At 39.7% G+C, this 49,239-nt stretch carries 46 protein-coding genes, 1 tRNA gene and 1 riboswitch; of the genes, 32 read left to right on the top strand and 15 right to left on the bottom strand.

All coding sequences use genetic code 11. The features are described 5' to 3' along the window. Both dnaE (QZ620_RS02415) and dinB read right to left on the bottom strand, forming a co-directional pair. Positions 1 to 2,881: DNA polymerase III subunit alpha (dnaE, locus tag QZ620_RS02415; protein ID WP_295178733.1), on the bottom strand; the 2,881-nt coding region annotated here is incomplete at its 3' end. Between the two features lie 34 nt (positions 2,882 to 2,915). Continuing rightward, positions 2,916 to 4,136, bottom strand: a complete 1,221-nt coding sequence (dinB, locus tag QZ620_RS02410) for a DNA polymerase IV (RefSeq protein ID WP_295178737.1) — start codon at positions 4,134 to 4,136, stop codon at positions 2,916 to 2,918. A 130-nt stretch (positions 4,137 to 4,266) separates the two neighbouring features. Between dinB and QZ620_RS02405 the strand changes: the two genes are divergently transcribed. The 5 genes from QZ620_RS02405 (at position 4,267) to QZ620_RS02385 (ending at position 9,644) form a co-directional block, all read left to right on the top strand. Beyond that, complete coding sequence (locus tag QZ620_RS02405) at positions 4,267 to 4,680, top strand: (deoxy)nucleoside triphosphate pyrophosphohydrolase (protein ID WP_366935418.1); 414 nt, start codon at positions 4,267 to 4,269, stop codon at positions 4,678 to 4,680. Continuing rightward, entirely contained in the window at positions 4,677 to 7,814 is a 3,138-nt protein-coding gene (locus QZ620_RS02400; protein ID WP_295178729.1) for a DEAD/DEAH box helicase, read from the top strand. The genes QZ620_RS02405 and QZ620_RS02400 overlap by 4 nt, the downstream gene beginning before the upstream one ends. 9 nt (positions 7,815 to 7,823) lie before the next feature. Beyond that, on the top strand, positions 7,824 to 8,804 hold the full coding sequence (locus QZ620_RS02395; protein ID WP_295178726.1) for an HNH endonuclease: 981 nt from the start codon (positions 7,824 to 7,826) through the stop codon (positions 8,802 to 8,804). An 84-nt stretch (positions 8,805 to 8,888) separates the two neighbouring features. Continuing rightward, complete coding sequence (locus tag QZ620_RS02390; RefSeq protein WP_295178724.1) at positions 8,889 to 9,122, top strand: hypothetical protein; 234 nt, start codon at positions 8,889 to 8,891, stop codon at positions 9,120 to 9,122. Between the two features lie 114 nt (positions 9,123 to 9,236). Continuing rightward, positions 9,237 to 9,644 carry a hypothetical protein gene (locus QZ620_RS02385; protein WP_295178722.1) on the top strand — a complete coding sequence of 136 codons (408 nt, stop codon included), beginning with the start codon at positions 9,237 to 9,239 and terminating at the stop codon, positions 9,642 to 9,644. A 69-nt stretch (positions 9,645 to 9,713) separates the two neighbouring features. Here QZ620_RS02385 and QZ620_RS02380 read toward each other — a convergent pair whose 3' ends face one another. Next, the gene (locus QZ620_RS02380) at positions 9,714 to 10,733 is read right to left on the bottom strand and encodes a hypothetical protein (RefSeq protein WP_295178720.1); all 1,020 of its coding nucleotides are present in this window, start codon (positions 10,731 to 10,733) and stop codon (positions 9,714 to 9,716) included. A gap of 190 nt (positions 10,734 to 10,923) precedes the next feature. Further along, positions 10,924 to 12,240: an adenosylhomocysteinase gene (gene ahcY / locus QZ620_RS02375; protein ID WP_295178718.1), complete on the bottom strand. Its 1,317-nt coding sequence runs from the start codon at positions 12,238 to 12,240 to the stop codon at positions 10,924 to 10,926. Positions 12,241 to 12,303: 63 nt separating this feature from the next. On the opposite strand from ahcY, the gene QZ620_RS02370 reads away from it, so the two are divergent. The 9 genes from QZ620_RS02370 to QZ620_RS02330 all read left to right on the top strand — a co-directional run bounded on the left by QZ620_RS02370 (position 12,304) and on the right by QZ620_RS02330 (position 19,778). Beyond that, positions 12,304 to 12,948, top strand: coding sequence for a 4'-phosphopantetheinyl transferase superfamily protein (locus tag QZ620_RS02370; protein ID WP_295178715.1), 645 nt, complete (start codon positions 12,304 to 12,306; stop codon positions 12,946 to 12,948). Further along, positions 12,948 to 13,649, top strand: coding sequence for a geranylgeranylglyceryl/heptaprenylglyceryl phosphate synthase (locus QZ620_RS02365; protein WP_295178712.1), 702 nt, complete (start codon positions 12,948 to 12,950; stop codon positions 13,647 to 13,649). Before QZ620_RS02370 ends, QZ620_RS02365 begins: the two co-directional genes overlap by 1 nt. Before the next feature lie 326 nt (positions 13,650 to 13,975). Further along, positions 13,976 to 14,236: a YkoF family thiamine/hydroxymethylpyrimidine-binding protein gene (locus tag QZ620_RS02360; RefSeq protein ID WP_295178709.1), complete on the top strand. Its 261-nt coding sequence runs from the start codon at positions 13,976 to 13,978 to the stop codon at positions 14,234 to 14,236. Then, on the top strand, positions 14,220 to 14,852 hold the full coding sequence (gene pnuC, locus QZ620_RS02355) for a nicotinamide riboside transporter PnuC (RefSeq protein WP_295178707.1): 633 nt from the start codon (positions 14,220 to 14,222) through the stop codon (positions 14,850 to 14,852). Before QZ620_RS02360 ends, pnuC begins: the two co-directional genes overlap by 17 nt. After that, complete coding sequence (locus QZ620_RS02350; RefSeq protein ID WP_295178704.1) at positions 14,813 to 15,385, top strand: ATP-binding protein; 573 nt, start codon at positions 14,813 to 14,815, stop codon at positions 15,383 to 15,385. Before pnuC ends, QZ620_RS02350 begins: the two co-directional genes overlap by 40 nt. Then, the gene (locus QZ620_RS02345) at positions 15,382 to 16,920 is read left to right on the top strand and encodes a DUF4301 family protein (protein WP_295178701.1); all 1,539 of its coding nucleotides are present in this window, start codon (positions 15,382 to 15,384) and stop codon (positions 16,918 to 16,920) included. Before QZ620_RS02350 ends, QZ620_RS02345 begins: the two co-directional genes overlap by 4 nt. Next, entirely contained in the window at positions 16,920 to 17,321 is a 402-nt protein-coding gene (arfB, locus tag QZ620_RS02340) for an alternative ribosome rescue aminoacyl-tRNA hydrolase ArfB (protein WP_295178698.1), read from the top strand. Before QZ620_RS02345 ends, arfB begins: the two co-directional genes overlap by 1 nt. A 456-nt stretch (positions 17,322 to 17,777) precedes the next feature. After that, positions 17,778 to 18,116 carry a hypothetical protein gene (locus QZ620_RS02335; RefSeq protein ID WP_295178695.1) on the top strand — a complete coding sequence of 113 codons (339 nt, stop codon included), beginning with the start codon at positions 17,778 to 17,780 and terminating at the stop codon, positions 18,114 to 18,116. Between the two features lie 303 nt (positions 18,117 to 18,419). Beyond that, positions 18,420 to 19,778, top strand: coding sequence for a sigma-54 dependent transcriptional regulator (locus QZ620_RS02330; protein ID WP_295178693.1), 1,359 nt, complete (start codon positions 18,420 to 18,422; stop codon positions 19,776 to 19,778). Here QZ620_RS02330 and QZ620_RS02325 read toward each other — a convergent pair. Then, a complete protein-coding gene (locus QZ620_RS02325) occupies positions 19,768 to 22,203 on the bottom strand; it encodes an ATP-binding protein (RefSeq protein ID WP_295178691.1) in 2,436 nt (811 codons plus the stop codon). The two genes, QZ620_RS02330 and QZ620_RS02325, sit on opposite strands and share 11 nt — an antisense overlap. Positions 22,204 to 22,287: 84 nt before the next feature. Beyond that, positions 22,288 to 22,377: riboswitch (TPP riboswitch) on the top strand. Between the two features lie 105 nt (positions 22,378 to 22,482). On the opposite strand from QZ620_RS02325, the gene QZ620_RS02320 reads away from it, so the two are divergent. Next, entirely contained in the window at positions 22,483 to 24,864 is a 2,382-nt protein-coding gene (locus tag QZ620_RS02320; protein WP_295178688.1) for a TonB-dependent receptor, read from the top strand. Between the two features lie 65 nt (positions 24,865 to 24,929). On the opposite strand, the gene QZ620_RS02315 is transcribed toward QZ620_RS02320, so the two are convergent. After that, on the bottom strand, positions 24,930 to 25,358 hold the full coding sequence (locus QZ620_RS02315; protein WP_295178685.1) for a hypothetical protein: 429 nt from the start codon (positions 25,356 to 25,358) through the stop codon (positions 24,930 to 24,932). 249 nt (positions 25,359 to 25,607) lie between these two features. Between QZ620_RS02315 and greA the strand changes: the two genes are divergently transcribed. From greA to QZ620_RS02300, 3 genes are all read left to right on the top strand, one after another. Next, positions 25,608 to 26,084: a transcription elongation factor GreA gene (greA, locus tag QZ620_RS02310; RefSeq protein ID WP_295178682.1), complete on the top strand. Its 477-nt coding sequence runs from the start codon at positions 25,608 to 25,610 to the stop codon at positions 26,082 to 26,084. Between the two features lie 101 nt (positions 26,085 to 26,185). Continuing rightward, positions 26,186 to 26,581: an HIT family protein gene (locus QZ620_RS02305; RefSeq protein WP_295178679.1), complete on the top strand. Its 396-nt coding sequence runs from the start codon at positions 26,186 to 26,188 to the stop codon at positions 26,579 to 26,581. Further along, on the top strand, positions 26,578 to 26,991 hold the full coding sequence (locus tag QZ620_RS02300; protein ID WP_295178676.1) for a thioesterase family protein: 414 nt from the start codon (positions 26,578 to 26,580) through the stop codon (positions 26,989 to 26,991). The genes QZ620_RS02305 and QZ620_RS02300 overlap by 4 nt, the downstream gene beginning before the upstream one ends. Here the strand turns inward: QZ620_RS02300 and QZ620_RS02295 are convergent. Then, positions 26,988 to 28,136 (bottom strand): HAMP domain-containing sensor histidine kinase, encoded by a 1,149-nt coding sequence (locus QZ620_RS02295; protein WP_295178673.1) that lies wholly within the window; start codon positions 28,134 to 28,136, stop codon positions 26,988 to 26,990. The genes QZ620_RS02300 and QZ620_RS02295 overlap by 4 nt on opposite strands. A 112-nt stretch (positions 28,137 to 28,248) precedes the next feature. Here QZ620_RS02295 and QZ620_RS02290 point away from each other — a divergent pair, with 112 nt between their 5' ends. From QZ620_RS02290 to aat, 3 genes are all read left to right on the top strand, one after another. Continuing rightward, a complete protein-coding gene (locus QZ620_RS02290) occupies positions 28,249 to 29,121 on the top strand; it encodes a flavin reductase family protein (RefSeq protein WP_295178671.1) in 873 nt (290 codons plus the stop codon). Positions 29,122 to 29,128: 7 nt separating this feature from the next. Next, positions 29,129 to 29,500, top strand: coding sequence for a DUF3127 domain-containing protein (locus tag QZ620_RS02285; RefSeq protein WP_295178663.1), 372 nt, complete (start codon positions 29,129 to 29,131; stop codon positions 29,498 to 29,500). Between the two features lie 78 nt (positions 29,501 to 29,578). Further along, positions 29,579 to 30,217: a leucyl/phenylalanyl-tRNA--protein transferase gene (aat, locus tag QZ620_RS02280; protein ID WP_295178661.1), complete on the top strand. Its 639-nt coding sequence runs from the start codon at positions 29,579 to 29,581 to the stop codon at positions 30,215 to 30,217. A gap of 13 nt (positions 30,218 to 30,230) precedes the next feature. On the opposite strand, the gene QZ620_RS02275 is transcribed toward aat, so the two are convergent. From QZ620_RS02275 to QZ620_RS02250, 6 genes are read right to left on the bottom strand one after another with little or no spacing between them, the layout of a single operon-like run. After that, the gene (locus QZ620_RS02275) at positions 30,231 to 30,824 is read right to left on the bottom strand and encodes a DNA-3-methyladenine glycosylase I (RefSeq protein ID WP_295178659.1); all 594 of its coding nucleotides are present in this window, start codon (positions 30,822 to 30,824) and stop codon (positions 30,231 to 30,233) included. A gap of 3 nt (positions 30,825 to 30,827) precedes the next feature. Further along, a complete protein-coding gene (locus QZ620_RS02270; RefSeq protein ID WP_295178657.1) occupies positions 30,828 to 31,541 on the bottom strand; it encodes a hypothetical protein in 714 nt (237 codons plus the stop codon). Positions 31,542 to 31,562: 21 nt separating this feature from the next. Then, a complete protein-coding gene (truB, locus tag QZ620_RS02265) occupies positions 31,563 to 32,279 on the bottom strand; it encodes a tRNA pseudouridine(55) synthase TruB (protein WP_295178654.1) in 717 nt (238 codons plus the stop codon). After that, positions 32,269 to 33,063, bottom strand: a complete 795-nt coding sequence (locus tag QZ620_RS02260) for an undecaprenyl-diphosphate phosphatase (protein WP_295178639.1) — start codon at positions 33,061 to 33,063, stop codon at positions 32,269 to 32,271. The genes truB and QZ620_RS02260 overlap by 11 nt, the downstream gene beginning before the upstream one ends. Before the next feature lie 6 nt (positions 33,064 to 33,069). Further along, a complete protein-coding gene (locus QZ620_RS02255) occupies positions 33,070 to 33,333 on the bottom strand; it encodes a DUF3098 domain-containing protein (protein WP_026914657.1) in 264 nt (87 codons plus the stop codon). A 3-nt stretch (positions 33,334 to 33,336) separates the two neighbouring features. Continuing rightward, positions 33,337 to 34,215 (bottom strand): permease-like cell division protein FtsX, encoded by an 879-nt coding sequence (locus QZ620_RS02250; protein WP_295178636.1) that lies wholly within the window; start codon positions 34,213 to 34,215, stop codon positions 33,337 to 33,339. 167 nt (positions 34,216 to 34,382) lie between these two features. Between QZ620_RS02250 and QZ620_RS02245 the strand changes: the two genes are divergently transcribed. The 3 genes from QZ620_RS02245 to ald all read left to right on the top strand — a co-directional run bounded on the left by QZ620_RS02245 (position 34,383) and on the right by ald (position 39,472). After that, on the top strand, positions 34,383 to 35,312 hold the full coding sequence (locus QZ620_RS02245) for a 2-dehydropantoate 2-reductase (RefSeq protein ID WP_295178634.1): 930 nt from the start codon (positions 34,383 to 34,385) through the stop codon (positions 35,310 to 35,312). A 143-nt stretch (positions 35,313 to 35,455) separates the two neighbouring features. Further along, the gene (gene leuS, locus QZ620_RS02240) at positions 35,456 to 38,269 is read left to right on the top strand and encodes a leucine--tRNA ligase (RefSeq protein ID WP_295178632.1); all 2,814 of its coding nucleotides are present in this window, start codon (positions 35,456 to 35,458) and stop codon (positions 38,267 to 38,269) included. A 102-nt stretch (positions 38,270 to 38,371) separates the two neighbouring features. Beyond that, positions 38,372 to 39,472 carry an alanine dehydrogenase gene (gene ald, locus QZ620_RS02235; protein WP_295178630.1) on the top strand — a complete coding sequence of 367 codons (1,101 nt, stop codon included), beginning with the start codon at positions 38,372 to 38,374 and terminating at the stop codon, positions 39,470 to 39,472. Here ald and rimM read toward each other — a convergent pair. Both rimM and QZ620_RS02225 read right to left on the bottom strand, forming a co-directional pair. After that, positions 39,469 to 39,996 (bottom strand): ribosome maturation factor RimM, encoded by a 528-nt coding sequence (gene rimM / locus QZ620_RS02230; RefSeq protein ID WP_295178628.1) that lies wholly within the window; start codon positions 39,994 to 39,996, stop codon positions 39,469 to 39,471. The two genes, ald and rimM, sit on opposite strands and share 4 nt — an antisense overlap. A gap of 11 nt (positions 39,997 to 40,007) precedes the next feature. Beyond that, a complete protein-coding gene (locus tag QZ620_RS02225) occupies positions 40,008 to 40,604 on the bottom strand; it encodes a 30S ribosomal protein S16 (RefSeq protein ID WP_295178626.1) in 597 nt (198 codons plus the stop codon). Between the two features lie 261 nt (positions 40,605 to 40,865). Between QZ620_RS02225 and QZ620_RS02220 the strand changes: the two genes are divergently transcribed. The 8 genes from QZ620_RS02220 to QZ620_RS02185 all read left to right on the top strand — a co-directional run. Next, complete coding sequence (locus QZ620_RS02220; protein WP_295178735.1) at positions 40,866 to 41,312, top strand: PA2169 family four-helix-bundle protein; 447 nt, start codon at positions 40,866 to 40,868, stop codon at positions 41,310 to 41,312. A 269-nt stretch (positions 41,313 to 41,581) separates the two neighbouring features. After that, positions 41,582 to 45,967 (top strand): DNA polymerase III subunit alpha, encoded by a 4,386-nt coding sequence (gene dnaE, locus QZ620_RS02215; RefSeq protein WP_295178623.1) that lies wholly within the window; start codon positions 41,582 to 41,584, stop codon positions 45,965 to 45,967. A gap of 206 nt (positions 45,968 to 46,173) precedes the next feature. Next, positions 46,174 to 46,491: a thioredoxin gene (trxA, locus tag QZ620_RS02210; RefSeq protein ID WP_026914648.1), complete on the top strand. Its 318-nt coding sequence runs from the start codon at positions 46,174 to 46,176 to the stop codon at positions 46,489 to 46,491. Between the two features lie 79 nt (positions 46,492 to 46,570). After that, the gene (locus tag QZ620_RS02205; RefSeq protein ID WP_295178621.1) at positions 46,571 to 47,500 is read left to right on the top strand and encodes a DUF58 domain-containing protein; all 930 of its coding nucleotides are present in this window, start codon (positions 46,571 to 46,573) and stop codon (positions 47,498 to 47,500) included. Positions 47,501 to 47,586: 86 nt separating this feature from the next. After that, positions 47,587 to 47,660 (top strand) — tRNA-Asp (locus QZ620_RS02200). A 268-nt stretch (positions 47,661 to 47,928) separates the two neighbouring features. Beyond that, positions 47,929 to 48,537 (top strand): GAF domain-containing protein, encoded by a 609-nt coding sequence (locus QZ620_RS02195; protein WP_295178619.1) that lies wholly within the window; start codon positions 47,929 to 47,931, stop codon positions 48,535 to 48,537. Continuing rightward, a complete protein-coding gene (locus QZ620_RS02190; protein ID WP_295178616.1) occupies positions 48,503 to 48,922 on the top strand; it encodes an FKBP-type peptidyl-prolyl cis-trans isomerase in 420 nt (139 codons plus the stop codon). The genes QZ620_RS02195 and QZ620_RS02190 overlap by 35 nt, the downstream gene beginning before the upstream one ends. Positions 48,923 to 49,001: 79 nt before the next feature. Then, on the top strand, positions 49,002 to 49,239 hold a 238-nt coding region (locus tag QZ620_RS02185), incomplete at its 3' end, for an SDR family oxidoreductase (protein ID WP_295178613.1).

Raw genomic sequence — 49,239 nt, 5'->3', positions numbered from 1 at the left:
AAACCACCTCACCATAACACAGGTAAATTCCTTTAGATCTTATAGGATACTTTTCGGCTACTGAAGGGAAAAGTACCACATCAAAAATGACTCCTTCAGGATCATAGAAAGTACCGAAATACATGTATTTGCCATTTGAAGTTCCGGTTTTTTTAGAGTTTACCAGGTTGCCATAGATCTCTATATTTTTCCCGATATGATCTTTTAGTTGCGAAGCTGTCACCACATTTTGTTTTAAAGGATCTTTCAGTAATTCAAAATGACTGCATAGGGGAAATCCCAGAAGTTCCATCTGGTCGTAAGCTTCGATCATTTTAGAAGCCTCAAATTCAGGCAATTCAAAATCTTTATGCTTTGGTTTAAAAAGTAGCGGCTGATTCGTTTTTGGTTTATTCTTATCCAGTTTGAAATAAGCTTTCCATAAAAGTTCGTGTTTGTCCATGCCGGTAAACCTGAAGGCGTTGATCTTCAGTAATAAGCTAAGTTGCTCAATAGAAATATGGATACGGTCTATAAAATCATCCAGCGAACTAAATTCTCCAAAGAATTGTCTGTTTTCCAGTATTTGCTGAATAGTTTTTGCTTCCAGCTCTTTAATATATCCAAAACCTAAATAGACGTTTTTTCCGTAGATGACATTAGGGTGGTCACTTTTATTGATACAGGGAGCGTGAATCGTGCCGCCCCAGCGTCTTATTTCCTGAATATAGGTTTGCAGATCATAGAAACCACCTCCATTGTTGATTGCTGCGACCATAAACTCCAATGGAAAATATTTCTTCAGGTACAAACTCTGGTAGCTTTCCACAGCGTAGGAAGCAGAGTGTCCCTTCGGAAATGCATAGCCGGCAAAAGAAGAGATCTGTTCCCAGACTTCATCGATCAGTTTTGGTTCGTAACCTTTAATATTACAATTTTCACGAAAGGTATTCTCGATCTTTTCCATTTGCCCCCGGGAAGTTTTTTTTCCACTCATCCCTCTTCGTAATACATCTGCATCATCCAGGCTCAAACCGGCAAAATGGTAAGCGACTTTCATTACATCTTCCTGATAAACCATCACGCCATAAGTGTCGGGCATGATCTCGTACATTACCGGGTGCGCTTCCTTTCTTTTTTCAGGAAAGCGATGTCTTAGAATAAATTCATCCTTCATTCCAGCGCTGGAAATTCCTGGTCTAATTACAGAACTTGCTGCAACCAGGTTTAGGTAATCCCGGGTTTGTAGTTTTGTAAGTAAACCTCGCATGGCAGGGGATTCCACGTAAAAAACTCCCATACAATCGCCGGTTGTCAGCAATTCGTTAATAGCAGGATCTTCTTTAAAAGCTTTGATATTTTCGATATCCTCTAATTTGGCGTCTGGCTGATTCTGTTTTACGATCTCGATGGTATCGGTGATTTTTGATAGTCCGCGTTGGGCAAGAATATCAAATTTATGAATGCCTACTTCTTCAGCAATGTTCATATCGATCTGCATCGTCCGGAAGCCTTTGGGAGGTAAAAACGTAGCAGCATAATTATGAACCGAATCGTCCAGGATCAAAATTCCGCCGGAATGAACACTCAAATAGTTAGGAAAGCCTTCTATGAGTTTGCTGTACCGGATCACCAGTTTCTCCAGATGATCCAGGTTGTTATAAGTGTAGAAACCAGAAGCGAGCTTATCGATATTTTCTTTAGGCAAACCAAAAACCTTCCCAAGTTCACGGGCAACCGCGCGCTGTTTGAAAGTAACATAAGTACCCATAAGCGCTGTATTCTTATACGTGCCAAAAATATAATCTGTAATATCATTACGGTCTTTCCATGAAAAATCAAGGTCAAAATCTGGGGGAGATTTCCGGTTAGGATTTATAAAACGTTCAAAATAAAGATCAAGTTCTATAGGATCCACATTGGTGATGCCAAGAATATAGGCAACGATAGAATTCGCACCACTACCGCGTCCTACAAAAGGATAATTTTGTGAACGCGCATAGTCAACGATTCCCAGGTTGATAAGAAAATAAGAAACAAACTCAAGCCTGATGATAGATTCCAGTTCTTTTTCAACCCGAGTGTAAACTGCCCGATTTGCATTTGGGTATTTTTTAGGAAGTTTTTCGTAGGTGAGCCGCCGGATCATATCTGCATCCTCTTCAATAGTGTTTCGATAGACCTTTAAATTCCGGTTCTGTCCTTTTCCGAAGTCATAATGCACCTTGCAAGCGTCCATAATTTGTTGTGTATTTTCCAGAATATGAGGGAAATCTTCAAAAGCGACTTCCATTTCCCTTTTGGGATACATTTTATGTGAAGCTTTTCCCTGCTCTGTTTCAGGAAGCTTGCTAAGCAGCAAATTATTGTCGATCGCCCTTAGTAAGCGGTGCGCATTAAAGTCCTTTTTATTCCGAAAGCTGACCGTTTGTAGAATAACCAGTTTATCCTTCAGATTTCTGTATTCTGAAAACCTTAGTTTCCCGATCTCTTCTTTGGAAACTCCTATATATTCATTGCTTCTGAAATTTTTACGTTTTTGTTCCACCACTTTTCCGAAGGGATAAATGATAAAACAATCGGGTAGTTGTGGAGCTACCGTTTCAAAATCTTTCTTTTCATGAAGGTGATTTGAAAGATGATCGTTTAGCTGAAGGAAGCCAGCATTGTTTTTCGCCAGTCCAATATATTGTTGCTCGGCAGCATTTCTAAAGTCAATTCCCAGAACCGGTTTAATTTTGGTTCCATTGGTAAGCCTTAGAAACTCCAGGCAGGCAGAAGTATTGTTGATGTCTGTAATAGCGAACTGCCAGATATCGTTGGAGTAGGCGAGCTCACACAACTCCCTGATGGGAAAAGTCCCATATCGCAGTGAATAGTATGTGTGGCAGTTTAAATACATCAATAATCTTTTTATACTTCAGAATAGATCATCATTATTGTTTTCTATGAGCAAGAACGATTGGTGGCTCCCCGTTAAAAGGATTCTTCATTCTGCCGATGGTTTTCGCATCCATAGCAGCAGCACGCATGACCGCATGTTCACCAAAACGATTTTTGATCTTATCCAGGGAATTGTAGAGATTCAGCATATCTTCAGAATCATCAAAAAGATTGATCTGGTAGTGACCACCCACGAGTCCGCTAAACTTGACCCCAATCAACCTGATGAGCAGGCGCCTGCTGTATAGTTGTTTAAAAAGTTCCTCGACCTTAGGAATTAGAATATGATCTGCACTGGTATACGGGATCCTTACCTGTTTGCTGTAAGTTTGAAAATCTGAATACCTGATCTTTACACTCACTGTGGAAACAAGTTTATTTCCCCGGCGAAGCTGATAGGCGAGACTTTCTGCCATGGCAACCAGCGTACCATGCAAACGGATCATATCGATAGTATCCCGGTTAAAGGTTCTTTCAGTTGAAATAGACTTGCGCTCGTGAAACGGAATGATAGGAGGATTGTCGATCCCGTGAGCACGTTTCCATATAGTACGGCCATTCTTACCCAAAACGCTCTCTAAAACCTCTACAGGCATCTTCTGAATTGTCTCAATCCTACGAACGCCGAGATTTAAAAGTTTCTGAAATGTTTTATTCCCGATCATCGGGATCTTGTTCACTGCAAGCGGAGCAAGAAATGTTTTTTCTGAACCTGCTTCGATGACTTTCTGGGCATAAGGTTTGCCTTCGCCGGTAGCGATCTTGGAAACTACTTTGTTGGTGGAAAGTCCGAAGGAAATAGGTAAATAAGTTTCTTTTTTGATAGTTTCCTGAAGTTCTTTAGCAAACTGGGTGATCCCGAAAAACCGATCCATTCCCGTGAGATCTGCATAGAACTCATCTACGCTGGCCTTTTCAAAAGAGGGAACTTTGCTACGAATAACTTCGGTTACCTCATGGGAGAATTTGGTGTATGTGGAAGCATTCCCTTTGATCACGATAGACTGAGGGCAGAGTTGCCTGGCAACTTTCATAGACATCCCGGAATGTACTCCAAACTTGCGAGTCTCATAACTGCAGGCTGCTACCACACCGCGATCTCCCAGGCCGCCTACGATAAGGGGTTTATCATTCAATTTGGAATCCAGACGCCTTTCTGCGGAAACAAAAAAGGTATCAAGATCCAGGTGTATAATTGATTTCTCTAATTTCATAATAGGAATAAATCCATTAAATAGGAATAATTCCAAAATTATAAATTTTATCTGGTTTATGATGTTGAGGGAGCGTTAAAAAGAAATGGAAATTTTGAAATTGAATGTTGAATTAATACTGTAATTTTAATTGTCAAATAATCGAAAGTTCAGTTTGATTCAAGTTACTTGCGCCTTGATAGAGGATAATCATAGAGTATTATGCGCGCAACGCAGTAAGAATATGAGCCATCCTTTGAAATGGGAATTTCCAGGTGGGAAACTTGAAGCTGGAGAAACACTGGAGAATTGTCTCAGGAGAGAAATTAAAGAAGAACTGGGATTAGATATTAAAGTTATACAACGTCTCCCTTCCAATATCCACAAATATTCTGATAACAAGATTATAGAACTTATTCCATTTCGCTGTTCCCTACAAACTTCAGAAATTATTTTAAAAGAGCACTCTACAATAGAATGGTCAACCGTATTCCAATTAGAAAAATTTGATTGGGCGGAAGCAGATATTCCAATTGTTAAACATTACATACAAACTTTTAGATGAGTTTTGAAACAGGGCTATACGAGCAGTTAATTAATAAGCTTATTAAAAATAAGTTAGAGTCACTTGACTGCCAAGAATTTCATATTAGTAAAACAGCGTTAGACAAAGAGGAAGCATCCCAATATCTAAGTCTTTATTTGTCAGAAACAATTCGTTTTGCTTTAAATGAAATTAAAGACAAGGATAGACCCTTGAAGCAAATTGAGATATCTAATAAGATCATAAGTTTATTGGCTGCAGAGCTTAAAAATTTAGATTTAACCAACAATCTTATAGAAAATGAAGGAAAGATACTGGAGGCCGTATTTTCAAAATCTAATTTTCCTTATTCCAATCTAAAAGATAGACTCAAAAAAATTACACCCTATACTCGCCTAAGTCAAAGTGAACTTTTCACAGGAAATAATACTGGAATATCTTTAGAAAGTGAGATTAAAAAAGAAATTCTTTCGGCTGATTCTATATGTTGGTTAGTATCATTTATTAAATACTCAGGAATTCGAATTTTTAAAAAGGAACTTGAAGAGTTCACGCATAGTGGTAAAAAATTAAAAATTATCACAACGTCCTACATGGGTGCAACAGATGCGAAAGCCGTAGAATATCTATCTTCTTTACCTAATACTGAAATCAAAGTATCCTATAATGTAGAGCATGAACGATTACATGCGAAGGCATACTTATTCCTGAGAAATTCAGGTTTTCATACAGGTTATATAGGCTCATCTAATCTCTCGAGATCTGCCTTAACCAACGGTCTAGAATGGAACTTGAAAGTGACAACCCAAGAGATCTCTCATATTATAGATAAGTTTCAGAAGACATTTGATACTTACTGGGAAGATCCAGAATTCGAAAATTATAATAACGGTAGAGATAGAGAGAAACTAATTAGTTCCTTAAAAAGACAGAGTCTTTACGGCACAAATCAAATCACTACATTTTTCGATCTAAAACCTTATCCCTATCAGGAAGAAATATTAGCCAAGCTCGATTCTGAAAGGATTATTCATAAAAGAAATAAGAACCTGGTGGTGGCTGCAACAGGAACCGGTAAAACAGTCATTTCTGCTTTCGATTTCAAACGCTTTAGAAATTCAAATCCAAATACAAAATTCCTATTTGTTGCGCACCGAAAAGAAATTCTAGAGCAAGCCCAAAAGACGTTTCAACATGTATTACGAGACTCTAATTTTGGGGAATTGTGGGTAGGAGGCTATGAACCCGTAAAGTATGATCAGCTCTTTGCTTCTGTTCAAACTTTGAACAGTCGATTAAAGAACTTAGAGATAGATGAGAGCTTCTTTGATTATATTATAGTAGATGAAGTACATCATATCAAAGCCGATAGTTATAGACCAATATTAAGAAGATTCAAACCTGAAATACTTTTAGGCCTTACCGCTACACCTGAAAGAATGGATGGTGGTGATATTACTGAAGATTTTCATCATAAAATTGCAGCTGAAATTCGGCTTCCTGAAGCATTAAATAGAAAGTTATTATCTCCATTCCAATATTTCGCACTTTCCGATTCTATTGATTTAACGAATGTAAGTTGGAAAAACGGCAGATACGAGATTAAAGAATTAACTAAGCTCTATACTGAAAATGATAGGCGGGTTGGGGATATCCTCAAAAATTGTGATGAATACCTTACAGATGTTCATGATGTGCAAGCTTTAGGTTTTTGTGTGAGTCAGGACCATGCAAAATATATGGCTGATAAATTTACAATTGCTGGGTTGAAAGCAGATTACCTAATAAGTGGGAATAGCTCCAATAGGGCAGTTTTGAAAGATAGACTCAGTAAAAAGGAAATTAATTACTTATTTGTCGTTGATATTTTTAACGAGGGTGTTGATATTCCAGAAATTGATACGGTCCTATTTTTGCGTCCTACCGAAAGTCTAACGATATTTTTGCAGCAATTAGGAAGAGGACTTCGCTTAGCCGAGAATAAAGATTGTCTTACAGTTTTAGATTTTGTAGGAAATGCAAAACCAGAATATGATTTTGAACATAAATTCAGAGCATTAATTGGGAGAACACATACTTCAATTATCAAAGAAATCGAAGACGAATTCCCGCATTTGCCACTAGGCTGCTCGATTATTTTAGAGCGGAAAGCTAAAGATATAATACTAAACAATATTAGAGAAGCTACGGAATTTAGAAGACCAGAGCTTCTTAGAAAAATTCAAAACTTCAAACATCATTCTTCAAGAATTCTTACTATAGATAATTTCTTAGATTTCCATCATCTAGAAATACAGCAAATTTATAAAAAAGGAAGTTGGAAAAGACTTTGTGCAGATGCCGGTATAATCCAGCAATTTGAAGAACCTAATGAAAAAGAAATATCAAATTTTATAAGTAGCAGGTTGATACATTGCAATTCAGTAAGTTACCTCACTTTTATAAAGCAACTGTATAATAATAGTTTTGAAGTTTCTAAGGATTCTGAAATAGATCATTTGAAAACTTTGATGCTCCATTATGACATATGGCAAAAATCTGGTCCAGACCTCAATTTCGACGACTTACAGTCAAGCTTGAATCAAATCAAGAAAAATCCTGTAATGATTCAGGAAATCGTGGAAGTTGTTGATTATTGTCTAAATAGGATAGATTTTATTGAGAAACCTATTAATCTTGGATTCCCATTCCCATTAAAAATTCATAGTCGTTATAATCGTAACCAAATTCTTGTAGCCATTAGAAAGCATAAGTTTGACAAGGCTAAACCAAGTAGGGAAGGAGCATCTTATGAAAAATCTATAAATACTGAGGCATTGTTTGTCACCCTTAAAAAGTCTGATAAGGATTATTCACCTACTACTATGTATGAGGATTATGCATTAAATAAAAATCTATTTCACTGGCAGACTCAAAATAGTGCATCTCCAAATACATCAAAAGGACAAGCGTATATTCAAAGTGAAAAAAACGTCCTATTATTTGTGAGAGAACAAGCTAAGGATGCGTATGGATTTACGATGGGTTATGTGTTTTTGGGAGAGGCAATATTTCAAAGTCATTCAGGTGAGAAACCCATGAATATTGAATGGAAATTAGAGGAGCCAATGCCGCCGTCTATTTTAAAAGAGAGTCAGAAATTAGCTGTTGGATGAACTTGACTTATGATTGAAGAATCTATTGCAAAATATTTAACTTACTTCAAGAAATTGAACCGCGGTTATTCTAAGAATCTTGGCCGTGCGCCGCATAAACCAATTTTACTGCTTTCAATTCTTCAATTGATTCAAGGTGGAAGTATTGATTCCACTAAGATATTTATTACTCCAGAATTAATCTTGGCCTTCAAAAGAAATTGGAAACAACTTGTAGATACTGGTCACACTGCTAATTTCTCTCTTCCCTTTTTTCATTTGAAATCTGAACCCTTTTGGTACTTAATTCCCAAAGCTGGTGGTAAAATTTCAGTTACAAAATCAAAGAGTATAAAAAGCTTCAAGTATCTAAAAGAGAATTTGGCATATGCTGAGATAGACAAAGAGTTGTATGTTCTATTACAACATCCAATTTCAAAAACATTGTTTGAACAATTTATTTTGGATCAATATTTTACTTCAACAAAAAATCAATATTCAGAACAACAAAAAACCAATGAGGAAAGTTTTATCGAAAATTCCATTCTAAATGAATCATCTGAGATCTATCAGAGTCAAATTATCAGCTTAAGAGAACGCCTAAAAGATGACGAATTCGAGGAGGAAATTTTCGTTCGGGGCGGGCTGTTCAAAAGAACAATTCCAAAAATATACGAATATACCTGTTGCATTTCTGGACTTAAGATTGAGACCAGTAATAATGTTCAAATGGTTGATGCCTGCCATATTTATCCATTCAGCCTTTCTAGTGATGACACAGTTCCTAATGGTATCGCATTGTCTCCAACGATGCATAGAGCTTTTGATCGAGGGCTGATCACAATTAATTCAGATTATATAGTTCGAGTTTCACCAACCGTAGACGATCAAAACTCAGAGTTTTCAATCACCCAATTCGATGGTAATCAAATTATGCTTCCTAGAGAAGAACGTTGGTTTCCATCTCTACAATCGCTAAGGTGGCATAACAAAGAAGTCTTTCAACTATAACAACCGATATTTCGTAAAAATTTGATCGAGATTATAATCAATCTATTTTTTTCGTAACTTAATAATTCATTAATACCCAGGATTATGAAAGGATCTTCAGGAAAACGCGGACTCATAAAAAAATATGCTACAGATTTTATCTTTTCTGAAAAAACCAGGTTTGTTCTGGATGGCACCGGATTTCGCAATCCTTCAGAAGAGCCGGGATCAAAAATTATAAAATTCAGATTTGATAATTCAGGTGCAGATAAAGCGACCAAACCCGTCTTTCGTTGTATCTATAAAATGATGAGAAAATTTAATCTATCCTTAAATTAAGCGCTTTCAGAAAATAGAAAATTAACTCTTAGACATAAAATAAAAAATACTATCTTCGTTTGTATGGAGGAACCCGAAAATCCTGAGAGTAGGGGAAACACTTAATCTAACCAAATGAAGTTTAAATCTTTACTAATCATTGCCATCGCTGCAATGACATTGTCCAGTTGCTCTTTTAGACTGGTTGACTTTACCGTAATTAGTTCAAAAAATGTAAATCTTGACATCGATAGAGCTCAGGGTGTAAAAACTGAGGGTAAAAAATCTTATTTTCTAGGAATTGGATGGAATATTAAAGATGCTATGGATGAAGCTTTGGAAGAAGCAGGTCCTGAGTATGACATGCTAATTGATGGTGTGGTAAGATACACCAGCTATCCTTTCGTTTCGGGAGTGACTGTAGAAGGTACTGCTGTAAGCACTAAAGCAATGAAAGCCCGTATGGGAGAAGCAGGTTTCCAGGACTGGTTAAATGGCCAGAACGTACTTTCTGAAGAAACTGCGGTAGTGATTCCTGAGTGATCATTCGGAATTGAAAACAAAAAGCCCGGTCATACGACCGGGCTTTTCTTTTGAAACTAAAAAACTAAATTAGTCTTCAAAATATACTGCAGATACTCCAGAAAGCATATTATTCACAGCTGGAGTTGCATTTCCGCTTGCATTTGATGCATCATCAAAAGCTAGTACTCTACCACCACCATTAGCAAGTTCAGCAACATAGATCATATCAGAATCTGCATCGTAAGCAACATTTACCGGGTTACCCAATAAAGTAGCTGCTCCAGAAATTCTCATTTGATCTGAAAGACCTAAAGTTGCAGCATCCATTGTATTATTAAATTTACTGTCAAAGTCAGTAATTACATGAAGTCCACCATCAGCATCAGATCCTGCATCTCCAATATCTGTAAGTACCATCGTCCCACCATCATAGTCTAAACCATGAGTTCTCACGATTCCTTCTACCATAACAGTTTTTGTAGCGCTCACCATTCCGTCTGTATTATTAGACAGGAAGTTGTCGAAACTAGCTAGCATATTTGTAGTATCTACAATCGCGTACAATGTATTTCCAACAAACTCGATACCCCAAACTTTAAAGTCTACGGTTACTGTGTTTCTTAGTGTGAAACCATTGTCTTCTTTACTATAGATATAAAATCTACCATCGGCAGTGGTGTCATCACCATCAACATCGGCATTATCTGCAACTACGATAAGGTCACCATTAACAGCAACATCTCTAGGGCTCATTAGATCACTAGAGCTCATAAACTCTGCAGATACTGTAGACATAGATCCATCCCACATATCAACATCTCCATAATACTGAAGTTGTTTAGGGTCTCTGGAAGCTACGATTAAAGAACTGTCATCTTCGTCATAAAAAATTCCTTCAGCATCTGTTGAAGAAGTATTTACTGTATAAGAAGTACCATCATCAAGATTGTACTGTACTACAGATCCAGAATGTGTGGTAGCATATAACATTGCAGAATCCATCTCCACGATATCATCGGTCATGTCATCATCATCATCTGAACATGAGGTGAATCCCAACATAGCGGACATCGCTATAAATAATAAAGGTTTTTTCAAAATTTTCATAAGTAACTTTTTTATTGATTACATGAATACTTACGAAACATACCAACTCCGGTTTTCTGAATAGAAGCTTTTAACTCAGGATTAAGCTTTTTAACTCAGGCTTGTTAAACTGAAATTAAAATATGAACTGAATTAACAAAAAAAGCCTCTGCGAGGGCAGAGGCTTTTGTAATCAACAAGTGGTTAATTTCTAGTACCTGTAGTATTCTGGCTTGTATGGTCCTTCAACCGTTACACCAATATATTCTGCCTGATCCTGTTTAAGTTCAGTTAGTTCAACTCCAATTCTTTCCAGGTGAAGCTTGGCAACTTTTTCATCAAGATGCTTAGGTAACATATAAACTTCGTTATTATACTTATCTGTATTATTCCAAAGTTCCATCTGTGCCAGGGTCTGGTTTGTGAAAGAATTACTCATCACGAAACTAGGATGTCCAGTTGCACAACCTAAATTCACCAAACGGCCTTCAGCAAGAAGAATGATATCTTTCCCGTTGATAGTGTATTTGTCAACCTGTGGTTTGATCTCTACTTTAGAACTTCCGTGGTTTTCATTTAACCAGGCAACAGCGATCTCGTTATCAAAGTGACCAATGTTCGCTACGATAGTTTTGTCTTTCATCGCCTCGAAATGCTCTCCACGTACGATGTCTTTATTTCCTGTGGTAGTAATGACGATATCTGCTTTCGGAAGAACAGTTTCCAGTTGTTTCACTTCAAAACCATCCATTGCTGCCTGTAATGCACAAATTGGATCAATTTCAGTAACAGTTACAATAGAACCAGCACCTTTAAAAGATTGCGCTGTTCCTTTTCCAACATCACCATACCCACAAACAACAACTCGTTTACCAGCTAGCATCACATCTGTAGCACGACGAATCGCATCTACTGCACTCTCACGACAACCGTATTTATTATCGAATTTTGACTTGGTTACTGAATCGTTTACGTTGATCGCCGGCATTGGAAGCGTTCCATTTTTCATACGCTCGTATAATCTGTGAACACCCGTAGTTGTTTCTTCTGAAAGTCCTTTAATTCCCTCAGCAAGTTCAGGGTATTCGTCAAGTACCATATTGGTAAGATCTCCACCATCATCAAGAATCATATTAAGTGGCTTACGATCTTCCCCAAAGAAAAGTGTTTGTTCGATACACCAGTTAAATTCCTCTTCAGTCATTCCTTTCCATGCATAAACAGGAATACCGGCAGCAGCAATAGCAGCGGCTGCATGATCCTGAGTAGAAAATATATTACATGAACTCCAGGTTACATCTGCCCCTAGTTCTACCAAAGTTTCGATAAGAACTGCAGTCTGGATCGTCATATGTAAACAACCCGCAATTCTGGCACCTTTTAAAGGCTTGGATTCCCCAAACTCTTTACGTAATGCCATAAGTCCCGGCATTTCAGCTTCAGCAAGTTCAATTTCAAGGCGGCCGTATTCGGCTAGCTCAATATCTTTGACTTTATAGGCGGTATACGGTACTGTTTTAGTTGACATATTATTATATTTGAATATTAGCAATTTTAATGTCGCAAAAATAAGGAAAAGCTTAGAAAATATATGCCTCTTTATAAAACAATAACAGTTGATGAACGTACTAAAGTCTTCATTTGGAAGGTGGAAGAGTCTTTTGATTGGCTCGCAAAAGGGATCGATCTTACAGCACATTGTCAAAAAAGAGTAGACGATATGAAATCTGAAATTCACCGTCGTGGATTCATGAGCATTAGACATTTGATGGCCGAGGCAGGGTATACAGATCATGATCTTTATTATGACGAAATAGGGAAACCCCATCTTCGGGATGACAGGTATATTTCCATTACTCATTCATTCAATTTCACCGCGATCATTATTAGTAATCGCGATGTAGGGATTGATATTGAAAAGCAACGGGAAAAGATTCTAAAGATCGCTAACAAATTTACTCCGCTTAACGAATATCATACCTTGGCGAATGAAGACGCGTTGATACGGAAGCTTACCATTGTCTGGGGTGCCAAGGAATCTGTTTATAAATTGATTGCCAGGCCTGGAGTTGGTTTTTTACAGCATATCAATGTGACCGACTTTGATTTCGACGATTCCAAAACTACTGCTCATGTGAGATACCATGAACTGGATTCCTGGTATGATATCGATTTCCTCGAATTTGAGAATTTCACCTGTGTTTATGCCCTTTCTTCTACCGTAAACAACAAGTAATGCACGAAGTACTCAGCTATTTGCAGGATATACAGCAAGCTTTTGTAGAGAATAGAAAGTTACTTGCGATCCTGATAGATCCCGATAAATTTGATGAGCAACAGGTTGATGATTTTTTTCAAAACCTGCCTTGTGAAACAACCCATATTTTAGTTGGAGGCAGTACGGTGGAACATGGGAGAACCTGTGCCGTGGTCTCAGCTATCAAGTTGGTAAGCAGACTTCCGGTGATACTTTTTCCTGGCGATTCTTCTCAGATCTCTTCGGAAGCAGATGCGTTGCTTTTTCTAAGCTTGATCTCGGGGAGAAATCCTGAATTTCTAATCGAACAACAGGTGCGCTCTGTGGAGAAGATCAAAAGTTCAGATCTTGAAGTGATTCCTACTGGTTATATTCTCATTGATGGTGGCAGGGAAACTTCAGTTCAAAAAGTAAGTAAAACCATTCCTATCAATCAGAAGGATCTAAAGCTTGTTGTAAATACCGCGCTGGCAGGACAGTATTCGGGAAAGAAATTAATTTATCTTGAAGCTGGAAGTGGCGCAGAATACCCGGTTTCTTCGGAAATAATTAAGGCGGTGTCTTCCAGTCTCGAAATCCCCGTAATTGTTGGAGGAGGTATTCGAAAGCAGCAGCAAATGCACAATGCCTATAAATCTGGTGCGACAATGGTGGTCATGGGAACTGCTTTTGAAAAATAGTCTTTCGTTCTTGAATTAATGAAACTTCGGAAAATATTGATTGTTTCAGTTTTTTAATTCTTCTGAAGATCGCACTTCGACAGGCTCAGTGCAACAATTTGTTTCAGATTTTATGCTATCTAAATTTGTATTGGTGCACCGGTTATAATTTTTCATTTCTTCAGAAGACAGCACTTCGACAGGCTCAGTGCAACTACAGATGACACCTTTTAATTGAACATGATTATTCTAGCCGATTGACTAAAGCCCTGTGTTGATCAAATTTAAGCTGCCAACCATTCAGTAAACTTCAGATAATAGCTAACTTTGGAATACAAACCGCTATTATGAACATTTCAGTAGAACTTACGCTAACCCCAATTCAGGATGATTACGAACCGGCGATCATCAATTTTATCAAAAAAATGCGTGATTCCGGACTCACCGTAAAAGAAAACCCTCTAAGTACTCAGGTATATGGTGATTATGATGAGGTTATGGGTCTGCTCAATAATGAGATCAAAAATGCCTTTGAAGCGATAGACCGTGGACTCATGTACGTGAAAATTGTAAAATCTGATCGCTCCGAGTATGCAGCCGATTTTTGATTACCTGTTTAGTCAGTATTCAGATTATCCTACGCTTTTTATAATTCTGGAGATCATTGCCGTGATCTTTGGTTTTCTATCTGTCTGGTATTCCAAGCAAAATAATATCCTGGTTTATCCAACCGGTATCGTAAGCACGATGATCTTCGTATACCTACTCTGGCAATGGGAATTGCTTGGGGATATGATGATCAATGCCTATTATTTTTCCATGAGCATTTATGGCTGGTATGTATGGACGAGGAAAGTAGATGATGATCACTTTACGCCAATCACTTCTACCACCAGAAAAGAAAAAATACTTTCGGTGGTAATTTTTACAGGAACACTGCTCTTTGTTTTCGGGATCTATGAATGGTTCGATAAATGGAATAACTGGACGGCTTACGTAGATACGATCACAACCGCGATATTCTTCGTGGGAATGTGGCTTATGGCGAGAAAGAAAATCGAAAACTGGATCTACTGGATCATTGGAGATATTATTTCTGTACCGCTGTACTTTTATAAAGGGCTAACTTTAACCAGCTTACAATATCTTTTATTTACCATAATTGCCATTTACGGTTATCTAGCATGGAAGAAAAACTTGCGCAACGACCTTCGTCCTGCCTGAAAATAGTCCTGTTCGGCCCAGAATCTACTGGGAAAACTACGCTTTCAGAAGATCTGTCTAAATACTATTCTGAACCGCTGGTGCCAGAATTTATGCGGAAATATCTTCAGAAGGTATGGGATCTCGAACGTAGAATTTGCGAGCCTCAGGATATATTACCTATCGCCCGTGGACAGATGCAACTGGAAAATGAGAAGTCAGGACAGGCAGACAAGCTATTAATATGTGATACCGATCTACTGGAGATAAAGGTCTATTCTGAAGCTTACTATGATAATTTCGTAGATCCTCAACTTCTTAAACATGCGTTAAACAACGAATACGCTCTCTACTTTTTAACGTATATTGATGTTCCGTGGACGCCAGATGATCTAAGGGATAAACCTCACGACCGTGAGGGAATGTTTCAGAGATTTCAGCAAACGCTCGATGAATATCAAAAACCTTATATGATTCTGAAAGGTGATCGGCAAACCCGATTAAATTCCGCAGTGAAAAAAATTGACCAACTATTAAAAACTCATAACCAGTGAATTTTAACGAAAAAGATATCCTTCAGATTGAGAAAAAAGGAATAAGCAAAGATGAAGTAGAAGACCAGATCGCCATTTTTAAACGTGGTAACCTCAAGGTAAATATAACCGAAGCTGCTACGGTAGGAAAAGGCATTAGCAGGATAGAAGCTACTGAAAAACACGAATTGATAGATTTTTACAATTCAGAAAAATCTAAATACAGTATTCTCAAGTTCGTACCGGCATCTGGTGCAGCTTCCAGAATGTTCAAGGCTTTGCATAATTTTTCCGAAGAATTCGATCCGGAAAATGATGAGCTAAGAGACTATCTTGATAAAAAAGCTGATGCAGATCTTCAAAGATTTTTTGATCACGTAGATAAATTGCCTTTCTATAAACATGCGGTGAACAAAGCTAAAAAGAGCCATCCAGACTATGAGGATCTTTCACACGATCATCAGCATTCCATTCTGGTACACACGATCCTGGATCAAGATGGTCTCTATCTCAGCAATCTCCCAAAAGGCCTCGTTCCATTTCATAAATATGACACTCATATTTCCACTGCTTTTGAAGAACATTTATTCGAAGCCGCAAAGTACATTACTGTAGATGGAGTTGCCAGAGTTCATTTTACGGTAGCTGAAGGAGATCGCGAGAAGTTTGAAGCTGAGTGGAATGATGTTGGGGAACGTGTAGAGAAATCTACAGGGGTAAAATTCGAGATCCACTATTCTTACCAGGATCCAAAAACAGATACCATTGCGGTCACTGGCGAATTTGAACCATTTAGAACAGAGGAGGATACCTTGTTCTTTAGACCCGGTGGTCATGGCGCGCTTATCGAAAACATGAATCAGTTAGATGCCGATATCGTATTTGTAAAGAATATTGATAATGTGGTTACTGAAGATAAAGTTCAGCAGGTAGCCGATCATAAGAAATTACTGGGAGGAAAACTGCTGAAGGTTCAGACTAAAGTATATGAGTACCTTGAAACCCTGGACAAAGGAAATGTATCGCATGAAAAACTGGATGAGATCCAGACATTTCTGAACGATGAATTATTCGTAAAATCTGGTAGTGACGGCGATATGTTCGTGGAAAACCTGAAGCACAAACTTCGTAGACCATTGCGTGTTTGCGGGATGGTAAAGAACGAAGGTGAACCAGGCGGAGGTCCTTTTCTTGTGAAAGACAGCGACGGCAATACTTCCCTGCAAATAATTGAAGGAGCACAGATCGATAATAATAATCCGGAACAGGCTAAAACAGCGCGTGAAGCTACCCATTTTAATCCGGTGGATATCGTTTGCGGACTCAAAGACCACAAGGGAGAAGCTTATGATCTTAATGAGTATGTAGATGAAGACATGAGTTTTATTGCAGATAAAACAAAAGACGGTAAGGAGTTGAAGGCTTTAGAGAGACCTGGTTTATGGAATGGAGGAATGGCACGCTGGAATACGATCTTTGTAGAAGTTCCCGTGGAAACCTTTAATCCTGTAAAAACTGTTTCAGATCTGCTGAAGAATTCGCATCAACCAGCTTAATGGATCAACATCAAATTGAAACTGAGCTTGAATTTAAAGCTGTAAGAAGTTCAGGTCCCGGTGGGCAACATGCTAATAAGACCTCTACAAAAGTGGAACTTAGTTTTCATGTGGAGAATTCTAACGGACTTTCAGAAGCCGAAAAAGGCAGAATCCAAAGGAAGCTTGAGAACAGGATCAACCGCGAGGGATTTTTGAAGATGTCGAGTGAAGATTCCCGGAGTCAGCATTCCAATCGAGAGATCGTCATTCATAATTTTTTGGAAGTAATAAAATCTGCACTAAAAAAACAGAAACCTCGAAAGAAAACAAAACCATCCAGGGCTTCAAAACTGAAAAGATTACACTCTAAAAAGAAAAGATCGGAGATCAAGGCAAATAGAAAAAATCCCTTGAAGTAAAAGTGGGTATTAAATCCTCAGTTATTCTGTAGATTCCACGTAATTTCTTGAATTGGCATTGACCTTATGTGCATGTATTATTCTTTTATATCGCTGGAATACTGAGTTTTAAGAGGTGTAAATATAGTTTTTTAGTTTTGGTATAATTATTACTATTAAGTAAATAGGTTAGTATTGGGAACAAAATGAGTTACACTTAATTTATTTTGTTTTATAATTTAGATTTTCGGATTGAAAGGGCTCCCTCGGGAGCCCTTTCTGTATTTATGTCTCTCTGGAAAAATGACTCTGATTTTCTACACTCATTTCCTAAAAATCACAGAATATCTACATAATAAAGTGTGAAATAAATTTCAGCAATTCATCGAATCTATTGGTTATCTGGCGCTTCCGTAGAATTAATTGAATTTGGTATGATTTTGACTCTATTCTTTACATAACCACAAAACAATCATTATGAAAAAGTTTATTTTAAGTACAGCGACCATTGCAGCTTTACTTTTTACTACAGGAAATCTACACGCACAGGATGAAGAGATAGAAGTGGAGACCGAAGTGGAAATGGAACAGGAAACTACGGAATTTGAATCTATCGATGTGATCTCATTACCACAGAATATCAAAGATGCTGTATTGACCGACTATAATGGTGCAGTAGCTAGTGAAGCATGGGTAATGACCAAAGAGGATGAAACTAAGGTTTACAAACTGAACCTGGATGTAAAAGGTGAGCAAGAGCAAGTTTTTATAGATTCTGATGGAAACTGGCTTAAAGAAGATGGAACTGAAAAATAGAATTTGTCTGATCAATGAGAACCCAACTCAAGGCATATTGGATCCTATATGAAGTTTGAAAACTTGAAATTTATAGAAATGGTAGCAGCCTAGCTGCAACAACCATAACAACTAACACCAGATCCATTTCTATAAATTAAAAAGTTCATGACGTAGATCTGATCAAATGGAAACCAGTTACTTGCAAAATCTAAATTTTGCAGGCTACCTAAGGAGGCTTTTTCGAAGCCTCTTTTTTTATGCTTTCTTTTAAAACCATATGAGTTAAAGATTCTTACCTTTGCAGCTCACTAAAGCTATTCTATGTCTAAAGTTCTGGTCGTTGAAGACGATGTTGCCTTCGGTACTATGCTCAAAACCTTTTTAGAGAAAAGGGAGTATAAAGTCGAGCTGGTATTTTCTGCAGCAGAAGCATTCAATAAGATTGAAAAAAGCAACTTTGAACTTGTACTTACAGATGTTCGCTTGCCAGATCATGATGGCCTTGAGATCCTGAAAAAGGTTAAAGCTAAGGACATTGCTACTCAGGTGATCGTAATGACGAGTTATGCTGAAATCAGTATGGCTGTAAATGCAATGAAAGAAGGTGCATTTGATTACGTATCCAAGCCATTTCGACCTGAATCAATATTGCAAACGATTGAAAACGCCTTGCGTACCAAGGTGGTAGCACCAAAAGAAGTTGCCGCGAAACCCGCAAAGAAAGCCAGCAAATCCAGTACAACAACACAAAGACTTGATCTTGTAGAGGGCGTTAGTGAACCTTCCCGAAGACTTGCCGATTATGTGGAACTGGTATCCCCAACAAACATGTCGGTTTTGATCACCGGTGAAAGTGGTACGGGAAAAGAGCAGGTTGCAAAGAGCATCCATCTGGAAAGTAAAAGACGTGATGCGCCTTTTATCGCTGTAGATTGTGGAGCGATCCCAAAAGAAATAGCATCCAGTGAATTCTTTGGTCATATCAAAGGTTCCTTTACCGGCGCGATAAACGATAAAACCGGTCACTTTGAAGCCGCCAACGGTGGAACATTGTTTCTTGATGAAATCGGAAATCTTAGTTATGAACTTCAGGTACAATTATTACGTGCGCTTCAGGAAAGACGTGTAAAGCCTGTTGGTAGTAATAATGAGATAGAAGTAGACATCCGTGTGGTAACAGCAACCAATGAAGATCTCTCGAATGCAGTAAAAGAAGGTGATTTTCGTGAAGATCTTTACCATAGACTTAATGAGTTTTCTATAAAAATTCCTGCACTTCGCGAGCGTAAAGAGGATTTGATGTTGTTTGCGAACCATTTTCTTGATGAGGCGAACAAGGACCTGGAGAAAAATGTGCTTGGCTTTACAGATAAAGCGATAGATGCATTTAGGAATTATAACTGGCCTGGTAATCTTCGTGAACTTCGGAACATGGTGAAAAGAGCAGTATTGCTCACTCAGGAAGATCTAATTCCGCTAAAAGTTTTACCTCATGAGATCGCAACTTCCAGTCGTTCTACGGAAAACGATTACGGCTTGTTTAAGAATAAGAATGAGGAACAGCTAATTCTTGATGCTCTTGAGAAAACCGACGGTAATAAAAGTAAAGCCGCCAGAATGCTTTCTATAGATAGAAAGACGCTTTATAATAAGCTGAAGCAGTACGGCATCAAGCTTTAACTTTCGCTGCGATATCGTTTAATAGCTTTTCAAGCTTTTCCTGAAGATTTAAAAACTCAGTTTCATTTATATTTTTCCTTTCCTCAAGCTTTAATAGATCTGGCGTGATGGTATGTGCCTGCATTTGTCTAAGCATGGGTAGCATTCTATGAGCAGTTTTGCCCAATTCACCCTCGTTCTGACTTTCCCATGCCGATTTCAACTGAACCATACTTTCTTTGGTTCCCTCAATAAAGGCCCGAAGTATTTCTTTAAAGGCATGATCATCTTTACCAGCAAATTCATAAATCTCAGAAAGATCGTAAAGACCTGTTTGCAGCTCTTTAGATCCTTCCTGTACATTACTGGAAACTGTTTCTTTGTGTTCCAAGTCCAGCACTTCAGCAATGGTATCTTTTAAAGTTGAAGATTTATAGGGTTTAAGTAATTTTTCATCAAAACCAGCATCCATATAGACTTGTTTTTCAAGATCTGTACGACCCGATAGAGCGATAACAGGCAGATGCATGATCTCATCGGTACCGCGAATAGTCTTAATTAGTTCAAAACCATCCAGCACTGGCATTTGAATATCGGTAAGAATAAGATCATATTCTTTCCCATTTATCTTTTCCAGCGCGATCTTACCATTTGCCGCAGTATCAATTTCGAAACCCATAGATCTGGATAGTTCTACGGTAAGGGATAATTGTCCAGGTTCGTCATCCACAACCAGAGCTTTTAGTCCGGAAGCAACATAATTCTTCTCGATTTTCTTTTCTGAACGTTTCTTCGATTTCTCATCTGAAGGCTGATATTTTTCCACAGGAATTTCAATGATAAATTCACTTCCCATCCCGGGTTCACTTTCCACCCTGATGTCACCTTCTAATAGATGCGCCAGTCTTTTCGTGATGGCAAGTCCAAGGCCAGTACCGCCAAATTTCTTCTCAATACTGTTGTCTTCCTGGGAGAATTCCTCGAAAATACTATCCTGTTTCTCTTTTGAGATTCCGATCCCGGAATCCTTGACTCTCAATTCAAGAATTTCTTTGTTCTTCTTCGGTTTTAGGAGATTTGCAGAGATGACAATACTTCCTTCTTCAGTAAATTTCCAGGCATTTGAGATCAGGTTCGCCAGGAGCTGTTTTATTCTGAAAGGATCACTAACCAGCTGCATTTGTGCTTCAGGAGCAACTACAATTTCAATAGTAACATTCTTAGTCCTTTCCGCAGGAATGATATTATTTACAGTATCCTCGATCAATTTTCCGGGGTGAAAAGCTAGTTTTTCTATCAACATTTTTCCCGCTTCCAGCTTGGAAAGATCGAGCAGATCATTGACCAGTCTCAAAATAAATTCTGAAGATTTCTTGATCTGCTTTAAATAATAAGCCTGCTTTTCATCAAGATCGGTTTTCTGTATAAGATCTGTATATCCCATGACGGTCGTCAATGGGCTACGTAGATCGTGAGTGATCGCCGCCATGAACTGCTCTCTACTGGCCAGTAGTGATTCTGCAAAATTCTTGGCCTCTTCCAATTGCACCCTGTAACGCTGACTTCTGGTAATATCTCCAATAATATTGATGATAAAATAAAGGATAATCAGGATAATGATACAACTCCCAATTAGGATAATCGTGGAAGTTTTGTCCAGCATATTCTGAAAAGTCTCTGCACGTTCCAAAGAATTTTTCCTTTCGCTTTTCTCTAAATTGGAAAGCAAACCCTGTAATTGCTGATTCAGAATCATATCATTATTGAGCAACTCATTTTCCTTCTGAACCACCTCGTTTTGAAACTGTCGGTTAGCAAATTCAAGGTCCGTTAGTACTCTTTTTACAGATTTGACCAGCGAATCCAAACGCTGAGTAGTAATATTTTCGGCATTATCTTCTCTTGAATATTCCAGCCACTTTACCAGCACATCCTTTTGATAAGATTTTAAATTCCTGAATCTGTTCTCGTAATTGTAATCCTTGAAAGACTGGTCGATATTCCGAAGCTCCCCAAGAGCTTTCCGGTAATAATTGGTATTCCTGTCGGTATCTCGCAAGGCAACCAGCTCCTTCAGGTTTTCTGTCTTTTGTTCGAGAAGTTGGTAAATACTGTCTGCTTCGTCTTCAAAATCAAGCGCAGTATAACTTTTCTCCAGTTCATCGATCTTGGATTTGATGCTATCGATCTGGGAATTATAAAGCTGCAGTTCTTCCTCGTTACCGGTTTGTATCAAACGCCGGCTTGTATTTTCAGATTCGTTGAGGTTGGTGGAAATCTCAGATACCAGGATGAGCTGCTGTGTATTTTCAGTATTCGTCTGCGCAATTTCAGAATAGGTAAGTACCTGGTTATAAATATACCAGACGGCAAGCCCGGCGAGAATGGAAACAATTACATATCCTGCAACAACCTTTACTGTTAAAGAGCGTTTTGTATTTAGCATAAACTTCCCGTGTCCTTTAAAACTTTATTCCCAATTTTCCTCAAATGTATTGCATTTCTAAAAAAGCATATTACATTTGCGCCATAATCTCATAAGGGGTGCCTTCACGGGCTGAGATCATACCCAATGAACCTGGGCAGGTAATGCTGCCAAGGGATACGCACGAAACTGCGGTGTATGTACTCCTGTTATTGCCATTTTGGTGATCTCAGGATTTTTTATTTTATAACTAAATCAGGAAAGAATAATTGCCCCTTTTATTCGTAGAAAATTTTGCGAATGAAACATTTATTATCTTTTGTGGCGCTGCTGGCAATTTCTCTTCAGGCCTATGCACAGGATTACAAACTCAGTGGTATTGTAACTGAAAATGGAAATCCTATCGATGGAGCTTCAGTTTATCTACAAAGCACAGGCTCCGGAACTTTGACCAACGAAAATGGTTATTATGAGCTTCAACTTTCAGAAGGAAATTATACGCTTATCTTCTCCTTCGGAAATCAAAGAAGTAGAACTGTAAATCTAACCGAAGACTCGACTTTAAATATTGATCTTGCCGGAGCACAGGAATCTCTGGATGAAGTATTTCTATCTTCTGTGAGGGTAACCGACGAATCTCCAATTACCTATAGCAATTTAAGCAACGAAGAAATTGCCGACAGGAATCTTGGACAGGATATCCCGGTACTTATGAGCTATATGCCCAATGTGGTTACCACAACCGATGCGGGGAACGGTGTAGGGTATACGGGAATTCGTGTTCGTGGTAGTGATGCCACAAGGGTGAATGTAACCATCAACGGTGTGCCATATAACGATTCTGAAAGTCAGGGAACTTTCTGGGTGAACCTGGGAGATTTTGCTTCTTCCGTAGAAAATTTACAGCTACAGCGTGGTGTGGGAACATCCACCAATGGAGCCGGAGCCTTTGGTGCGAGTCTTAACATCCTTACAGATGCTTACAAAGAAGAAGCTCAGGGTGAGATCGCGAACAGTATCGGCTCTTACAATACCTTTAAGCATACCGTTAAATTTAGCACTGGTCTTATTAATGATCATTTCAGTTTTACGGGACGTGCTTCAAAAATTAGAAGTGATGGTTATATAGACCGGGCAAGTAGCGATTTGAAATCATACTTTGTTCAGGGATCTTTTGTAGATGATAATACACTTATTAAAGCTCTTACTTTTGGTGGTAGCGAAAGAACATATCAGGCCTGGTATGGTATCGATGCTGAAACACTAGAAAATGACCGGACTTTCAATCCGGCAGGAATCTATACCGATGAGGATGGGAATACGAAGTTCTATGATGGGCAGACAGATAATTATAAACAGGATCATTACCAGTTACTATGGAACCAGGATTTTGGGTCTAACTGGTCTACAAACCTTGCCCTGCACTATACCTATGGTCGTGGATATTACGAAGAATATGAAGAAGATGCAGATCTTCAGGAATTCGGTCTTCCCTTATTTTTGTCTAATGACGAGGAAATTGCATCATCAGATCTTGTAGGGACCAAATGGCTGGATAATCATTTCTACGGAACTGTTTTTAGCATGAACTATGAAACCACTAACTGGGATCTTACCCTTGGTGGAGGATGGAACAAATATGAAGGTGATCATTATGGCGAGGTGATCTATACCAGATTTGCGAGAAATAATGACCCTTACGCACCATACTATTTCAACCAGGCAGATAAAACCGACTTCAATATCTACGGAAAAGCAAACTTTGCCATTACTGAAAAACTTGGAGGTTATTTGGATCTCCAGTTAAGAACCGTGAACTATGAAACCGATGGAATTCTGGATGACCAGACCCGATTTTTGAACGATGATAACTTTAGTTTCTTTAATCCGAAGGCTGGGTTAACCTATCAATTAAGCGAAGGTGACCAGTTCTACCTATCATATGCACGTGCTCATCGTGAGCCAAGTCGTGGCGATTATGAAAATGGAGATCCGGAACCTGAAGAATTGAATGATTTTGAACTTGGATGGAGACATCAAAGCACCAATTTCGTTTTGAACACGAACCTGTATTATATGGATTATCAAAACCAGCTGGTGCTTACCGGTGGTCTTGATGATGTTGGGGCGTTTATTCGCCAGAATAGCGGAAATTCTTACCGACTGGGACTAGAGGTAGATGCAACAGTTAGAGTGACAGACAATTTTAATATTCGACCAAATGTTGCCTTAAGCCGGAATAAGAATGTGGACTTTGTTTCTCCATTCGATGGAGAACTGGTAGCCTATGGGGATACAGATATTTCATATTCTCCAGAGATTGTCGCTGCGAACATGCTGGAATATTCACCGGTTTACGGGCTGGAACTCAAATTTCTCTCTAAATATGTTGGGGAGCAGTTTATGAGTAACGTGGAAGCAGAAAATTCTAAACTGGACAGCTATTTTGTGAACGATTTTAATGTTCAATACACCTGGGATAAGGCCTGGATGTTCCGTGAGATCGTGCTTACAGGACTGGTAAATAATATATTTGGAGAAGAATATGTGTCTAACGGGTATTATTACACCTATGATATTTCCAGCGATACTAATCCATCTGGAGTGCAAACCTTTGACGGAGCCGGATATTATCCACAGGCAACAACAAACTTCTTACTTGGACTTACATTGAAGTTCTAAATCAACTTCAATGCATTTTTGCAGCCTTCTTTTCAAATTGTAGGGGTTTGAAGAGAAGGTTTTTTTTAGTTGAATATCTGCAGTACGTTGCCAGACCGCTCAACTCTATATGGTTTCATACCATATTCACCTTCTCCTTCTGAAAGTTGTCCTGTGATCACATTATAAGAATTATCATCACAGTTACAATTTGCGATCACTCCATTCAGGGTCATGGCAGAACAGGATCTTGGCGGGTGATTTGGATCACTTAGTTCAAAAGCGACAAATTGATCGTTGTTGATATTGTATATAACCACCCCTTTTACTCCATAATTGTAGGTCGCGTAAGCGTTTCCTGGAAACTGCAGATTGTTGTATTCAGGTAAAGATAAATTCACCTGAAACCTGAAATTTAGATCGGCAAGATTTGGGTTGTTATTAAAGGAATCATCAGACCCGGAACAGGCTGTAAGTAGTACATAAACAGTCAATAGACTCAGTAGTTTCTTCATGTAAATTGTATTGAGGCGAAAATAATATAATTGCTCCAAAAGATTAAATTTCTTACATTTGTTCAAAGAAATCCCGTTATTCATGGGATTTTTTTAATTAATAATGTAATAATTTGAACCCGGAGCACTAAAAATTTGTAGATCCGGGCTTTTCCACGTCGTGGAACTATAAAAATTACCAGATCATTAAGCTATTAATTCCGCAATCTAACCATGGTTATTTCTGCGGAATCTTAAAACGATAAAGTTATGAGTAAAGTATCTTATTACACCCCTGAAGGGTTGAAAAAACTCAGAGATGAGCTTAACCACTTAAAAGATGTTGAGAGACCGAAGGCATCAAATGCAATTGGTGAAGCGAGAGATAAGGGAGACCTTAGTGAAAATGCAGAATATGATGCTGCCAAAGAAGCCCAGGGATTATTGGAATTGAAAATTTCCAAACTGGAAGAAGTTATGGCTAATGCGCGAGTGATCGATGAATCTCAACTGGATACTTCCAAAGTGCTTGTACACTCACATGTTAAAATTAAGAACCAGACCAACGGAGCAGTAATGACTTATAAGCTGGTCGCACAAAGCGAAGCCGATCTTAAATCTGGAAAGATCTCTGTCGACTCTCCAATTGGTAAAGGTTTACTTGGTAAAAAAGTAGGTGATACTGCTGAAATTCAGGTGCCTAACGGTACAGTTACCTTTGATGTAATCGAGATCTGGAGAGAGTAACAGTTCATTACAGTTAAAATATGATCCTTTTCTTTCATCCTATTTTTAAGATTTGAGAAAAGGATTTTTTAATTTTAAGGCAAACCAACCATACTAATATTATGTCAACCTTATTTACAAAGATCGTTAGAGGAGAAGTGCCAGCTTATAAAGTAGCAGAGAACAGTCAGTTTCTTGCATTTCTCGATGTGAATCCTAATGGAAAGGGGCATACCCTCTGCATTCCGAAGAAGGAAGTGGATAAGATCTGGGATCTTGAGGAAGAGATCTACCAGGAATTAATGCGTTTCTCCAGAAGTGTTGCTCTTGCACTTGAAAAAACCGTTCCCTGCAAAAGAGTGGGAATGGCCGTTATTGGACTTGAGGTACCACATACCCATGTTCATCTTATTCCTTTAAATACCATGGATGAAATGAACTTTTCCAACAAAGTGAAAATGACTGAAGAGGAATTCCAGGAACTTGCAGATAAAATTCATGCGAACGTAGAGCTTTGAAAGAAATCGCAGATTATAAACTGAGTCTTGAACTTAGGATTGACTGGAGCGATCTGGATATGTATCAGCATGTGAATAATATCACGTTCATGCGCTTTCTGCAAAGCGGAAGAGTCAATTTCTGGGAGTCTACCGGTATCCACGAGTTCTATCAGAAAACAAATAAGGGAACTATGCTGGTGTCTACGAATTGCGATTTCAAGCGACCTTTACATTATCCGGGAGTTGCCCGAGTTTTAACCAAACTTGATAAGGTAGGGAATAGCAGTTTCTCTCTAAGGCACTTGATAATGAACAATGAGGATCAGATCTGTGCTGAAGGTCTGGACACAGTAGTCTGTTATGATTTCGATAAGAACTGTACTTTCCCGGTTCCAGTTTGGTTAAGGGAAAATATAAGCAAGTATTAGATCTTTTTGAGACTTATCTGGAAAGTCGTGCCTTTTCCAAGCTCACTTTTAGCAACCTTGATCTTACCCTGGTGATATTCCTCTATAATTCTTCTGGCTAACGAAAGGCCGAGTCCCCAACCACGTTTTTTGGTGGTTTGTCCCGGCTCGAAGATCACTTTAAATTTGTTCTTGTCTATACCTTTTCCAGTATCTGTAATGTAGATATGTGCCTGCTTCATATCCTGCTTGATCTCGATCAAAAGCTCTCCTTTTCCACGCATGGCATCTATTGCATTCTTAACCAGGTTTTCTATGGTCCAGCTATAGAGTTGTTCATTAAGCATAACCCAGATTGGTTGCCTTGGAGTCTGTATGCTGAAATCAATAAGATTGGAACTTCTCAATTTCAGATAGTCAAAACTTTCCCTTGTAGCTTCTACAATGTTTATCTCCTTTAAGTTTGGTGCCGATCCAATTTTCGAAAATCTTTCAGTAATGGTTTGTAATCGATCGATATCCTTTTCCATCTCCTTGATATAAGAAGGATCCACATCTTCAGATTTTAAAATTTCAGTCCAGCCAATTAATGAGCTAAGCGGAGTACCGATTTGATGGGCAGTTTCCTTGGCCATACCCGCCCACAACTTATTCTGTTCACTATTCTTTGTAGTGGTATAAAAGAAGTAAACGACCCCAATAAATAGAAAGCCTATAAGCGTAAGCCCAATTGGGTAGTATTTGAGTTTATTAAGTGCGGGAGAATTTCCGTAGTATAAATTCTGGACCTGACCTTCTCCAAGATCTACGGCGATTGGTTCATTTTCTTGTTTTAGCTCAATAAGATATTCCTCTAATCTTTCGCGATCTTCCAGGATCACCGGGTCAATATTCGTGGTATAGGCGATTGCTCCATCTTCATTGGTGTGTATGATGGGAATTGTGGTATTATTATTCAGGATCTCGAGGATGAGGCTAAGATCAGCATCTTCAGGAGCTGCACTAAGTTCTTCCTGCGCCTGGGCCCAGATATTCATTTTAGCTCTTTCGTCTTCCTTAAGCCGTTGAAAAAAGATGCTGGTGTTCCAAAGGACCAACGCGGTAACCACAAGACAGGAAAGAATGATAAACCAGCGATTAAAGCTGCGTTCGTCGGGTAGATTCATGTATTACTACGGCTTTATAGAATAAATATAAGCGTTTTAAAATGATTTTTATTGTAATGCTTTGGCTTTTCATTCCCTCTACATTTCTTTATCTTTGGCGAAAATAAAGTATATGTTCAGTATAGAGCCAAAAGATATAGGAACAGGTAAATTACATCAGTATTTACTTGGGTCTATTGGACCAAGACCTATTGCTTTTGCAAGTACCATAGACGAGGAGGGGAAACCTAATTTATCTCCTTTTAGTTTTTTCAATGTTTTTGGCGCAAATCCTCCGGTTCTTATTTTTTCTCCTGCAAGACGGGGACGGGACAATACGACCAAGCATACTTTTGAGAATGCAAAAAAAGTAGATGAGGTGGTGATCAATGTTGTAAATTACGACATTGTTCAGCAAATGTCACTTTCCAGTACGGAGTATGGGGAAGGTGTAAATGAGTTCGAGAAAGCCGGGCTTACAATGCTGAAATCTGATCTGGTGAAGCCATTTCGTGTGGCAGAATCTCCGGTTCAAATGGAATGTAAGATCGTTGATATCATAGAAACCGGGACTGAAGGTGGAGCGGGAAATCTTGTGATCTGTCACGTAGTCAAGATCCATGTGAAGGAAGAAGTTCTGGATGAAAACGGTTATATTGATCAATATAAGATAGACCAGGTAGCCCGTATGGGTGGCAATTGGTATTCAAGAGCCAGAACAGGAATGTTCGAAGTTCCTAAGCCGCTTTCAACGTTAGGAATTGGTGTAGATGCAATGCCTGAAGAGATCAAGAACAGTAATGTTCTTACTGGTAATGATCTTGGGAAACTTGGAAATGTAGAATCCTTGCCAGATGAAGCCGAAATTCAGGATTTTAAGAAGCACGAAGATGGAGTAGCTGAATTAGTTGAAAACAAGGATCAGGAAAAAATTCATAAACAGGCGCAGCGCTATCTTGAACGGGATGAGCCAATGAAAGCCTGGAAAATATTATTAGCAAAATAGAGATAAAATGGAAGTACAGGGAAAAATCAAGTTAATAGGAGATACAAAAACCTTCGGAAATAATGGATTTCAGAAGAGAGAAATGGTTGTGACGACAGAGGAGCAATATCCTCAGCATATCATGATCGAATTCGTTCAGGATAAATGTAGTCTTCTGGATGCTTTTAAAGTAGGTCAGCCAGTAAAGGTTGGTATCAACCTTAGAGGTAGAGAATGGGTGAGTCCACAAGGGGAAACTAAATACTTCAATTCTGTACAGGGTTGGAGAATTGAGAACCTTGCCGCGCAACAGCCATCTGGAGGTAATGTGCCGCCACCAGACCAGTTCGAGCCAGCAAGTGATTTGAACGAAGAGGATTACGACGATCTGCCTTTCTAGGTAGAAGTCTTATAAAAATTAAAAGTCCGGTGATTATTTCATCGGACTTTTTTAATTTCATCAAACAATTTTGAGTAGGTGTATTTTATAGGTCCGGGACAAAAATTTCCTCCAGTAGAGCTGGCAGATGAAGATGGTTTTCTTGCAGTCACGCGGGAACTCAGTATTGATCGAATACAGGAGGCCTATCACTTAGGGATATTTCCATGGTATAGTGAAGGGCAGCCTGTTTTATGGTGGTCACCAGATCCCAGAATGGTGCTGTTTCCTGAAGAGCTAAAGATTTCGAAAAGTATGCGTCCTTACCTGAATAAAAACAAATTTCAGATCACTTTCAATCAGGATTTTGAAGCGGTCATTGATCACTGCGGAAAAGTTTTCAGAAAAGGTCAGGATGGTACCTGGATCACTCCGGAGATTAAGAAATCTTACCTGGAGTTACACCGAATGGGAATAGCCATTTCAGCTGAAGTATGGGATGAGAATAATCTGGTTGGAGGTTTATACGGAATTTACCTTCGGGAGAAAAAACTATTCTGCGGTGAAAGTATGTTTGCCAATGTGAGCAACGCTTCCAAGTTTGGATTTATAAAAATGGTTCAAAAACTTCAGGAAGAAGGCGTACGTCTAATAGATTGTCAGGTGTATACAGATCATCTTGCCAGCCTGGGAGCGCAGGAAATCCCGAGAGAAGAGTTTCTTAGTTATCTAAAGTAGCAACCAGTAGTTTTCAAGTTTTCATCTTTTCACCAAGTTTCCTGATCTCATCATAACGAAAACAATCGATTTCATGATCATTCACCATTCCGGTTGCTTGCATATGTGCATAAATTACCGTGGAGCCGGTAAACTTAAAACCGCGCTTCTTCAGGTCTTTTGATAACTTGTCGCTGATAGTCGTGGTTGCAGGTGCTTCCCTATAATTAATCACTTTATTCTGTATTGGAGTACCATCCACGAAGTTCCAGATATACCTACTAAAACTGCCAAACTCATCCTGAATTTTGATGAATTGCTGTGCATTATTCACGGTGGCTCTAATTTTCAATTGGTTCCTAATGATTCCGGCATTTTCCATTAGTTCCATGATCTTAGGTTCTTCATACAAAGCGATCTTTCTATAATCAAAATCATCAAACGCTTCCCTGAAATTCTGCCTTTTTCTTAATACTGTGATCCAGCTCAATCCCGCCTGAAAGGTTTCAAGGCTAAGAAATTCAAATAAATTTTGGTCATCAAGAACCGGAACTCCCCATTCCTGGTCATGATAAGCTTCATAGAGCGCATCTCCTTCGCACCAGCCACATCGTTTTGGTTCTGCCATTTTCTAAGATCTAAAATAATAGGTGATGGTCCCTGGCTGCTCGTTCTTGCCGGCAAGCTTACTAAACCTTGCTCCTGCCGCATATTCCATCGCTCTTTCAACAAGACATTCATTGCCTGATGTAGAACTACCCTTATTCAGGCTGGTGTCGATAACATATCCGTTCGCATCCACACTAATGTTGATCACGATCTTACCTGCAACGTCGCAGGTATAAACTGGATTCGGAATCTTAACTGCACGACGGCCCTTTAGGGAAAATGAAATACTGCTATAATCATACACTGCCGATTTTTGTGAGCTCTCTTCAGAGGAATCATCACCGTTCGAAGCATCTTTCTTCCTCTCAGCAGTTTTCTTATTAACCTGGTAGTTTCCGTCGCCCTGGGTGTCTTCGCTTTCCTCGGCTTCCTGGCTGGCACTATTCTTCTGGAAAATTTCGTCCAGCTTGTTCTTCATGTCTGCGTCCCGGGCTTCCTTATCTTCATTGTAAGCCTTGTTTGTCTGGATGTTTCTTTGTTTTTGCTGAGGTGGTTCTTCCTGCTGTTCAGGTTTTTCTTCCGGAGCTTCTTCCTTTTGAAATTGCTCAAGATCAACGAGCATTTCTCCGGCTACTTTTTTCTTGTTAGCCATATTGAGATTGTACAGCGCAAGGAAGAGCACAGCAAATAGCAGGGAAGTAATAATGAGAGCTTTGTGTTTGTCGAAAAAATCCATGGGATTAGAGTTCCCTCTATCTTAAATGTTCTCCCGTGAAGGTAAGAATTTTTCGAAAGATTCAATATCTATCGCATTTTCTACGGAATACTCCCCAATACCGGTTCTTCTTAAAGCTGAAAGATGTGCTCCACTGTCTAAAGCCATCCCGAATTCGTGAGCCAGGCTGCGAATGTATGTTCCTTTACTACAAACTACTCTGAAATCTATATCTGGAAATTTACCAGAGTCGATATCAAAAGCGTTTATTTCGATCTCTCGTTTTTTGACTTCAACCTTTTCCCCTTCCCGGGCGTATTCGTAAAGTCGCTTTCCATCCTTTTTCAAAGCTGAAAAAACCGGTGGTGTCTGTTCGATCTTTCCAATAAATTTTTTACTGGTTTCCAGCAACTTTTCTTCAGTAATATGGGAAGTTTCGAAAGTTGCGTCAAATTCGGTTTCGAGATCAAAAGAAGGTGTCGTTGCACCGAGACTAATGGTTCCATTATATTCTTTGATCTGTCCCTGTAGATCGGGAATGGTTTTAGTAAACTTTCCTGTACAAATAATCAAAAGTCCAGTAGCCAGCGGATCTAAAGTTCCAGCATGACCTACTTTTATTTTTTTGATATTACAACTTCTTCTAATGAGCCATCTTACTTTGTTCACCAGCTGAAAAGAAGTCCAGTTCAAAGGTTTGTCAAAAAGCAGTACCTGTCCGGCTTTGAATTCTTCCGCAGTAAATTGTTTATTGAGCATAGGCAAAAATAATCGCTGCGATTCCCACTACAAAACAATAGATGGCAAACCAGGAGAGCTTGCTTTTTCTAACGAGCGTGATCATCCAGGTGCAGGCAACCAAACCGGCGATAAAGGCCGCTATGAAACCTACTGCAAGGGCTGTCAGGTCTGTGGAACTGGAGGTTAATTCTCCTCCTAAAAGATCCTTTGCGATCTTTCCGAAGATAAGAGGTACTACCATTAGGAATGAAAATCTTGCAGCTTTCGTTTTGTCGTTTCCAAGCAAAACAGAAGTGGAAATGGTTGCACCACTTCTTGAAATTCCTGGGAGCATAGCGATCGCCTGGGCTACTCCAATTACGAACGCATTAGAATAGCTTACTTTTTTTCCGGTATCTTTAGCTTTATCTGCAAGCCATAAAAGCAATGCAGTCACAAGAAGCATAAACCCAACGAACAATATATTTCCTCCAAAAAGCGCTTCAAGCTGTTCTTCAAAAAGTAGTCCTACAATTACAGCAGGAAGCATAGAAATAATGATCTTTAATGAAAACTGGGTTTCTTCGTTCCATTTAAAACTGAATAGACCGCTTAATATTTCAAGAACATCTTTTCTGAAAATTACCAGGGTGCTTAATGCGGTAGCAAAATGGAGTACCACCGTAAATAATAGTGATTCTTCAGGTACGCTAGTATCCCCGAGAATTGCTTTTCCTAATTCTAAATGTCCGCTTGAGGAAACTGGTAAAAATTCAGTAAGTCCCTGGATGATCCCTAGGATCACCGCATCTAATAGATCCAAATTCGATTATTTTTTATGTGGGTTCAACAGGATGGCATAGACTTCGATCGCAAAGCCAATTAGAACGAGGGTAGGTGCAAGCCTTATGCGTTGAAAGTTGTAAATAGCATCATTGAATTCGTTCGGATCTTCGCTACCACCACCAGACATGAGTATAAAGCCAAGTGCGATCACAGCAAGACCAATGAACATGAACATATAGTTTCTTTTCCCGAAAACGAATCCGGTATTAAAACTTCCTCCTTGATGAATTTCTTTCTCTTTTTTCATGGTCTAATAGTAAAGTTCATCTGTTTTAAGATTCAGAAAACGAGATGTCGCGAAATATGTGCTTATCCAGGTAATTACTATACCCATCAGGAAAATTCCAGAGAATAGTATTACAAGCATTTTTACATCTCCCAGAAGATTCAATTCCTGAAAACTGTTGTTGAGATAGAATAGCACTGCGGCCATTCCAATAAGGGCGAGAATTGCGCCAATAAGACCTAGTTTTACACTTTGCCAGATAAAAGGTCTGCGTATAAAACCTTTGGTAGCGCCTACCATTTGCATGGTCTTGATGATAAATCTTTTTGAATACACAGCGAGCCTGATACTAGAGTTTATGAGCAGGACTGCGATAAATGTGAAAACCGTACTGGCAATCAATACCCAAAGACTTATTTTCTTGACATTATCATTCAATAAGGCGATTAGCGGTTTATCATATACGACCTCATCTACAAAATTCTTGGAAGTGAGATCTGCTGCGATTTCATCAACCTGTTCCGAAGAAACGAAATCGGCATTCATATAAACATCAATAGAATTTTGCAGTGGATTGTAACCCAGGAATTCCATGAAGTCCTCCCCAATTTCTTCGCTATGTGCAGCAGCTGCATCTTCTTTGCTTACATAGGTGGTAGTTTTAGTATAATCTGCCATTGCCAGGCTCTTCTTCAATTGTTCGATCTCTACTTCCTTGGCGGTATCTTTTAAATATACGGTAAGCGCTATCTGTTCTTTAAAGTGATCTGCTACTTTCTTAGTGTTCAAAACCAAAAGTCCCAGCATTCCTAAGAGAAATAAAACCAGTGCAATACTAATCACAACAGAGAAATAGGAGGATATGAGTCGGCGTTTTTGATACCTTTCAAAAGATGTGGTCATATAGTGACTTCAGATTTTTTGTAAAAATAAGAAAGTTCAGCTTTCTCAATATTTAAAACGTTTAAACTTTTGAAAATATTGGATGCATTAAGTTGTGAAGTTTTAATGATTGAACCTGCTGATCTTCAGGTTAAACCGAAATAAGTACATTTGGGCAAAAGACGTTTATGAAAATCTTAGTTTACGGAGCAGGTGGAGTTGGCGGTTACTTTGGAGCGAGACTTGCAGAATCGGGTAACAAAGTGAGTTTTATCGCTCGTGGAGAACACATGCGGGCGATCAAGGAATCAGGCTTGCAGCTGGAAAGTATCAATGGAGATATTACTGTGCATCCAGAGTTGGTAACCAGTGATATTGATGAAGTTGAGACTCCAGATCTTATACTATTAGGAGTTAAAAGCTGGCAACTTCCAGAGGTCGCCTCAGAATTAAAAAAAAATATTTCCAAAGATACGATCGTGCTACCTTTACAGAATGGAGCTGATAATTATGAAAAACTCACCGAAATACTTCCGAAGGAAAACGTACTTGCGGGTTTATGTTTTATCGTGAGCTATATTGAAAAACCCGGGAAGATCAAGCACGCCTCTTTTGAGCCAAGGATCGTTTTTGGGGAAGCAGATAATAGCCAATCTGAAAGGATTTCGATGATCAGTAATTTATTTTCAGAAGCCAGGATCGATTTTCTCAATCCGGAAAATATTCAGCTGGAGATCTGGAAAAAGTTTCTTTTTATCTGCACCATCAGTGGAATTGGCGGACTTACCCGCGTAAGTATCGATAAGATTAGAAATAGTGCATACCTGTTTGATCTTATGAAACAAACTTCCGCAGAAATTAGATCAGTTGCTAATGCCAAAGATATTCCCTTGAATAATGAGCATATTGAAAAGGCCTTTCAGATCATCGAAAATCAGCCGGAAGGAACTACAGCTTCCACTCAAAGAGATATTATGGAGGGAAAACCTTCAGAAATCGAGAACTTTAATGGCTATATCGTTCGGGAAGGTGAGCGACTGGGAATTAAAACGCCGGTGAATAAAATGATCTATGAATGCCTGAAGCCCATGGAAGAGCAGGCGAGAAAAACCCTTTAAGTGTTCCTTGTTACCCTCAAAAAAGTCCTTTAAAATTGTATTTTTGCATCCGTATAAAAATGGCAGGAGAGATCCCGTCACCTGTGCTTTGGGGTTTTGAACTTCCCGGGCTGTTCATAAGAATTTAGTTAAGCAGATATCACATGAGTTACCACTTTAATAAGATTGAGGAAAAATGGCAGAAATACTGGGCGCAAAACCAGACTTTCAAGGCTACTAACAATACAGATAAACCAAAATATTATGTGCTGGATATGTTTCCTTATCCTTCTGGAGCCGGTTTACATGTAGGGCATCCGTTAGGGTATATTGCCAGTGATATCTATGCCCGATACAAGCGCCATAAGGGATTTAACGTATTGCATCCCCAGGGATATGATAGTTTTGGGCTTCCGGCAGAGCAGTACGCGATCCAGACGGGTCAGCATCCTGCGTTGACAACTCAAAATAACATTGCCCGTTACCGGGAGCAACTTGATAAGATCGGCTTTTCATTCGACTGGAGTCGCGAAGTGCGTACCAGTGAACCAGATTATTACAAATGGACACAGTGGATCTTTATCCAGTTATTCGAGAGCTGGTATGATCTGGAAGCTGAAAAGTCAAGACCGGTTTCTGAACTGGTGGATATTTTTTCTTCGGAAGGAAATACACGGGTTAATGCTGCCTGTGATGCTGATATTGCTGAATTCTCTGCGGAAGAATGGAATCGTTATTCTGAAGATGAAAAAGAACGAATTTTATTAAAATACAGGCTTACCTACCTCGCTGAAACTGAAGTGAACTGGTGTCCGCAACTGGGAACTGTTCTTGCTAATGATGAAATCGTAAATGGTGTTTCTGAAAGAGGAGGCTACCCGGTAATTCGTAAAAAAATGACTCAGTGGAGCATGAGAATTTCAGCTTTTGCTGAAAGATTGCTACAGGACCTAAATAAACTTGACTGGACCGAAAGTCTGAAGGAGAGTCAGCGTAATTGGATCGGGAAATCTGTAGGTGCCCAGGTTGCGTTCAAAGTAATGAACAGCGATGCAGAATTTGAAGTTTTCACTACAAGACCTGATACCATTTTTGGAGTCAATTTTATGACACTTGCTCCGGAACATGAGCTCGTATCTAAGATAACTACTGAAGATCGCAAGGAAGAAGTTGAAACTTATATTGAAGCTACGGCAAAAAGGAGTGAACGTGAGCGAATGGCAGATGTAAAGACCATTAGCGGTGCTTTCACTGGTGCGTATGCAGAACATCCTTTTACCAAAGAGCCTGTTCCAATCTGGATCGGGGATTATGTGCTGGCGGGATATGGAACCGGGGCGGTAATGGCCGTTCCTTGTGGAGACCAAAGAGATCATGATTTTGCGAGACATTTTGATCTCCCTATCACTAATATTTTCGAAGATGTAGATGTTTCCCAGGAAGCTTATGCGGGGAAAGAAGGAACAGTAATCGCAAACTCAGATTTTCTTAGCGGGCTGGAATATAAAGAAGCGCTGAACCGTGTAATTCTTGAGCTTGAAAAAACAGGTCAGGGTTATGGTATGACAAATTACAGGCTTAGAGATGCCGTCTTTAGCCGACAGAGATACTGGGGAGAGCCATTTCCTGTTTACTACGTGAATGGCCTGCCAAAAATGATAGACCTGGAGCACCTTCCATTGAGGTTACCAGAAGTGGAGAAGTATCTTCCTACTGAAACCGGTGAACCACCTCTGGGAAATGCCACCAACTGGGCATGGGATACTGAAAAAAACGAGGTAGTTTCTAATGATAAGATTAACAACTCCACAGTATTTCAGTTGGAATTGAATACCATGCCGGGATGGGCTGGAAGTAGCTGGTATCTTTTCAGATATATGGATGCCGGCAATCCTGATACTTTTGTTTCCGAAGAGGCACAGCAGTACTGGGAGAATGTGGATCTTTATATTGGTGGTAGCGAACATGCTACGGGTCATTTATTATATTCCAGATTCTGGACCAAATTTCTAAGCGATCGTGGGAGACTTACGGTAGAGGAGCCATTCAAGAAATTGATCAACCAGGGAATGATCCTGGGAACCAGTGCGTTTGTTTACAGGCTGGAAGGTGAGAATGTATTCATTTCAAGCACCCAGATCAAGGGAAACAACGTGCAGCCAATTCATGTAGATGTTTCGTTGGTAAATTCCTCAGATGAACTTGATGTAGAAGGTTTCAAAAAGTGGAGACCTGAATTTGTAGATGCTAAATTCGTGCTGGAAGATGGACGATATATTGTTGGAAGGGAAGTGGAGAAAATGTCGAAGTCTAAATACAATGTGGTGAATCCAGATGAGATTTGTGAACGATATGGTGCAGACACATTAAGAATGTATGAAATGTTCCTGGGGCCGCTCGAACAGGCAAAACCATGGAATACAGCGGGAATTACCGGTGTACATAATTTTCTGAAGAAATTCTGGAAGCTTTTCCATAATGAAGAGCAGTTCGTTATTACTAACGATAAAGCTTCAGCCGACTCTTTAAAAACACTACATAAAACCATTAAAAAAGTAACAGAGGATATTGAAGACTTCAGTTTCAATACTTCGGTTTCTACATTTATGATCTGTGTAAATGAGCTTACTGCTCAAAACTGTAACCAAAGGGAGGTACTTGAGCCTTTAACTGTCCTTATTGCACCATACGCACCTCACATTGCCGAAGAACTCTGGGAAAAACTTGGGAATGCTGAATCTATTACTACCGCGGAGTACCCGGAGTATGAAGAGAAGTTTCTTGTGGAGAGTACGAAGAACTACCCGGTTTCCTTTAATGGTAAGATGAGATTTACGATGGAATTACCTATGGATATGTCCAGAGAGGAAATTGAAAAGAATGTTCTCAACGATGACCGGACTAAAAATCAATTAGACGGATCTACCCCTAAGAAAGTGATAGTAGTTCCGGGTAAAATTGTAAATATCGTAATGTAAACCCCTTTAAATTATTGGATAGGGGTGTAAAATGTTATTTATAAATTTTTATACCCCTATTTTTATTTTCTTTTATATTTTTCGGAAATAAAATTATCTACCATGAAAATTGGAATTCCGAAGGAGATCAAAAACAATGAAAACAGGGTGGGCATGACACCTGCCGGAGTACTCGAACTTTCGAAAAATGGTCATGAGGTTTATGTACAATCAACTGCTGGAGATTCCAGTGGTTTTGATGATAAAGACTACCATGCTGCAGGTGCTATGATACTTCCATCCATAGACCGGGTTTACGAGGTTAGCGATATGATCGTAAAGGTCAAAGAACCGATCGAACAGGAATATGGTTTAATTAAAGAAGATCAGATAGTATTTACGTATTTTCATTTTGCTTCCAACCAGAATCTTACGGAGGCCATGATGCGTAGTAAATCTGTGTGTATAGCTTATGAAACGGTAGAGGATAAGGATGGTACATTGCCATTATTAACTCCCATGAGTGAGGTAGCAGGAAGGATGGCTATTCAGCAGGGAGCGAAATATCTTGAAAAACCTGTGCAGGGTAAAGGTTTGTTACTTGGTGGTGTGCCGGGTGTTCCGCCAGGTAAAGTGCTTGTCTTGGGTGCAGGTGTGGTTGGAATTCAAGCGGCGAAAATGGCAGCTGGATTAGGTGCACAGGTCACCGTTCTTGATGTGAACATGAATAAATTAAGGTATGTGAACGATATCATGCCTAGTCACGTGGTAACCGAATTCTCGAACGAATATAATATTAGGAAACACTTGAAAACCACAGATCTTGTGGTTGGTGGTGTGCTAATCACAGGCGCAAAAGCTCCAAAACTTGTTACCAGAGATATGCTGAAGACGATGCAACCAGGGGCGGTAATCGTGGATGTAGCGGTGGATCAGGGAGGTTGTATCGAAACCACGAGGCCTACTACGCATGAAGATCCTGCTTATATCATTAATGATATCGTACATTATTGTGTGGCAAACATGCCTGGAGCGGTGCCATATACTTCTACGCTTGCTTTAACGAATGTCACACTACCTTATATTCTCAAACTGGCAGATGCAGGTTGGGAAAAAGCATGTGATCATGATTCATTGCTTGCTAAGGGACTTAATATTGTAAAGGGAACTATCGTCTATGATCCAATACTGGAGGCGTTCGGATGGGATGAAACCTATGCTTAGTTAAGGTAAAGGTCAACCAGACCTTCAGGAGTGATAACTTTGATCTGCTTGTTCTTTTTGTCTACCTTTTCAATAAACTCATCGTTCATTGGAATCAGGATTTGTTTGCCATCCTTATCAATTTCGAACAGCGCCTGGGCTGTAGTATCGTTGATGGAAACAATCTTTCCAATATTCCCGTGTTGTTGATCGATAACATCAAAGCCAATGATCTCATGGAAATAGAATTTATCGTCGGGAAGCTGAGGTAATTGCTCAAGAGGCAGGTAGAGTTCTGCACCAATCATGTCTTCTGCATCCTGCTCGGTATCGATATCCTCGATCTTGGCTCTTAGAAGAGTACTTTTGTGGAGGTAAGATCTTTCAATAAAAAATGGAACCAGGTTTTCGTTGTATTCAACGAAAACCGATTCCATTTCTGTGTAAAGTTCAGGTTCGTCGGTGTCTAATTTAATAAGCACTTCGCCCTTAAAACTAAATTTTGCGACGATGCGCCCCAGGTAGAAACAATCTTCCTTAGTCATCGTCTACTGTTTTAAGCGTCTTTCTTATCCTCAGTATTAGCTTCTTCTGCAGTTGCAGCGCCCACTTCTTCTTCAGCAGCTTCGACAGTTGCGTCATCTGTAGCTTCTGCAGTTGCAGCAGCTTCAGCCTCAGCAGCCGCTTTCGTTTCAGCTTCAGCAGCTTCTCTGGCTTCAGCGTCACGTTTAGCGTTTACTTCTTTTTCAGCTTCTAAAGCTTTCGCTTTTTCAGCTTCCTGAGCTTTCGTCAAAGATTCTTTCTTTGCGTCAACTTTTCCTTCTTTCTCTTCCAGCCAGGCGTTGAATTTCTCTTCAGCCTGTTCTTCAGTTAAAGCACCTTTCTTAACTCCACCTGCAAGGTGTTTTTTAAGTAAAGCTCCTTTGTAAGAAAGAATTGCACGAGCAGTGTCAGTTGGCTGAGCACCGTTCTGTAACCATTTTACAGCTCCATCAACATCTAATTCGATAGTTGCAGGATTTGTGTTTGGATTGTAGATCCCTAATTTGTCAAGGAATTTACCATCTCTTTTAGCGCGGGTATCCGCTGCTACGATCCAGAAAAAAGGTTTTCCTTTTTTACCGTGTCTTTGTAATCTTATTTTTACTGGCATAAAAATTAAATTTTGGGGTTCTCGACCCCGATTATTAATAAGGCTGCAAAGATACTACATTTTTCTAATTCTGAATACTTTAGCTTTAGAATTTAAAATTGCTGATTCGGTGTGATAAAAGTTTCGATTTGGGAGTAATTTTCGTTAAAAAATGGGTTTGCTGTTAAAAGAGGTTAATTAGTGCTAAACCCTGTTAAATAGGTTGTTATCGCGGTTTGCTCAACATATCTTTGGGTAACTAATATGAAAAAAAATAAAGCAATGAGTTATTCAGAAAATGTATCTAAGAAACTTAATGAGTTACTAGAAAAGAATTATGACGCTGAGAAAGGATATAAACTGGCAGCTGAAAAAGTAAATAACCAACGATTAAAAAGTTTTTTCTCTGCTCGTGCACAGGAACGTTACGATTTTGGACATGAATTAAAATCTGAGATCAGCAACTTCGGAGAAGCTCCGGATAAAGGAACAAGTATCGCAGGTGATCTTCACCGTGGATGGATGAATTTAAAAGCTAGCTTATCTGGAGATAAAGATGAAGCAGTTCTTGAAGAAGCTATTCGTGGAGAAAAGGCAGCTGTAGAGGAATATGAAGAGATCCTTAAGGATTCTGAAATTCCTGCAAGTACTGGGAATGTTTTAATGAAGCAAAAGAATGCTATTGTAGCATCTCTTAATGAGGTTAAAGCTTTAGAAGATATCGCCTAATTAAAAATTAGATCAGAAATTAACCAATTTGATCTTTTAATATAATCAATGATGCGAACCATGTTTGATTGAAGTAGTAGTAGTTTTTTGTGTTCGTATCAGGCCTCACAGAATTTCTGAATTTTCAGGATTTTGTGAGGCTTTTTTAATGGTTAATAATTCCTTAAAACAAAGTTTTTTATCAGGCCTAAAGTTCATTAATTTAGCGCGGAAGGTTGGCAAAAACTAACCGCTTGAATATCTTCTTTTAAGGCTTTAAATACCAAGGAATGTACCTGATTTTTGACACTGAAACCACCGGTTTACCTAAGCGATGGGATGCCCCTTTAACCGATTCTGATAACTGGCCACGCTGTATACAGATCGCCTGGCAGTTGCATGATGAGATGGGTAATCTTATCGAAAATCAGGATTATCTCATTCAGCCAGAAGGATTTGATATTCCGTATGATTCTGAAAGAATTCATGGTATATCTACAGATCTGGCTAGAGAACAGGGAATTTCTTTGGATGAGGTGCTGGAGAAGTTCAATATCGCCATTCAGAAATCAAAGTTTATTGTTGGTCAGAATGTTGGTTTCGACCTGAATATCATGGGAGCTGAATTTATCAGAAGAAACTTTGATAATTCTCTTCAGGAAATGCCAGTTCTGGACACCTGTACAGAGAAAACCGCATCGCTTTGTGAGATTCCTGGAGGTCGTGGTGGTAAATTCAAACTACCAACTCTTACCGAGCTTCACGAATTTCTTTTCAACGAACCTTTTGCTGAAGCGCATAATGCTACTGCAGATGTTGAAGCTACTACCCGGTGTTTTCTAGAACTTATCAGGCAAAGGATCTATACGCTGGATGAGCTCGATGTACCTGCAGGCTATTTCGAAAACTTTTCCGAAGAGAATCCGGCGAGTATAGAGCTTATAGGTCTAAAGCATATCAACTTAAAGAAAGCTTCAGATAGGATAAGAAAAAGGCTGGAAAAACAGCATCCCACAGATGATATTTCCAATCAAGAAATTCAGGAGAACCTAGAGAAGCTGGATGAGATACGCTTTGCACATCTTCATAATCATTCACAGTTTTCGGTTTTACAATCGACTATAAGTATACCTGACCTCGTTGCTGCGGCTGCTGAAGAAGATATGAGTGCAGTTGCACTAACAGATCATGCAAACATGATGGGCGCCTTTCACTTCGTAAAGGAAGTTGGATCTTATAATAAAGGTGTAGCAGAACATAATGCCACGGCAGAAGAGAATGGCGAGGAACTGAGAAAGCCACTAAAAGCCATATTAGGATGTGAATTCTTCGTTTGTGAAAATCATTTAGATAATAGTAGAAAGGATAACGGGTATCAGGTGGTAATCCTTGCAAAGAACAAGAAGGGATACCATAACCTGGCAAAAATGTCTTCCAAGGCCTATACCGATGGCTTTTATTATGTACCTCGTATAGACAAGGAAGTAATTAAGGAATACAAAGAGGATCTGATCGTGCTTACTGGTAATCTATACGGTGAAGTTCCCAGTAAGATCCTGAATGTTGGGGAAAAACAGGCTGAAGAAGCTTTGTTATGGTGGAAGAAAGAATTCGGTGAGGATCTTTATATCGAATTGATGCGTCATGACCAGGAAGATGAGAACAGGGTGAATCCCGTACTTGTGGAATTTTCTAGAAAATACGAGGTAAAACTGATCGCTACCAACAATACCTATTACTGGAAACAGGAAGATGCCAATGCGCACGATATCTTATTGTGTGTAAAGGATGGTGAAAAGCAGGCTACGCCAATTGGCCGCGGAAGGGGTTATCGTTATGGCTTACCTAATACCGAATATTATTTCAAGTCTGGAAATGAAATGAAGCGGCTTTTCAAAGATCTTCCAGATGCCATTAGTAATATCCAGGAAATTGTAGATAAAATTGAGCCTTTTGAGCTGGCCAGAGACGTCTTACTTCCGGCATTTGAAATTCCTGAAGAATTTAAAAGCGAAGAGGATCTTGTAGATGGAGGGAAAAGAGGTGAAAACGCTTTTCTAAAGCATATTACTTTTGAAGGAGCTCGAAAGAGATATCCAGAGATCACCCCTGAGATTGAAGAACGACTTAACTTTGAGCTGTCGGTAATTGAAAATACCGGTTATCCAGGTTACTTCCTTATTGTAGAAGATTTTATCAGGGCTGCAAGGGCTATGGGAGTTTCGGTTGGACCTGGACGTGGATCTGCCGCGGGATCTGTAGTAGCATATTGTTTATGGATCACCAACATCGATCCTATCAAGTATGATTTACTTTTTGAGAGATTCCTGAATCCTGATCGTGTGAGTATGCCGGATATTGATATCGATTTTGATGATGAAGGTCGAAGCCGGGTGATGGATTATGTGATCGAAAAATATGGTGCGAACCAGGTGGCGCAGATCATTACCTACGGAACTATGGCGGCAAAATCCTCCATACGGGATACCGCGAGGGTGCTGGATCTTCCCCTTATGGATTCAGACAGGATTGCGAAACTTATTCCAAATACCAAGCTGGGGAAACTGTTTGCCATGGATGAGAAGACCATCCGGTCTAAATTTCGTGGAGATGAAATTGAAAAAATTAACGAGCTTTTAAATATTGCCGAAGGGGATGATCTGGAGGCAGAAACGGTAAACCAGGCTAGAATCCTGGAAGGCTCAGTTAGGAATACAGGAATACACGCCTGCGGGGTGATCATTACTCCCGGGGATATTACCAATTATGTGCCAGTTTCGGTGGCTAAAGATTCAGAACTTTATGTTACCCAGTTTGATAACTCGGTCGTTGAAAGTGCCGGACTGCTAAAAATGGACTTTTTGGGTCTGAAGACCCTTACTTTGATCAAGGATACGGTGAAAATCGTAAAGGGAAGGCATGATATAGACCTCGACCCGGATAGTTTTCCGCTTGATGATGAAGAAACCTATAAATTATTCCAGCGAGGAGAAACAGTCGGAATTTTCCAGTATGAATCACCGGGTATGCAAAAACACATGCAAGCCTTAAAGCCAACGGTTTTTGATGACCTTATCGCCATGAACGCTTTGTACCGACCGGGACCTATGGAGTATATCCCAAGTTTCATTGCAAGGAAGCATGGCGATGAAGAGATCTCCTATGACCTTCCGGAAATGGAAGAATACCTCGAGGAAACATACGGGATCACAGTGTACCAGGAGCAGGTGATGTTGCTTTCGCAAAAGCTGGCAGGATTTAGTAAAGGTGAAGCCGATATGCTGCGTAAAGCGATGGGTAAAAAACTCGTTGCTTTACTGGCGCAACTAAAGCCAAAATTCATAGATGGCGGGAATGCAAAAGGTCATCCTGCAGAGGTGTTGGAGAAGATATGGAAAGACTGGGAAGCCTTCGCTTCTTATGCTTTTAACAAATCTCACTCCACCTGTTATGCCTGGATCGCCTATCAAACCGCATATTTAAAAGCGCATTATCCTGCGGAATATATGGCAGCGGTACTCTCCAATAATATGAACGATATCAAACAGGTAACATTCTTTATGGAAGAGTGCAAAAGAATGAAACTGAATGTTCTTGGACCAGATGTAAATGAATCCTATTATAAATTCTCTGTAAATAAGGAAAATGCAGTGAGATTTGGAATGGGTGCGATCAAAGGAGTTGGTTCCGGTGCGGTAGCAACCATTGTTGAAAACAGGAAGTCTAAAGAAGGTCCTTACAGATCTATTTTCGACATGGCTAAAAGGATAGATCTACGATCTGCAAATAAAAAAGCTTTTGAAAATCTTGCCCTTGCGGGAGGATTTGATGGGTTTGGTGGCACGCACCGGGCGCAGTATTTTCATGACGATGGTAACGGAATGAGCTTCCTGGAAAAGGTGGTGAAGTATGCACAAAAATTCCAGGAGAGTCAGAATTCTTCTCAGGTAAGCCTGTTTGGGGAAGCTAGCGATGTTCAGATTCCCGAGCCGGAAGTTCCACCTTGTAGTGAATGGGGAACTATGGAGAAGCTACGAAGAGAAAAGGAAGTGGTGGGAATTTATATTTCCGGACATCCATTGGATGATTTTAGAATAGAAATGAGTTATTTCTGTAATGGAAAATTGTCAGATTGCAGGGAACTGGAAAGCATAGTAAATAGGGAACTCACTATTGGATGTGTGGTGGTCGATGTGCAGCACAGGGTCTCCAAGAATGGGAAAGGCTGGGCGATCTTTACGGTAGAAGATTACGAGGAGTCTTACGAGTTCAAAATATTTGGAGAAGAATATCTGCGTATGAAACATTTCTTTGTTCCTAATAACTTTATTCATCTTAAGATCTTTGTAAAAGAAGGCTGGACAAATAAGGATACCGGGAAAAAAGGAGAACCAAGAATACAGTTTCGGGATATTAGTTTGTTACATGATATCATGGATAAGAATGCAAAGAAACTAACAATTCAGCTGAATGTTCAGGATCTGAAAGCTGAAAAGATCGATTGGTTAAACGACACATTTAATACGCATAAAGGCGAATGTCAACTACAATTCATAGTTTATGACATGGCGGAGCAGGTGAAACTAAAAATGCGAAGCCGTAAACGTAAAGTGCAAATTTCGCAGGAACTTATCGAGGAATTGGAAAAGGAACAATTCATGTATAAGTTGAATTAGATTCGTAATTTGTGAATTATTTGAGCCAGCGATAGAGGCAAGCTACCCTGTAGCGCCGAAAGCGCGGTCACGCGACAAGCGTGAGGCTCCCTTATAAAACCAGACAATATACTCATAGTCAAATGCAATATAGAGGCTGTAAGGATTCTTTATATTATTGACTACTTTTACGAATCGAATGTTAAATAAATAAAATTAGAGATATTATGGCTATTGAAATAACCGACGCGAATTTCGAAGAACAAGTACTAAAGAGTGATAAACCGGTAATGGTGGACTTCTGGGCTGCATGGTGTGGACCTTGTAGAATGGTTGGGCCAATCATTGACGAGATAAGCTCTGAATATGATGGAAAAGCAGTTGTTGGTAAGCTTGATGTAGATGCAAACCAGGAATTTGCTGCAAAATATGGTGTTCGTAACATCCCAACTGTTCTTGTATTCCAAAACGGAGAAGTTGTAGGTCGCCAGGTAGGTGTTGCTCCAAAGCAAACTTACGCTGATGCTATCGACCAGTTGTTGTAATAGACAATGATTAATATATTCAAGCCTCGCAATAGCGGGGCTTTTTTTATTGAATAAAACTACCTAATTTCAGTCTGAAATGAAAATAGAGCAGGAGCTGCATAATATTGGAGGTTTTAGGAATCTCGACCTTTTGGCCAAGCAAGTGGTTGAAGGTTATATCTCAGGGATGCATAAAAGTCCGTTTCATGGTTTTTCTGCCGAGTTTGCAGAACATAAGATCTATAATAACGGGGAGAGTACCCGGCATATAGACTGGAAGTTGTTTGCGAAGTCTGAGAAACTGTATACGCGGCGATATGAAGAGGAGACAAACCTGCGTTGTCATCTTATTATTGACAATAGTGCCTCCATGCATTATCCTAAGATCGAAAAGCAGGACCGGCAGCACTTGAATAAGATTGGATTCTCTGTACTTGCTTCAGCCTGTCTTATGGAGATTCTAAAAAGACAGCGAGATGCTGTTGGAGTGAGTATTTACAGCGATGAATTTGAATTCTATGCTCCGGAAAGATCTGGGGAGCGACATCATCATATGTTGTTAAACAAGTTTGATGAGGTTCTAAGATCTGATAAGGTTCGAAGATCTACTGATACATATACTTATTTACATCAAATTGCAGAAAAGCTAAAGCGTAGAAGTCTTGTTTTTCTATTTACAGATATGTTTCAGGAAGATACCGATGAGAAGAAGCTGTTCGAAGCACTAAGGCATTTAAAATACAACAGGCATGAGATCGTTCTTTTCCATGTGATGGATCAAAAAAAGGAACTCGAATTCGATTTTGAGAACAGTCCGCGTAGATTCACCGATGTAGAAACGGGCGCTGAAATAGATCTTTATTCTGAAAATATTAGAAATACCTACCGCGAAGAGGTTAAAAAGTACCTCGAAAACTTAAAATCACAATGTGCCAAGTACCGGATTACCTATGTGGCTACAGATATCAATAAAAATTTTGAAAATATTTTGACGACCTATTTGCTTGAGAAACAAAAGTTTGGGTAGGACTCGAAATATTATTTTTAAAAAACTTAAAAAAACGTTTGCTCAATCTAAAAAGGGACGTATATTTGCCCTCGCAATAACGCAACGGTCTGGTAGTTCAGTTGGTTAGAATACCTGCCTGTCACGCAGGGGGTCGCGAGTTCGAGTCTCGTCCAGACCGCAAAGTTGCAAAAAAGCTCCTCTATACGGGGGGCTTTTTTTGGCGCTAAAGATTAGTTGTGTTGTTTTTGTTCCCTGAGAGGGGAATGTGTAGTTAACCGCCCTATAATCCTTGTTGTGTGGATTTGCGGTTAACCAATGAAAAGCTTTTTTCCACTTGGTGGGAGAAGGCTTTTTTGTTTTTAGGAACGTTCGTAATTCATCATGTTTGGTAATTCTAATAACATGGTCTGTAAGATTCATCTATCTTTGCAGCCGAAAATCTGGCTATGAGAATAACGAAAGCAGAGAGTCTTCAGCAGGAATACCTCAGGATAAAAAAATTAAGTGAGTTCGATCTTGATCTTTACGAATTACGAGACCAATTCAAAAGCTTGATGGAACTGGCCGGGCATATTGCCGGAACTGAAGTTTCTGTGGTAAACCTTATAGATAATTATTCGCAATGGACGCTCTCTGCTGTTGAGGACGAGCCTAAGCGTATTGCAAAAGAAGACTCTATTTGCGCCTATACGATAAGATCTAGCAGCTTTATGGAAGTGGAAAGGCTGGATCTTGATGATAGGTTTAAGAACAAAGCCTATGTTGTTGGAGTGGAGGCTTACCGCTATTACCTGGGAATGCCTCTTACGTTAAGTTCAGGGGAGAATGTAGGTTCGTTATGTATGCTAGACACCCGGCAGCAGGATATTGGATTAGAGAAGAAACAGGCACTTGCCGTCATAGCACGTGAAATTGTGTATAAGCTGGAACATAGAAAGAAGTTGAACGAAACTTTGCATACACTTTCAGAAACTGTTCGAATCAAGAACCAGATTGCGCACGATGTTAGAGGACCGGTTCATGGAATCGCGGGTCTCGGTGGCCGCGGATGGTGAACTGGAACTGGCGAACGCGTTCCTGGAGGCACAGGCCGGTCTCGACGGGGCGGAACGGACTGAGTCCGGGATCATCATCCAGGAAATGAATGTGGGAACCGGTGCCAACCCCGCGGCGGAGGACACGGTGTCCGTGCACTACCACGGGACGCTTCGAGACGGCACCGTCTTCGACAGTTCGGTCGACCGTGGCGAGCCCACGACCTTTCCGCTCACCGGGGTGATTCCTTGTTGGACCGAAGGCGTGCAGCGTATTGCCGTCGGCGGCAAGAGTCGGCTGGTCTGTCCTCCGGATCTCGCGTACGGTCCACAGGGACGGCCGGGGATCCCGGGCAACGCCGCGCTGGTGTTCGAAGTCGAGCTGCTGGAGATCGTCGAGAATTGACCTCCATTCAGATCACACGATTCGTGGGTGCTCGCCTCGCGCTTGACACGCGAGACCCGAAAATCGAAACTCGTCCGTCATGAGCGACGCGAAACCGCTGGCAGGAAAAACCGGTGTGGTGTTCGGAGTGGCGAACAAACGCAGTATCGCCTGGGCCATCGCCAAGGCATGGGCGGAAGCGGGAGCTACCCTGATCTTCAACTACCAAGGGGAACGGCTGAAGCGGAATGTCGAGCAGCTCGCTGGCACGTTCGGCGCCGACGTGCCGCTGTATCCGTGTGATGTCAGCAGCGATGAACAGATCGACTCGTTCTTCG

The sequence above is a fragment of the uncultured Christiangramia sp. genome, assembly GCF_913046405.1.
GTDB classification, from domain to species: Bacteria; Bacteroidota; Bacteroidia; order Flavobacteriales; family Flavobacteriaceae; genus Christiangramia; species Christiangramia marina.
This window is presented reverse-complemented; position numbering and strand designations above follow the sequence as displayed.

Excerpts from the sequence above, each read along its gene's own strand:
- dinB (WP_295178737.1), bottom strand. The coding sequence starts at position 4,136 with ATGAAATTAGAGAAATCAATTATACACCTGGATCTTGATACCTTTTTT.
- QZ620_RS02400 (WP_295178729.1), top strand. The coding sequence starts at position 4,677 with ATGAGTTTTGAAACAGGGCTATACGAGCAGTTAATTAATAAGCTTATT.
- QZ620_RS02395 (WP_295178726.1), top strand. The coding sequence starts at position 7,824 with ATGATTGAAGAATCTATTGCAAAATATTTAACTTACTTCAAGAAATTG.
- QZ620_RS02390 (WP_295178724.1), top strand. The coding sequence starts at position 8,889 with ATGAAAGGATCTTCAGGAAAACGCGGACTCATAAAAAAATATGCTACA.
- QZ620_RS02385 (WP_295178722.1), top strand. The coding sequence starts at position 9,237 with ATGAAGTTTAAATCTTTACTAATCATTGCCATCGCTGCAATGACATTG.
- QZ620_RS02380 (WP_295178720.1), bottom strand. The coding sequence starts at position 10,733 with ATGAAAATTTTGAAAAAACCTTTATTATTTATAGCGATGTCCGCTATG.
- ahcY (WP_295178718.1), bottom strand. The coding sequence starts at position 12,240 with ATGTCAACTAAAACAGTACCGTATACCGCCTATAAAGTCAAAGATATT.
- QZ620_RS02370 (WP_295178715.1), top strand. The coding sequence starts at position 12,304 with ATGCCTCTTTATAAAACAATAACAGTTGATGAACGTACTAAAGTCTTC.
- QZ620_RS02365 (WP_295178712.1), top strand. The coding sequence starts at position 12,948 with ATGCACGAAGTACTCAGCTATTTGCAGGATATACAGCAAGCTTTTGTA.
- QZ620_RS02360 (WP_295178709.1), top strand. The coding sequence starts at position 13,976 with ATGAACATTTCAGTAGAACTTACGCTAACCCCAATTCAGGATGATTAC.
- pnuC (WP_295178707.1), top strand. The coding sequence starts at position 14,220 with ATGCAGCCGATTTTTGATTACCTGTTTAGTCAGTATTCAGATTATCCT.
- QZ620_RS02350 (WP_295178704.1), top strand. The coding sequence starts at position 14,813 with ATGGAAGAAAAACTTGCGCAACGACCTTCGTCCTGCCTGAAAATAGTC.
- arfB (WP_295178698.1), top strand. The coding sequence starts at position 16,920 with ATGGATCAACATCAAATTGAAACTGAGCTTGAATTTAAAGCTGTAAGA.
- QZ620_RS02335 (WP_295178695.1), top strand. The coding sequence starts at position 17,778 with ATGAAAAAGTTTATTTTAAGTACAGCGACCATTGCAGCTTTACTTTTT.
- QZ620_RS02330 (WP_295178693.1), top strand. The coding sequence starts at position 18,420 with ATGTCTAAAGTTCTGGTCGTTGAAGACGATGTTGCCTTCGGTACTATG.
- QZ620_RS02325 (WP_295178691.1), bottom strand. The coding sequence starts at position 22,203 with ATGCTAAATACAAAACGCTCTTTAACAGTAAAGGTTGTTGCAGGATAT.
- QZ620_RS02320 (WP_295178688.1), top strand. The coding sequence starts at position 22,483 with ATGAAACATTTATTATCTTTTGTGGCGCTGCTGGCAATTTCTCTTCAG.
- QZ620_RS02315 (WP_295178685.1), bottom strand. The coding sequence starts at position 25,358 with ATGAAGAAACTACTGAGTCTATTGACTGTTTATGTACTACTTACAGCC.
- greA (WP_295178682.1), top strand. The coding sequence starts at position 25,608 with ATGAGTAAAGTATCTTATTACACCCCTGAAGGGTTGAAAAAACTCAGA.
- QZ620_RS02305 (WP_295178679.1), top strand. The coding sequence starts at position 26,186 with ATGTCAACCTTATTTACAAAGATCGTTAGAGGAGAAGTGCCAGCTTAT.
- QZ620_RS02295 (WP_295178673.1), bottom strand. The coding sequence starts at position 28,136 with ATGAATCTACCCGACGAACGCAGCTTTAATCGCTGGTTTATCATTCTT.
- QZ620_RS02290 (WP_295178671.1), top strand. The coding sequence starts at position 28,249 with ATGTTCAGTATAGAGCCAAAAGATATAGGAACAGGTAAATTACATCAG.
- QZ620_RS02285 (WP_295178663.1), top strand. The coding sequence starts at position 29,129 with ATGGAAGTACAGGGAAAAATCAAGTTAATAGGAGATACAAAAACCTTC.
- QZ620_RS02275 (WP_295178659.1), bottom strand. The coding sequence starts at position 30,824 with ATGGCAGAACCAAAACGATGTGGCTGGTGCGAAGGAGATGCGCTCTAT.
- QZ620_RS02270 (WP_295178657.1), bottom strand. The coding sequence starts at position 31,541 with ATGGATTTTTTCGACAAACACAAAGCTCTCATTATTACTTCCCTGCTA.
- truB (WP_295178654.1), bottom strand. The coding sequence starts at position 32,279 with ATGCTCAATAAACAATTTACTGCGGAAGAATTCAAAGCCGGACAGGTA.
- QZ620_RS02255 (WP_026914657.1), bottom strand. The coding sequence starts at position 33,333 with ATGAAAAAAGAGAAAGAAATTCATCAAGGAGGAAGTTTTAATACCGGA.
- QZ620_RS02250 (WP_295178636.1), bottom strand. The coding sequence starts at position 34,215 with ATGACCACATCTTTTGAAAGGTATCAAAAACGCCGACTCATATCCTCC.
- QZ620_RS02245 (WP_295178634.1), top strand. The coding sequence starts at position 34,383 with ATGAAAATCTTAGTTTACGGAGCAGGTGGAGTTGGCGGTTACTTTGGA.
- leuS (WP_295178632.1), top strand. The coding sequence starts at position 35,456 with ATGAGTTACCACTTTAATAAGATTGAGGAAAAATGGCAGAAATACTGG.
- ald (WP_295178630.1), top strand. The coding sequence starts at position 38,372 with ATGAAAATTGGAATTCCGAAGGAGATCAAAAACAATGAAAACAGGGTG.
- rimM (WP_295178628.1), bottom strand. The coding sequence starts at position 39,996 with ATGACTAAGGAAGATTGTTTCTACCTGGGGCGCATCGTCGCAAAATTT.
- QZ620_RS02225 (WP_295178626.1), bottom strand. The coding sequence starts at position 40,604 with ATGCCAGTAAAAATAAGATTACAAAGACACGGTAAAAAAGGAAAACCT.
- QZ620_RS02220 (WP_295178735.1), top strand. The coding sequence starts at position 40,866 with ATGAGTTATTCAGAAAATGTATCTAAGAAACTTAATGAGTTACTAGAA.
- dnaE (WP_295178623.1), top strand. The coding sequence starts at position 41,582 with ATGTACCTGATTTTTGACACTGAAACCACCGGTTTACCTAAGCGATGG.
- trxA (WP_026914648.1), top strand. The coding sequence starts at position 46,174 with ATGGCTATTGAAATAACCGACGCGAATTTCGAAGAACAAGTACTAAAG.
- QZ620_RS02205 (WP_295178621.1), top strand. The coding sequence starts at position 46,571 with ATGAAAATAGAGCAGGAGCTGCATAATATTGGAGGTTTTAGGAATCTC.
- QZ620_RS02195 (WP_295178619.1), top strand. The coding sequence starts at position 47,929 with ATGAGAATAACGAAAGCAGAGAGTCTTCAGCAGGAATACCTCAGGATA.
- QZ620_RS02190 (WP_295178616.1), top strand. The coding sequence starts at position 48,503 with ATGGAATCGCGGGTCTCGGTGGCCGCGGATGGTGAACTGGAACTGGCG.